This window comes from Mesorhizobium sp. WSM4836 (genome assembly GCF_055811815.1).
Window position 1 is genome coordinate 1 of sequence record NZ_JBVVQF010000024.1, and the last position, 54,959, is coordinate 54,959.

Annotated in this window: 57 protein-coding genes and 1 pseudogene; 31 read left to right on the forward strand and 27 right to left on the reverse strand. The window is 62.2% G+C overall.

The window, feature by feature from the left end; all coding sequences use genetic code 11:
- Both AC0L2P_RS24640 and AC0L2P_RS24645 read left to right on the forward strand, forming a co-directional pair.
- Positions 1–104 (forward strand): annotated as a pseudogene (locus tag AC0L2P_RS24640) (IS110 family transposase); the annotation flags it as partial.
- A 102-nt stretch (positions 105–206) separates the two neighbouring features.
- Positions 207–854, forward strand: coding sequence for a helix-turn-helix domain-containing protein (locus AC0L2P_RS24645; protein WP_473504839.1), 648 nt, complete (start codon positions 207–209; stop codon positions 852–854).
- Between the two features lie 24 nt (positions 855–878).
- Here AC0L2P_RS24645 and AC0L2P_RS24650 read toward each other — a convergent pair whose 3' ends face one another.
- From AC0L2P_RS24650 to dctP, 3 genes are all read right to left on the reverse strand, one after another.
- Entirely contained in the window at positions 879–2,249 is a 1,371-nt protein-coding gene (locus AC0L2P_RS24650) for a TRAP transporter large permease (protein WP_473504841.1), read from the reverse strand.
- Positions 2,250–3,353 carry a TRAP transporter small permease subunit gene (locus AC0L2P_RS24655; protein WP_473504843.1) on the reverse strand — a complete coding sequence of 368 codons (1,104 nt, stop codon included), beginning with the start codon at positions 3,351–3,353 and terminating at the stop codon, positions 2,250–2,252.
- Between the two features lie 68 nt (positions 3,354–3,421).
- Positions 3,422–4,540, reverse strand: a complete 1,119-nt coding sequence (dctP, locus tag AC0L2P_RS24660; RefSeq protein WP_473504844.1) for a TRAP transporter substrate-binding protein DctP — start codon at positions 4,538–4,540, stop codon at positions 3,422–3,424.
- Positions 4,541–5,331: 791 nt separating this feature from the next.
- Between dctP and AC0L2P_RS24665 the strand changes: the two genes are divergently transcribed.
- On the forward strand, positions 5,332–6,237 hold the full coding sequence (locus AC0L2P_RS24665) for a LysR family transcriptional regulator (RefSeq protein ID WP_473504846.1): 906 nt from the start codon (positions 5,332–5,334) through the stop codon (positions 6,235–6,237).
- Here AC0L2P_RS24665 and AC0L2P_RS24670 read toward each other — a convergent pair.
- The 10 genes from AC0L2P_RS24670 to AC0L2P_RS24715 all read right to left on the reverse strand — a co-directional run bounded on the left by AC0L2P_RS24670 (position 6,221) and on the right by AC0L2P_RS24715 (position 15,954).
- A complete protein-coding gene (locus tag AC0L2P_RS24670) occupies positions 6,221–6,925 on the reverse strand; it encodes a peroxiredoxin-like family protein (protein WP_473504848.1) in 705 nt (234 codons plus the stop codon). The genes AC0L2P_RS24665 and AC0L2P_RS24670 overlap by 17 nt on opposite strands.
- A gap of 141 nt (positions 6,926–7,066) precedes the next feature.
- Positions 7,067–8,413 (reverse strand): dihydrolipoyl dehydrogenase family protein, encoded by a 1,347-nt coding sequence (locus tag AC0L2P_RS24675; protein WP_473504850.1) that lies wholly within the window; start codon positions 8,411–8,413, stop codon positions 7,067–7,069.
- 19 nt (positions 8,414–8,432) lie between these two features.
- Positions 8,433–9,827: an NAD(P)/FAD-dependent oxidoreductase gene (locus tag AC0L2P_RS24680; protein WP_473504852.1), complete on the reverse strand. Its 1,395-nt coding sequence runs from the start codon at positions 9,825–9,827 to the stop codon at positions 8,433–8,435.
- A gap of 44 nt (positions 9,828–9,871) precedes the next feature.
- A complete protein-coding gene (locus AC0L2P_RS24685) occupies positions 9,872–11,029 on the reverse strand; it encodes a patatin-like phospholipase family protein (protein WP_473504854.1) in 1,158 nt (385 codons plus the stop codon).
- A 23-nt stretch (positions 11,030–11,052) separates the two neighbouring features.
- Positions 11,053–11,835 (reverse strand): 3-hydroxybutyrate dehydrogenase, encoded by a 783-nt coding sequence (locus tag AC0L2P_RS24690; protein ID WP_473504856.1) that lies wholly within the window; start codon positions 11,833–11,835, stop codon positions 11,053–11,055.
- A 219-nt stretch (positions 11,836–12,054) separates the two neighbouring features.
- Entirely contained in the window at positions 12,055–12,519 is a 465-nt protein-coding gene (locus AC0L2P_RS24695) for a DUF302 domain-containing protein (protein WP_473504858.1), read from the reverse strand.
- A gap of 38 nt (positions 12,520–12,557) precedes the next feature.
- Positions 12,558–13,760 carry an MFS transporter gene (locus AC0L2P_RS24700; protein WP_473505055.1) on the reverse strand — a complete coding sequence of 401 codons (1,203 nt, stop codon included), beginning with the start codon at positions 13,758–13,760 and terminating at the stop codon, positions 12,558–12,560.
- A gap of 92 nt (positions 13,761–13,852) precedes the next feature.
- Positions 13,853–14,353: a cupin domain-containing protein gene (locus tag AC0L2P_RS24705; protein WP_473504860.1), complete on the reverse strand. Its 501-nt coding sequence runs from the start codon at positions 14,351–14,353 to the stop codon at positions 13,853–13,855.
- 192 nt (positions 14,354–14,545) lie between these two features.
- The gene (locus AC0L2P_RS24710) at positions 14,546–15,460 is read right to left on the reverse strand and encodes a LysR family transcriptional regulator (protein WP_473504862.1); all 915 of its coding nucleotides are present in this window, start codon (positions 15,458–15,460) and stop codon (positions 14,546–14,548) included.
- A gap of 218 nt (positions 15,461–15,678) precedes the next feature.
- Positions 15,679–15,954 carry a hypothetical protein gene (locus tag AC0L2P_RS24715; RefSeq protein ID WP_473504864.1) on the reverse strand — a complete coding sequence of 92 codons (276 nt, stop codon included), beginning with the start codon at positions 15,952–15,954 and terminating at the stop codon, positions 15,679–15,681.
- A gap of 573 nt (positions 15,955–16,527) precedes the next feature.
- Here AC0L2P_RS24715 and AC0L2P_RS24720 point away from each other — a divergent pair.
- The 9 genes from AC0L2P_RS24720 (at position 16,528) to AC0L2P_RS24760 (ending at position 21,701) form a co-directional block, all read left to right on the forward strand.
- Entirely contained in the window at positions 16,528–17,205 is a 678-nt protein-coding gene (locus AC0L2P_RS24720; RefSeq protein ID WP_473504866.1) for a patatin-like phospholipase family protein, read from the forward strand.
- A gap of 231 nt (positions 17,206–17,436) precedes the next feature.
- Entirely contained in the window at positions 17,437–17,706 is a 270-nt protein-coding gene (locus AC0L2P_RS24725) for a BufA1 family periplasmic bufferin-type metallophore (protein ID WP_379027338.1), read from the forward strand.
- Positions 17,707–17,749: 43 nt separating this feature from the next.
- Positions 17,750–18,778 carry an MNIO family bufferin maturase gene (gene bufB, locus AC0L2P_RS24730; RefSeq protein ID WP_473504868.1) on the forward strand — a complete coding sequence of 343 codons (1,029 nt, stop codon included), beginning with the start codon at positions 17,750–17,752 and terminating at the stop codon, positions 18,776–18,778.
- On the forward strand, positions 18,765–19,058 hold the full coding sequence (locus AC0L2P_RS24735; protein ID WP_473504870.1) for an HvfC/BufC N-terminal domain-containing protein: 294 nt from the start codon (positions 18,765–18,767) through the stop codon (positions 19,056–19,058). Before bufB ends, AC0L2P_RS24735 begins: the two co-directional genes overlap by 14 nt.
- Before the next feature lie 23 nt (positions 19,059–19,081).
- A complete protein-coding gene (locus AC0L2P_RS24740; protein ID WP_473504872.1) occupies positions 19,082–19,549 on the forward strand; it encodes a hypothetical protein in 468 nt (155 codons plus the stop codon).
- A gap of 11 nt (positions 19,550–19,560) precedes the next feature.
- Entirely contained in the window at positions 19,561–20,040 is a 480-nt protein-coding gene (locus AC0L2P_RS24745; RefSeq protein WP_473504874.1) for a DoxX family protein, read from the forward strand.
- A 115-nt stretch (positions 20,041–20,155) separates the two neighbouring features.
- Positions 20,156–20,485 (forward strand): hypothetical protein, encoded by a 330-nt coding sequence (locus AC0L2P_RS24750; protein ID WP_473504876.1) that lies wholly within the window; start codon positions 20,156–20,158, stop codon positions 20,483–20,485.
- Positions 20,486–20,565: 80 nt separating this feature from the next.
- Complete coding sequence (locus AC0L2P_RS24755; protein ID WP_473504878.1) at positions 20,566–21,153, forward strand: YqaA family protein; 588 nt, start codon at positions 20,566–20,568, stop codon at positions 21,151–21,153.
- 29 nt (positions 21,154–21,182) lie between these two features.
- Entirely contained in the window at positions 21,183–21,701 is a 519-nt protein-coding gene (locus AC0L2P_RS24760; RefSeq protein WP_473504880.1) for a disulfide bond formation protein B, read from the forward strand.
- A gap of 232 nt (positions 21,702–21,933) precedes the next feature.
- Here AC0L2P_RS24760 and AC0L2P_RS24765 read toward each other — a convergent pair whose 3' ends face one another.
- Complete coding sequence (locus AC0L2P_RS24765) at positions 21,934–22,491, reverse strand: HNH endonuclease (protein WP_023677956.1); 558 nt, start codon at positions 22,489–22,491, stop codon at positions 21,934–21,936.
- A gap of 129 nt (positions 22,492–22,620) precedes the next feature.
- Complete coding sequence (locus tag AC0L2P_RS24770; protein ID WP_473504883.1) at positions 22,621–23,262, reverse strand: DNA-3-methyladenine glycosylase family protein; 642 nt, start codon at positions 23,260–23,262, stop codon at positions 22,621–22,623.
- 122 nt (positions 23,263–23,384) lie between these two features.
- On the opposite strand from AC0L2P_RS24770, the gene gluQRS reads away from it, so the two are divergent.
- Both gluQRS and AC0L2P_RS24780 read left to right on the forward strand, forming a co-directional pair.
- Entirely contained in the window at positions 23,385–24,260 is an 876-nt protein-coding gene (gene gluQRS, locus AC0L2P_RS24775) for a tRNA glutamyl-Q(34) synthetase GluQRS (RefSeq protein WP_473504885.1), read from the forward strand.
- A gap of 162 nt (positions 24,261–24,422) precedes the next feature.
- Positions 24,423–25,298, forward strand: a complete 876-nt coding sequence (locus AC0L2P_RS24780) for a DMT family transporter (protein WP_473504887.1) — start codon at positions 24,423–24,425, stop codon at positions 25,296–25,298.
- 44 nt (positions 25,299–25,342) lie between these two features.
- Here AC0L2P_RS24780 and AC0L2P_RS24785 read toward each other — a convergent pair whose 3' ends face one another.
- Positions 25,343–26,194: a YihY/virulence factor BrkB family protein gene (locus tag AC0L2P_RS24785; protein ID WP_473504889.1), complete on the reverse strand. Its 852-nt coding sequence runs from the start codon at positions 26,192–26,194 to the stop codon at positions 25,343–25,345.
- 57 nt (positions 26,195–26,251) lie between these two features.
- Here AC0L2P_RS24785 and AC0L2P_RS24790 point away from each other — a divergent pair, with 57 nt between their 5' ends.
- From AC0L2P_RS24790 to AC0L2P_RS24820, 7 genes are all read left to right on the forward strand, one after another.
- Positions 26,252–27,118, forward strand: a complete 867-nt coding sequence (locus AC0L2P_RS24790; RefSeq protein ID WP_473504891.1) for an SDR family oxidoreductase — start codon at positions 26,252–26,254, stop codon at positions 27,116–27,118.
- A gap of 23 nt (positions 27,119–27,141) precedes the next feature.
- Positions 27,142–27,333 carry a twin transmembrane helix small protein gene (locus AC0L2P_RS24795; RefSeq protein WP_473504893.1) on the forward strand — a complete coding sequence of 64 codons (192 nt, stop codon included), beginning with the start codon at positions 27,142–27,144 and terminating at the stop codon, positions 27,331–27,333.
- Between the two features lie 29 nt (positions 27,334–27,362).
- Entirely contained in the window at positions 27,363–27,944 is a 582-nt protein-coding gene (locus tag AC0L2P_RS24800; protein ID WP_473504895.1) for a cob(I)yrinic acid a,c-diamide adenosyltransferase, read from the forward strand.
- 24 nt (positions 27,945–27,968) lie between these two features.
- A complete protein-coding gene (locus AC0L2P_RS24805) occupies positions 27,969–28,772 on the forward strand; it encodes a rhomboid family intramembrane serine protease (protein ID WP_473504897.1) in 804 nt (267 codons plus the stop codon).
- Between the two features lie 207 nt (positions 28,773–28,979).
- The gene (locus AC0L2P_RS24810; protein WP_473504899.1) at positions 28,980–29,729 is read left to right on the forward strand and encodes an electron transfer flavoprotein subunit beta/FixA family protein; all 750 of its coding nucleotides are present in this window, start codon (positions 28,980–28,982) and stop codon (positions 29,727–29,729) included.
- Between the two features lie 19 nt (positions 29,730–29,748).
- Entirely contained in the window at positions 29,749–30,678 is a 930-nt protein-coding gene (locus tag AC0L2P_RS24815) for an electron transfer flavoprotein subunit alpha/FixB family protein (protein ID WP_473504900.1), read from the forward strand.
- Between the two features lie 115 nt (positions 30,679–30,793).
- Positions 30,794–31,672 (forward strand): 3-hydroxybutyryl-CoA dehydrogenase, encoded by an 879-nt coding sequence (locus AC0L2P_RS24820; RefSeq protein WP_473504902.1) that lies wholly within the window; start codon positions 30,794–30,796, stop codon positions 31,670–31,672.
- A gap of 9 nt (positions 31,673–31,681) precedes the next feature.
- Here AC0L2P_RS24820 and AC0L2P_RS24825 read toward each other — a convergent pair whose 3' ends face one another.
- Both AC0L2P_RS24825 and AC0L2P_RS24830 read right to left on the reverse strand, forming a co-directional pair.
- Positions 31,682–32,323: an NrsF family protein gene (locus AC0L2P_RS24825; protein ID WP_473504904.1), complete on the reverse strand. Its 642-nt coding sequence runs from the start codon at positions 32,321–32,323 to the stop codon at positions 31,682–31,684.
- Position 32,324: 1 nt separating this feature from the next.
- Positions 32,325–32,867, reverse strand: a complete 543-nt coding sequence (locus AC0L2P_RS24830; protein WP_473504906.1) for a sigma-70 family RNA polymerase sigma factor — start codon at positions 32,865–32,867, stop codon at positions 32,325–32,327.
- A 201-nt stretch (positions 32,868–33,068) separates the two neighbouring features.
- Between AC0L2P_RS24830 and AC0L2P_RS24835 the strand changes: the two genes are divergently transcribed.
- From AC0L2P_RS24835 to AC0L2P_RS24845, 3 genes are all read left to right on the forward strand, one after another.
- On the forward strand, positions 33,069–34,076 hold the full coding sequence (locus AC0L2P_RS24835; RefSeq protein WP_473505057.1) for an iron ABC transporter substrate-binding protein: 1,008 nt from the start codon (positions 33,069–33,071) through the stop codon (positions 34,074–34,076).
- A 166-nt stretch (positions 34,077–34,242) separates the two neighbouring features.
- Positions 34,243–35,826, forward strand: coding sequence for an ABC transporter permease (locus AC0L2P_RS24840; RefSeq protein ID WP_473504908.1), 1,584 nt, complete (start codon positions 34,243–34,245; stop codon positions 35,824–35,826).
- Complete coding sequence (locus tag AC0L2P_RS24845) at positions 35,823–36,905, forward strand: ABC transporter ATP-binding protein (RefSeq protein ID WP_473504910.1); 1,083 nt, start codon at positions 35,823–35,825, stop codon at positions 36,903–36,905. The genes AC0L2P_RS24840 and AC0L2P_RS24845 overlap by 4 nt, the downstream gene beginning before the upstream one ends.
- A 21-nt stretch (positions 36,906–36,926) precedes the next feature.
- On the opposite strand, the gene ugpC is transcribed toward AC0L2P_RS24845, so the two are convergent.
- The 4 genes from ugpC to ugpB form a co-directional block, all read right to left on the reverse strand.
- Entirely contained in the window at positions 36,927–37,994 is a 1,068-nt protein-coding gene (gene ugpC / locus AC0L2P_RS24850; RefSeq protein WP_473504912.1) for a sn-glycerol-3-phosphate ABC transporter ATP-binding protein UgpC, read from the reverse strand.
- Between the two features lie 7 nt (positions 37,995–38,001).
- Positions 38,002–38,850 carry a sn-glycerol-3-phosphate ABC transporter permease UgpE gene (gene ugpE / locus AC0L2P_RS24855; protein ID WP_473504914.1) on the reverse strand — a complete coding sequence of 283 codons (849 nt, stop codon included), beginning with the start codon at positions 38,848–38,850 and terminating at the stop codon, positions 38,002–38,004.
- 8 nt (positions 38,851–38,858) lie between these two features.
- Positions 38,859–39,743: a sn-glycerol-3-phosphate ABC transporter permease UgpA gene (gene ugpA, locus AC0L2P_RS24860; RefSeq protein WP_473505059.1), complete on the reverse strand. Its 885-nt coding sequence runs from the start codon at positions 39,741–39,743 to the stop codon at positions 38,859–38,861.
- Between the two features lie 81 nt (positions 39,744–39,824).
- Entirely contained in the window at positions 39,825–41,135 is a 1,311-nt protein-coding gene (gene ugpB, locus AC0L2P_RS24865; protein ID WP_473504916.1) for a sn-glycerol-3-phosphate ABC transporter substrate-binding protein UgpB, read from the reverse strand.
- Positions 41,136–41,429: 294 nt separating this feature from the next.
- Here ugpB and AC0L2P_RS24870 point away from each other — a divergent pair, with 294 nt between their 5' ends.
- Positions 41,430–43,862, forward strand: a complete 2,433-nt coding sequence (locus tag AC0L2P_RS24870; RefSeq protein WP_473504918.1) for a putative bifunctional diguanylate cyclase/phosphodiesterase — start codon at positions 41,430–41,432, stop codon at positions 43,860–43,862.
- Positions 43,863–43,864: 2 nt separating this feature from the next.
- Here AC0L2P_RS24870 and tlpA read toward each other — a convergent pair whose 3' ends face one another.
- Entirely contained in the window at positions 43,865–44,548 is a 684-nt protein-coding gene (tlpA, locus tag AC0L2P_RS24875; protein WP_473504920.1) for a thiol:disulfide interchange protein TlpA, read from the reverse strand.
- A gap of 36 nt (positions 44,549–44,584) precedes the next feature.
- Between tlpA and argH the strand changes: the two genes are divergently transcribed.
- The 3 genes from argH (at position 44,585) to lysA (ending at position 47,550) form a co-directional block, all read left to right on the forward strand.
- The gene (gene argH, locus AC0L2P_RS24880; protein WP_473504922.1) at positions 44,585–45,985 is read left to right on the forward strand and encodes an argininosuccinate lyase; all 1,401 of its coding nucleotides are present in this window, start codon (positions 44,585–44,587) and stop codon (positions 45,983–45,985) included.
- Positions 45,986–46,056: 71 nt separating this feature from the next.
- Positions 46,057–46,263 carry a hypothetical protein gene (locus tag AC0L2P_RS24885; RefSeq protein WP_023677931.1) on the forward strand — a complete coding sequence of 69 codons (207 nt, stop codon included), beginning with the start codon at positions 46,057–46,059 and terminating at the stop codon, positions 46,261–46,263.
- Positions 46,264–46,281: 18 nt separating this feature from the next.
- Complete coding sequence (lysA, locus tag AC0L2P_RS24890) at positions 46,282–47,550, forward strand: diaminopimelate decarboxylase (RefSeq protein WP_473504925.1); 1,269 nt, start codon at positions 46,282–46,284, stop codon at positions 47,548–47,550.
- Positions 47,551–47,560: 10 nt separating this feature from the next.
- On the opposite strand, the gene AC0L2P_RS24895 is transcribed toward lysA, so the two are convergent.
- Positions 47,561–47,863 carry an ArsR/SmtB family transcription factor gene (locus AC0L2P_RS24895; RefSeq protein WP_473504927.1) on the reverse strand — a complete coding sequence of 101 codons (303 nt, stop codon included), beginning with the start codon at positions 47,861–47,863 and terminating at the stop codon, positions 47,561–47,563.
- Positions 47,864–47,927: 64 nt separating this feature from the next.
- Here AC0L2P_RS24895 and AC0L2P_RS24900 point away from each other — a divergent pair, with 64 nt between their 5' ends.
- The gene (locus AC0L2P_RS24900; RefSeq protein WP_473504929.1) at positions 47,928–48,869 is read left to right on the forward strand and encodes a threonine/serine dehydratase; all 942 of its coding nucleotides are present in this window, start codon (positions 47,928–47,930) and stop codon (positions 48,867–48,869) included.
- 212 nt (positions 48,870–49,081) lie between these two features.
- On the forward strand, positions 49,082–51,697 hold the full coding sequence (locus tag AC0L2P_RS24905; RefSeq protein WP_473504931.1) for a TIGR02302 family protein: 2,616 nt from the start codon (positions 49,082–49,084) through the stop codon (positions 51,695–51,697).
- A gap of 63 nt (positions 51,698–51,760) precedes the next feature.
- Here the strand turns inward: AC0L2P_RS24905 and AC0L2P_RS24910 are convergent, their stop codons facing one another.
- Positions 51,761–52,618 (reverse strand): LysR substrate-binding domain-containing protein, encoded by an 858-nt coding sequence (locus tag AC0L2P_RS24910; protein WP_473504933.1) that lies wholly within the window; start codon positions 52,616–52,618, stop codon positions 51,761–51,763.
- A 222-nt stretch (positions 52,619–52,840) separates the two neighbouring features.
- Between AC0L2P_RS24910 and AC0L2P_RS24915 the strand changes: the two genes are divergently transcribed.
- The gene (locus tag AC0L2P_RS24915) at positions 52,841–53,791 is read left to right on the forward strand and encodes a DMT family transporter (protein WP_473504935.1); all 951 of its coding nucleotides are present in this window, start codon (positions 52,841–52,843) and stop codon (positions 53,789–53,791) included.
- A gap of 124 nt (positions 53,792–53,915) precedes the next feature.
- Here the strand turns inward: AC0L2P_RS24915 and AC0L2P_RS24920 are convergent, their stop codons facing one another.
- Both AC0L2P_RS24920 and hpt read right to left on the reverse strand, forming a co-directional pair.
- Positions 53,916–54,287 carry a response regulator gene (locus AC0L2P_RS24920; protein ID WP_352691048.1) on the reverse strand — a complete coding sequence of 124 codons (372 nt, stop codon included), beginning with the start codon at positions 54,285–54,287 and terminating at the stop codon, positions 53,916–53,918.
- A 60-nt stretch (positions 54,288–54,347) separates the two neighbouring features.
- The gene (gene hpt, locus AC0L2P_RS24925) at positions 54,348–54,890 is read right to left on the reverse strand and encodes a hypoxanthine phosphoribosyltransferase (protein ID WP_473504937.1); all 543 of its coding nucleotides are present in this window, start codon (positions 54,888–54,890) and stop codon (positions 54,348–54,350) included.
- Between the last annotated feature and the right edge of the window lie 69 nt (positions 54,891–54,959).

A 54,959-nucleotide genomic window follows, 5' to 3' on the forward strand; every position in this document is an offset into this window, starting at 1 on the left:
GAAAACCCGCAAAGGTCGCCATCACCGCATTGATGCGAAAGCTCATCATCCTCGCAAACGCTCTCCTCAAGGCGCAGCGAAAATGGGCCCCTAAAACCCCTTGATCAAAACGGATACTTTAGGTAGTTTCCCGTAGGGACATAACCGAATTTCGCGACCTGCGGATTCGCGCGATTGCTGTGCTACGGATCAACCGGGAAACAGCCATGCACGCCCAATCGACCTCCAGAATTTCACTGCCGTCGCACCCCCTACAGTCGAGCCTGCCTGCGGCATTCCATCCGACACCGCTACAGCCGGTCAGCTTCTTTCCCTCCGGTTCGGAAATCTATGCGCAAGGTGAAAAGGCCGGAGCCTTCTATCAGGTCGAGTTTGGCGCCGTGCGTGTTTACCGCCTGCTTGCGGACGGTCGCAGGCAGATAAGCGCCTTCCATCTGGCTGGAGAAACATTCGGTTTCGAGGCCGACACCACCCATCATTTCTTCGCCGAAGCCATCAGCGCCACGGGTGTCCGCGTCTTCCGCTTTGCCACTGGTGCAGATCTCTCCCGCCAGCTGCTGCCGCTGGCTCTCAAGGGCCTGACGAGAGCGCAGGAACATCTCTTGGTTCTCGGCCGCCAAAATGCCATCGAACGTGTCGCCGCCTTCCTGGTCGACATGGGGGAGCGGCAGGGCGGGTTGCGGCAGATCGAACTGCCGATGTCGCGCATGGATATCGGCGATTATCTCGGCCTCACCATCGAGACCGTGTCGCGGGTTTTCACCCGGCTGAAGGACAAGGGTGTCATCCGCCTGCTCAATCTGCGCAGCATCGAGATCATCAAGCACGACGTGCTTCATGCGATGAGCGAGTGAGGCTACTTGGTCGACGCGATCTGACTAATTGGCCACGTAGACCATTTTGGGCAGCCACAGCGTGATGGCGGGAAAGACGATGCACAGAGCGACGCCGATCGCCTGCAGGCACAAAAACGGTACGGCGGACCGGAAGATCGTGGCCATGGTAATCTGAGGCGGGGCGACGCTCTTCAAGTAAAACAGCGAATAGCCGAAAGGCGGGCTAAGGAAGGCCATCTGCATGTTGACCATGAAGATGATGCCGTACCATAGCGGTACGTCTGCGGGGTCGACCCCGGGCAGGCCAAACAACCCATCGAACTCCAGGCCCTTCAATATCGGCAGGAAGATCGGCACCGTAAGAAGTAGGATGCCGACCCAATCGAGGAACATGCCGAGCACGAACAGGATCACCATCATCAGAACGAGCACTCCGTAGGCCGCCAGCCCCGTGCCGAGAATCGAATCAGCGACGAAGGTCTGGCCGCCCTTGAGAATGAAAAAGCCCACGAACATCGTGGCGCCAAAAAAGATCCACATCACCATGGCGGTCGCCTTCAACGTGGCGATCGCTGCATCGCGAATGGTGTCCCAATTAAGTTGCCGGTGGGCTGCGCACACTATTAAGGCGCCGAAGGTACCGATTCCCGCCGCTTCCACGGGTGTCGCGATGCCGAGGAAGATGACACCGAGGACGAGGATGATGAGCAGGATGGGTAGCATGGTGCGGCGCAACAGCTTGAGTTTTTCAACGAAGTTGACCCGCTCGTCCAGCGGCAGCGCCGGACCCAGCGCAGGGTTGACATAGCAGCGCAGCGTCACATAGGCGACGTACATGCCCGACAGCAGAAGCCCCGGGAAAACCGAACCGACCAGCAGCTCGCCTAGCGATTGCTGGGCCACAACCGCATAGACGATTGCCATGACGGAGGGCGGGATGAGGATGCCGAGCGTGCCGCCGGCGAGCAGAGAACCGCAGGCGAGTTTCGCGTCGTAGTTTCGCCTCAGCATCGCAGGCAGCGCGATCATGCCCATGGTCACCTCGGTCGCTCCGACGACACCAACCATGGCGGCAAGCAACGTGCACGAGATGACCGTGGCCGAAGCGAGGCCGCCTTTGAGACCACCAAGCCATTTGTAGACGACATCGAACAGCTCCTCGATGATGCCGGCCTTCTCCAGGATTGCCGCCATAAAGATGAACAGTGGCACGGCGGAAAGCTGGTAGTCCGTCATGAAGGGGAAGATTCTCGACGGCAGCATGTTCAGCATCGCCGAATTGCCGAACAGAAACAGGAAGAGCACGGCGAGGCTGCCAGTGCAGAACGCCATCGGCAAGCCGAGCAGCAGAAGTACGCCGAGCCCCCCGAACATGAGTACGCTCAGCCACAGGATGGGAAGCTCGAGCCCCATTTATTGGCCCCTTCCCGCCACGGTGGCGATATCGCGCAGGAGGCGGGACAGGCCCTGCAGAATCAGCAGGGCAGCGCCGATGGGCATGGTGAGTTTAACCGGCCAATACTGGATGCCCCACTCGGTGAAGGACCGCTCGCCAATGGCGATCGCGTCGCCGGCAAAACGCCAGCCAGTCACAAGCAAGGCGCCAGCAAAAAGAAAGAAGAAGAAGGAAGTGATGATGTCGCATACCGCGCGGCCGCGCGCCGAAAGCTGGCTATAGACAATGTCGACCCTGACATGCGTTTCGTCCCGATAGGCATACGCGCCGGCGAGCATATATTGCATGCCGAACATGAGGAACATGCTCTCGTGGACCCAATTGGTCGGTGAATTGAAAATATAGCGGGCGACCACCTCGTAATAGTAGGCGAAGACTGCGAGCACGGCCCAATACGCGACGAGTTCGCCCGTCACTCGCACAAGCCAGTCAACCGACCGAAAAAACGGCGCTGGCGGCTTGACCGCGCTGTGGGGCACGCCTGTCTCCAGTGGATGGACCATTAGCGGCGTAGGCGTGGTCTCGCGTTGTCGCCGCCGCCTCACAAGGCCTGGCAGTAGGAAGGCGTCGCCGAGAAGAAGAAGCCCAAGCAGGATGCCGGCGATGCGTGCGTATGCGTTCGCGCGACTGAGACCAGCGGTCGAGGCGGCGAAACGATCATGCGCTGGGGCCGCCTCGGCTTGAGCTCTGGCAAGACGCTGCGCTGCGCCGGTCTTGCTTGCGGCGAGGTCGGATTGGGCGCGCGCGAGCTGCCGTTCAGCGTGCTCGGCCTCGGAGCGGGCCAGCGACACGCTTTCGCGGGCAATGCGTATCTCTGCGCTGGTCCACAGGACCGCAAGGAAGAAGGGAATGAAGACCAGACCCCAAGCATTCTTGAGGTAAAAACGGTGCATCCCAAGAAAGCCGGCGGTGACCAAGAACAGGTAAGCCAGGAACAGGCCCGGTCGGCCGGCGTCGCGCCGCTTTTGCTCGCGAGACACCAGCCAGGCCGCAACCAGCGGGAACACCGCCAGCGTCGACCAGTAGAGCCAGTGCGGCATGACGAATGTCAGTGATGGCATGGACAACTGCCGGTGTTGAAGACCGAGCGAAAGGAAGCGCCCGCCCCTGGCTGGACGGGCGCCGATGTCTACTGGTTGATCGACAAGCCTTGATACATATCGGGCGTGACGTAGCCTACCGTTGGGTTTTCCATGACTTCCAGCTGCAGCTTGAAGATGCGGCCGGCGTCCTTGTCCTTGTTGGCCCATTCAAACCAGATCGGAACGGCAATCTCCTGGAACCTCTGCAAATCGTCCGCGCTAAGGCGATTGATCTCGGTGCCGGCATCGATGAATTTCTGCCAGGCTTCCATGTCGGCTTTCTGGATGGCGCCGAAATGGGTATTGGAATAGACTTGGACTTCGCCCTCGATGAACTGCTTGAGGTTGTCGGGAAGCTTGTTCCAGACGGCCATGTTGACCGCGAAATCCATCAGGTCGACGGGTTGGTACATTGACATCAGGCCGGGAGGGCCCATGGAAATGTACTTCGTCACCTGCTGGAAGCCGAGCGCCCAATTGACCGCTGGACCGGTATAGTCCGCGGCGTCGATAGTGCCCTTCTCCAATGCCGAGAAAACCTCGCCGCCGGGCAGCAGTGTCGTCTTGGCGCCGGCTTTGGCGAAGGTCTCGGCGATCATGCCGCCCGGAACGCGCAGCTTCAGATCCTTGAAATCATCAAAGGAGCGGATCGGCGTTTTCGAGTGGATGATGTTGGCCCCATGATGGATGCGGTTGACGTAGTAGAGGCCCTGCGCGGCGTAGATGTCGCGACAGACCTGCAATCCGCCCTTTGAATAGAAGAAGATGTCCCATTCATGCGGATAACGAAGGCCCATCGTATAGGAGCTCATGAAAGCGGTCGCCGGGAGCTTTCCCGCCCAGTACAGAGAGAACGAGTTCATGGCCTCCAGAACGCCGTTCTTGACCCCGTCGAAAAGCTCAAAGTCGCCGACGATGTCCTTAGCCTTGAACGGCTGGAGTTCGAGCTGCCCGTTCGTTTTCTCCTTGATCGTCGCGCACCATTTCTGGAACGTCTCCAGACCGACGCCAGCCGGCCACGACGTCTGTATCTTCCAGGTTATCGTCTCCGCCGCCTCCGCCTTGCGCACCCAGGGCGCTGCAATTGTAGCGGTCGCCGCACCGGCAACGAGACTACTGGTCTTTAAGAAATTCCGTCGTGTGGTGGGTAGCTCGTCCTTCTTCATCTTATTTCTCCTCCTTAGTTCGGCGGACTCCGAACTTCAGAACGTCCGTCGGACGCGACATTAAGGCACATGTAGGCCTCCAAGCCAATGTCGAATGAGCGCTGCGGCGCCAGACCCAGGCTGGCAAGATGGAGCTTTCATCGACGAGTTGAAGTCGAAAATGAATATAACTGCCCGCGTCCGTCAGAGGCGATAAGAATAGAGGAGTTCTTGGGATTCCACTCGGCGTGAATACGCTCACGGGAGACTTACCGAGGAACCGTTCGCTTCCCCGCTTTTGAACCGGGAAGACGAGACTGAGCAACAGCAGAGCCGGAATAGGTGGCCAATGTTGCGAGTCCGTTCTGCACGACGCCGATACCGATTTCTGGGGATGGAAATCTTTGGTCGGATAGGCAGGCTCGCGGTGAGGAGTTGTCTGCCATGAGCACACTGACCTACTGACTTGCGGGGGACCACCGCGGAAACTGGATGGTCGTCTTTGAGCCCGACGAATTGCATCTTTACGTTCGGGCATTTGGCACCGGCGATCAGAAGTGAACCGACCAACGGGATGAGCGTTGCCGACTTTCGCCCGGCGGCCGACAAGCCCCGCTCACAGGCAGGCGATCGAACGCCTGGTCGAATTGCTGCGGCGCGCCGCCGGCCTCGGGGCATAAGTTCCTCATTTTCCAAAGACCGTGTGCTTGCGCTGCAGCTGCGGTAAACGCTTTTACGGGATGCTTCCATTGCCTTGGTCTGCCAAAATGTCGTAATTCCAGGCGGTCATTTCGCTGAGGGGGCGAAAGTTCATGGAAATGCAGCAGGTCCGCTATTTTCTGGCCCTGTCCAGCACGCTGAACTTCACCAGGGCAGCTGAAGAGTGCAACGTCACGCAGCCCGCGCTGACCCGTGCGATCAAGACACTTGAAGACGAGTTGGGCGGTGAGCTCCTTCGGCGTGAGCGCCAGCATTCCCATCTGACCGAGCTTGGCCGGCGCATGTTGCCTTTGCTGCAGCAGTGCTACGATGCCGCCAACTCAGCGAAGTCGCTCGCCAGGGCTGTGCAAAGCAGCGACGTGGCTCCTCTCAACGTCACCGTTTCCAACAGCGTCAACATAGCGCTGCTGGTTTCGCCGTTTACAGAGCTTTTCCGGGCCTATCCGGGAGCCCACCTCAAGATCAACCGCGGCTCGCCGATGGCTGTCATCGATGCGCTGAAGAACGGCGAGGTCGAGCTGGCCATTGCTGGTCCGTTAGGTCAAGCCTGGGACCGGCTCGACGCTTGGCCGCTCTTCCAGGAAGGCATAGAGCTCGTCGTGAATTCCGATCATCCGCTTGCCCGCCGCAACGAGGCCGATGTCGCGCTGAGCCAGCTGGCTGCGGAACCTGTGCTCAGCCGGATCGATTGGGAAACGAACGAGGAGCTGTCGCGTTGTTTTTCCGCGAAGGGCCTGGCGCCGCGGACCGCGCATGAAGTCGAGACCGATCATGATCTGCTGGCGTTGCTGGAAGCCAACGCCGGAGTTGGCTTCGTCTCGATGACCGCGCCGCGCTCGCCGAATGTCCGGAGGCTCAAGCTCCGCGACCTGGACATCTCGCGCGTCGTCGCCGTCTATGCCGTCGCCGGCCGCCATCGTTCGCCGGTGGCGACGACGCTGCTCAACCTGTTGCGGTCGACCGACTGGTCGACCTTTGGCGTCAGCGAGCCCGCCTGAGCGCCGCGATCAGGTCGACTAAGTCCATGCGTCGGCGGTAGTCGGGATCGACGAAGCGATCGGTGATGATCCCATCTGTTCCAACGATGAAGGTCGCGGGGATCGGCAGGAACCAACTGCTGTTGCCCTGATAGCTCGGGAGGTCATAACCAACACCCATCAATCGCTCCATCTCAGCCCCGACCCAGATGGCAAGGTTGAGTGAGAGGGCGTAGCCGTTATCCATGTCGGTCAGGAATGGGAACCGGGCACCTACCATAGTCTTCATCGCCTTCGCAAATTTGCGTCGTTCGGGCATGATCACCGCGACTTGGCCACCCAGTGCGGCAATCTCCTCCTGCACCTCTACGATCCCGATCGCATTCAAGCGGCAATAAGGGCACCAGTGACCCCGCTGGAACGTTATTGCCGCCGGTCCCTGCTTCAGGAGGTCCGCCAATCCGATCAGTTTGCCGCCGTCGTCAGGCAGGAGGAAGGCTGGCATGAGATCGCCAGGTGCCGGCGCCATCGCCCCTGCCCCCTGCTCCTGCAAGCGTGCCACCAGGCGGTCGACCGCGTCGGCAAAATCGCTGTTGAGGCGGCGAACAGCCCTTGCGACCACCTCCAGCCGCTCGTTCAGCGGCGCGTCGAGTTCGACCGCAGCCTGCACGGACTGTTCAAGTGTCGTTATCTGGTCGTCGGCTGACATTTCTGCACTTTCATAGCTTGCACGCAGCCTATCATCGAAGGCACGCGGTCGTGGCCATACCTTTTTTGCATGGATTCGATAGCCTGCGTGCATCGAGCGCAAGCGTGGGTTCATATCTGTTCGCCGCCTCCGCTCAATCCGTTACATCATGTTCCTGATATCCGAGGAGAAGGTCGGGAACCCGTAGACCGTGTCGGACAGCTGCGATGCCGTGATGCCGTGTTTCATGGCAAGTGCGAAGATATGGATCAGCTCTTCGCCGGCATGGCCGACGATATGGGCGCCGACGATCCTGTCGGCGGTTTCCTCCACAATGATCTTCGACCACGCCACGGTCTCGGCGTAAGTCCTTGCGGACAGCCAGCCCTGCATGTCGTTCACGTGGACTTCAACGCCAAGACCATGCTCCTTCGCTTTGGCCTCTGTCAGGCCGACGCTGGCCAAGGCCGGGACAGTGTAGAGGGTCGCCGGTATCTGTCCATAGTCCGGCCGGTGTCTCGGCCCATCGACGATGTTTCGTCCGACGATGCCGCCCTCATAGGTCGCCACTGGCGAAAGCTGCGGAGAAGTCCACACCGCATCACCACAGACATAGACGTCCGGATTCGATCGTGAGTGCAGGTGATCGTCGATTTCGATATGGCCTTCGCGGTGCATGATGACGCCAGCGCCAAGATCGAGCCTCTCGACATTGGCCACGCGCCCGGCGCAATTCACAACCCTGTCCGCATCCACGGCGTGCTCGACGCCTTCAGCTACAAAGCTGACGCGCAATCGTCCGCCAGCTTTGTCGATCTTTTTGACCCAGGCCAGGGTGCGGACACGAATGCCTATGCGTTCGCTTTCGCGACGGATCTGAGCGACGGCGTCGGCGTCGAGTGTTCCCAGCAGATATGGCAGTGCCTCGAGGATCGTCACCTCGACGCCGGCACGCGCATAGACGTGGCCGAGTTCGAAGGCAATGACGCCGCCGCCGACGAACACGACCGCGCGCGGCAGCACCGGATCGCTCAGGACATCGTCGGAAATGATCATATGCTCGGCGCCCGGAATTGGCAGCGCACGCGGCTTCGACCCGGTTGCAATAACGATGTTCCTGGCTTCGAGTTCGCGGTCGTCGACGCTGACGGCATTGCGGGCGATGAACGCGGCCTCGCCGACGATGACATCGACGCCGCGTTTGGCCATCAATCCGGACAGGCGGGACGGGATATCCCTGATCATATCCTGTTCGCGGTCGATCAGAGCCCGCCAGTCGAGCCTCGGCATATCGACCGTGATGCCGTGCCGGCCGGCTCGTTCGATCTCATGGAGCGTATGTGTCGCCGCGACGAGGACCTTCTTCGGGGTGCAGCCGCGATTGGGGCAGGTGCCGCCGAGGTCGCGAGCCTCTATCATGGCCACCGACAGTCCGGCGGCGCGCGTGGCCACGGTCACGGCCATCCCGGCGTTGCCGCCGCCGAGGATCACGACGTCATATTTTTCCACCGTCTTGCTCTCCTCGGATTCAATGCAGTTTAACTCGCGGTTTGGTGTGGTTCGCCAGGATCCCGGCGATCGTGTCCAGCGCGGTCTTCAAGGTGCCGTTGACCGTCTTGAGATGCATCTTGTGGAGCGAGCGATACATCAGTCGGGCAAGCGGCCCTTCGATCTTCAGTCCGCCAATCAAAGCGCCAAACGAGCCGTAGTCGGCGAGCGAAACAAGGGAGCCGTAGTCGCGGTAACGGAATGCCGGCGCGGCCTGTCCCTTGAGGCGCGCGGCGACCACCTTGACCAGATGATCAGCCTGTTGATGGGCTGTCTGGGCGCGCGGCGGCAGGGGATTGTCCTCTCCGGGCAAGACGCAGCTCGCGCAGTCGCCGATCGCAAACACGTTCTCGTCCCCTCTGGCTTGCAATGTCGCATTCACGACGAGTCGATTGATGTGATCGGTCTCGAGGCCATCGAGATTTTTCAGGAAATCGGGCGCCTTGATCCCAGCGGACCAGACGACGAGTTCGGCCGGCACGAACAGCTTTTCGCCAAGCCGGATGCCGTCTTCCATCACTTCGGTGACCTTGGTCCCGCACCGTATCTGGACGCCTAGATCAATCAGCAGGCGGGCTGGAGCGCGTGCGAGGTGTTCCGGCAAACCCGGCAGTATACGCGGCCCCGCCTCGACGATAGTGATGCGGATCAGCCTTTCGAAATCGATGTTGTCGAGGTTGTGCGACGCGATTTCCCGCATTGACTTGTGCAGTTCGGCAGCCAACTCGACGCCGGTGGCTCCGGCGCCAACGATGACGCAATGGAGCTGTCCCGGCGAAAGCTGGTCGTATTGCGCATTGGCGCGCAAGCATGCGTCGATCATGCGCTTGTTGAACCGGACCGCCTGATCGGCCGTATCGAGCACGATGGCATAACGGGCCGCCCCTGGCGTGTCGAAATCGTTGCTGACGCTGCCGACGGCAAGCACCAGCGTGTCGTAGCCCAGCACACGTGGCGGGATGATCTGCCTGCCATCGTCATCGAAACTGGGGGCCACAAAAACCTGGCGCTTGGCCCGGTCGATTCCGACGACTTCGCCGATGCGATATCGGTAATGGTGGCGACTGGCGTGGGCGATGTATTCGACCGCATTGTTCAATGTGCTCAGTGCGCCCGAAGCGACCTCATGCAGAAGCGGCTTCCAGACATGGGTGCGATTGCGGTCGACAAGCGTAATGGAAAGACGCCGTTTGCCGAATTTGCGACCGAGGCGTGTTGCCAGTTCGAGTCCGCCCGCACCGCCACCGACGATGACCACGCGATGGAGGGAGCTATCGGCATGGGATGGTGTCTCCGGTATCGTGCGAAAAAGCGCGGCATCGTTGGCGAGCACGGCCTCTGGAACCAGTCGCATTCCCCGAGTGATGATTTTCATTGGTATTCTCCGTCAGTTTCCTCGGTCACGCCGCGCTCGAAAAATCACTCTTGCGATTCGTGGATCACGATGCCTTGCAGCATGTCGACCTCGCATTCCCACGGCTTCTCCGAGAGAACGCGCATTCCATGCTCGTATCCTGCCTGCCAGCGCGTGCGGATGCCTGCGCGGGTGAAGTCGATGTCTTTGGTGTGGTCCTCGCCGTCGAGGCGCGGTGAAAGCAGCCGAACCAGGTGCATGACCGAGGGGCAGCCGTAGGACGCGAGTTCCCTGAACATCGGATCCTCGCGCCGTTCCTCGGGGACGAGCTTTCCCATTTCGCGCACGATATGCCGCAAGCGATGCAGTTGCTCCTGCCGGGCTACGTGGCTCCGGCCTCGGCTGGCGTATTGAAGGTCCTTTTGCCGCCCCATGACCTGCCAGATCGATTTCGGCTCGGTAGCGCGCGGCTGCCACATGTTGACCGCGAAAATCAGCGCATCGCGCCGTGGACGCGCGTCCAGCACGACCTCGATAGGCGTGTTCGAATAGATGCCGCCGTCCCAATAGGGCTCGCCGTCGATGCAAACCGCCGGAAATGCTGGGGGCAAGGCGCCCGATGCCATGATGTGTGCCGGCGACAGCGTTATCTCGCGGCTGTCGAAATACTTGAGTTCGCTGGTGTTGACGTTCACCGCGCCGACTGTCAGCCGCGTGTGGCGCCGATTGAGATAATCGAAGTCGATCAGATTGCTCAGAGTCATTTTGAGCGGATCGGTGGTGTAATAGGATGCATTCTCCACACCCACTTCGCGATTCATCCCGAACATGGCGCTTGGGTTCGGTTCGAAGAACCCCGGTATGCCGCGCATCACCGTGCCCATATTGGCAAAGATGTTGCTTGGAACCATTATCCGGAAAAACTCGTCGAGCGGGCTGCTTCGGCTGACGCCATCCCAGAACTCGCGCAGCCTCGGCAGGCGGTCTTGTGGTTCGTTTCCGGCAATCAATGCCGCGTTGATGGCGCCGATCGAGGTGCCGATGACCCAATCCGGTTCAATCCCGCCTTCGACGAGCGCCTGGTAGACGCCGGCCTGATAGGCGCCGAGCGCTCCGCCGCCCTGGAGCACCAACACGGTCTGGCGCTGCGTGGAACCATCGGCCACACGGCCGGCCTCCGGAACAGGTTCTGACGCCGAAGGATTTCGGGTGATCTTGTTCATCATCTTTCGCTCCTCGTTGAGATTTAATGAGCCGTCCAGCCGCCTTCGATCGGCATGATCGCACCGGTGATCGAGGCCGCGTCATCCGAAGCCAGGAACAGGCAGAGCGCCGCAACCTGGGCAACGGTTACGAACTGCTTGGTCGGCTGGGCGGCCAGAAGCACGTCCTTGATCACCTGTTCTTCGGTGATCCCGCGGGCCTTGGCCGTGTCCGGTATCTGCCTCTCGACCAGCGGGGTGAGCACGTATCCGGGGCAAACCGCATTGACGGTGATGCCCTGTTCGGCGACTTCCAGCGCGACCGTCTTGGTCAAGCCGGCGACCCCATGCTTGGCGGCGACATAGGCGGATTTGTATGGCGAGGCGACAAGCGCGTGGGCCGACGCAACGTTGATGATGCGGCCCCATTTGCGCTCCTTCATCGCCTGCAGGGCGCGGCGGATCGTATAGAACGACGACATCAGATCGATCGCCACGACCGCCTCCCATTTCTCGATCGGGAAATCGTCGATCGGCGCGACATGCTGAATGCCGGCATTGTTGACGAGGATGTCGACGGCGCTGAACTCGGCGATCGCCTTGTCCATCATAGCGGTAATCGCGCTGCCCTTGCTCATATCCGCATTGTCGTAGCGAACCCTGACCCCATGGTCCGCGGCAAGCTTTGACCGCAGCAACTCTATCTCATCAGCGTTGCCGAAGCCGTTCAGAACGATGTTGCAGCCCTTGGCCGCGAAGGCTTCGGCAATGCCTTGGCCGATGCCGCTGGTCGAGCCTGTGATGAGTGCGGTCTTTCCTCTGAGCATCGTCGTTTCCTTCGGTTGGAGCCGCGGCTGGAATGACCGGCAAGCGGCTGCGGAGAGCGGGCTTCAGCGCCCAGGTCTTGAGTTCTGGAGCAAGTATGGCGAACCGCTCGAAGCAGCGGAAATGCCGTTGAGACATGGATTCGATAGACGACGGTCAGATCATAAGCTCGGCGTCGGCAGCGCATGCCCGGGCTGCGGATTTCCGGCACATGTCCGCGATCAGTTCTTTTTGATTGTCGAGGTCACGGACTGGATGACTTCGGTCGCCATCTTGAACTGGGCCTCGCGGTCGGCAATGCCATGCCGTTTGGCGATCCAGCCGAAATCGCTGTAGGCGGCGTAAACCGCGCCATCCGCGGTCTGGTAAACCAGCACACGCACTGGCCAGTCGAGACCGGCTTCAGGATTGGACGTGATGAAGGTCGTGCCAAGCGCCGGGTTGCCGAACATCACCAGCCGCGACGGCCTGACATCGTTGCCGGCATTGTTGCCAAGCCTTGCCTGGTCAATGACGCCGAAGAACTTGATACCCTTCTTGAGGACATCCTTCTTGATGCGGGCGACGGTCTCGGCGACGGAATAGTCACTCTTCACCGTGACGACGCCGTCCGAAGCGGCAGCCGGGACGACGATCGCCACAATCATGGTGGCGCCGGCAAGCAAGGATTTCAGGTAAGTGGTCACGTCAGTCTCCTTTGTTGGATGGTCAAAATCTTGGGAAGTTAAGTCGTTGGCGTTTGAAGCACGCGCGCGACCATGATCGCGCCGGCTAGGACCGTGACGAGCACGGCCACGCATGCGGTCCAGCCGATCCGATCATAGATCTGTCCAATGACGAAGCTGCCGGCGAGCCCGCCTGCATAGTAGCAAGCAAGATAGATGCCGCTTGCGGCGGCGCGGTCGCGCGAGGCTGTCCGGCTGACGTGCCCCGTGGCTATTGCCTGCGCCAGGAAGGTGCCGATCGCGACCAACGCCATCCCGGCTAGAACGGTCGGAAGGCTGGTCGTGAGCAACAGCAGCAGACCCAGGATCGCCAGCGCGAGCGTCGCGCCGATGCCTATCCTTGGGCCGAGACCCGCGGCGACACGGCCAGCGAGCGGCGTGGTCAGCATCGAGGGCAGGAAGACGAAATACACCAGCCCCAGTGCCATCGGCGACAGCGACAGCGGCGCGGCGACCAGCTGGAAGTTCACATAGGTGAACGTGCCGATAAAGACGAAGAGGATCAGGAAGCCGATTGCGAAACAGGCGCACAGCTCGGTGTTTTGCAGCGAGCCCTTCCAGGCAGCGCGGGCAGGTCCGCCCGTCGAATCGGCACGCATCATTGCCGATGTCTTCTGCAGTGTGAACCAGACAAGAGCGGAGCCAAGTAGGTTGAGGGCGGCGAACGTCAGGAAGTTGGTGGAGATGCCGAACGTGTCGGCAACGGCGGCCGACATCAGGCGCCCGAAGAAGTTGCTGGCAACATTGCCGGTCACATAGGCCGCAAGCGCACTCGTCGTTTGCCGCGCGGAAAAATGCTCGGCCAGGTAGGCCATCGTCAGCGTGAAAGCGGTCGCCATGCACAAGCCCTGAGCGACACGCAGCAAGGCAAAGACGACGATGCTGTCTGTTTGTGATAGCAGCGTAGTTGGTATCGCCAGCACCGCAAGGCTGATCCAGATGCCGTTGCGGCGATCGAGGTTGGTGCCAAAAAGTGCCACCCCAATGCCGGCCACAGCCATGCCGAAAGTGCTGGCATTGACGGCAAAGCCCATTGTCGCGCGGCTGACGCCGAACTTTATCACCAGCGAGGGCAAGATAGCCTGGGTGGCGAAGAGATCGACAAGTGTCAGGAAGGCGATCACCGCGATGATGCCGAAGCGCCAGCTGTCCGCGGCAGCCATTCGGAGCCACGTCGAGGAGGTCTGTTCCGCGGTTGTCATCATGGCCAGGCTCCTTGGTTCACGTCCCCAGGCAATCACCTGAGGACGCACTTTGAGTTGCTGATGGTAGAAAGTGCCGCCGCGAGGCGAGCTCACATCGTGTGATCGTCATTGGCTGCCGGCGGCAGGATGTCGGCCGAATAAAGCACCGCCGGCACTTTGCCATTGTTCTTCCACCAATGTGCGAGCTGGCCGAATTCGGCGGTGACGTCACCAGCTGGATGCTCTATCCCCACCTTGCAGGTGCTGCTGTATTCGGTGATTGAGCCCTCGACGATGAGTATGTTGGCCGGACGAACCGTGTGTTCATGCCAGGGCACGACGCCGCCCGGCTGAACGACGAGTTTGCGCAGACGCAGCATGTTGCCTTTCCAGGCCTGCCCCTTCGGGCTGAGCTCGATAGCCGAGAGGACATCGTCAGTAACGCCTACCGGCTTGCTGGGATGCTCCTGCATGTCCATGGTCGCGGCCTGACCGGCTGGGCAGTCTCCTGCAAAAGCCGGTGCGACGGAAAACGCCGCGGTTGCGGAAAGAAGCCCGAGCGCTAACGCCACGTTAAGTGGCGCGCAGAATGCGATTGCCTTTGAAGCCATGTCTTGTTTCTCCTTTGTCAGTGCCCAAGCGCGGGAGGCGGGGCATGGCAAGGAGATTGAAGAGATCAGGGACGAAAGAGAAATGCTGCCTGGCTCTCAATTCGATACCTGAAAATTATAGTAATCCAGTCGTGCCGACATATTGGAGACGCCAGAAGCGTGTCGGGAGAATGGAAACTCTTTGACTATGCTTCAGGCCGCTGTCTTGCGGAGTTCCAGCGGTATGGCACTTTCTGGCCAGCCATGCGCCTTGACACTATTTACGAAGGCCGAGGCCGCGGGCGAGAAGCGACGTCCCGCAACCACCACAAGGCATACCTCCCGCCAAACCTGAGGGTCAATCACAGGTCGGACCTGCAGGCCCGGGATTACCGCGCTGAATTCCGGGATGAAGCAGATACCAAGCCCTCCGGAAACCATGTTCTGGATCCAGTCCTCGCGCTCGCTGGCGTAGGAGATCCTGAGCTTCACGCCGCGATCGTTGCATAGACCCGCAAGATGATCGCGATATTCGCAGTTAAGACGCCTGAGATAATTTTCACCGTCGAGTTCGGAGATGGCGACATTATCATTGCGGGCTAGCCGATGGCCATTTGGAAAAGCGAGAACAAAGCGTTCGCGATAAAGTGGCGTGACATCGAATCTGTCCGGAAAGCTGTCGCTCGATGCCATGATGGCGACGTCGATCTCACCCGACTCGAGCAGTTGGGAGAGCGATGCCGGCACGCCCTCGACGAGTTGCAGCTGGATGCCCTGCTGGCGTCGGTTGAACTCGGTCAGCAGGCCGGTGAAGCGGCGCGGACCGATCGTGCACATGACGCCGACCTTGAGGTTGGCGTTTTCCAGGCACAAAAACCTCGAAGCCTCCTGCCGCACTCCGGTCAGCTCGTCGAGGATCTGCTGGAACCGGGGGCGCAGCAGCACGCCCAGATCGGTCAGGTGGGTCAGGTTTCGTTCGCGGCGAAACAACAGGCCGCCGACCTCGTCCTCAAGCTGCTGGATAGCACGCGACAGCGCCGGCTGGGTGACATTGCATTTTTCGCCGGCGCGCGTGAAGTTTCGCGTCTCGCAGACGGCAAGAAAATATCGAATGTGATGGATATCCATACCGATTGCTCCGGACTGCGTTGGTCCTATGCTCATCCGGACCCTGCCGCAAAACGGCATTCTCATGCCAATGCACCGCCGCTATAAAGTTCATAGCGTGCCGTCATGGTCAGGCGGACCCGCCACCGCGAGGCTTTGTAGGGCTGACGTAGAATGATGATGGCGAGCAACTTGCTCGCCATCACGTTCGTCTCCAAACTAGAAGGCCAGGGCAACGTTCAGCTGTTGCCGCCGAGTTGATGGACTTTCACGCAAAACTCGGCATGCGGCTTGCTCATCGCCGCGTCGTTGCATTCCTTCTTCATGGCGTCCCGCTTGTCCTGCGACATTGCGTTCCAGGCCGCTTTGAACTCGGCATCCGGCTTCATCGTCTTCATGCTGGCGTCGGTAAAAAAGGGCTGCATGTTCGACGGCTCGTCGAGCGCACCGGCGAACGCAACGCCGCTGAGAACCGAAAGTGCAAAAGCGCCGAGCCAGATAGCTTTGATATTCATGATATGATCCTTTTCTGAGGTTGAGGAGTCGTCCCAATGATCGGCAGGAATTTAAAGACTCTTCGGGTTCTTCGTTGCCGAGATTGACTTTGCTGCAATCGGTTTCCAACTTACCAACGCCATCTGCCTATGGAGTTTATGCCTGTTCTGCATTCCGTGGATGCTTGGTGGCACCACCGCTAATTGGCGGCGCCCAAAGCAAGGACGTTGGCGCAGAATGCGGCATGGGGCTTACTCATTGCCGGATCGTTGCACGCGGATCTATGCCTGCCTTGCAAACCCTCCGCCGCGCAGGCGATCGCACCCAATGCAATCTGCCTATGGAGTCCATGCCACCTTGGCATTTCGCCAACAGGAGATGATGCGGCAGTCTTTCCATCGACGCCTCACCTGGCGTTTTGGGATGGAGACTGAAACATGCGTATCCAGACCGGAACCGAAATCGACCAAACCGTCATTGCAAGACCTGCAGTGGAAGAGCGGCAGCCCGTCGACATTGTCCTGGCAAGCGACGCACACGGCGCCTTTGTCTGGGGTGTCCTCGACCGCTTGCTGGACGAGCCCGGCCTTTCCTTGGGCAACATCACCGCTTCCGGCTTCGGCGCGATGGAAGCCGCGGTCCTGGCCTACGGCCTGGCCCTGGGCGGCCGGCGTGGCGCACGGACGGCGCTCACCAACTTCTGGCGACGCATCAGTCATGCAACGAATTCGCTGAGATCGGTGCTGGAACAGTCGATCGATATTGCGGAGATCCGCAAGGAAAGCTGCCCGGTGAGGCTCAGCATCCTGGCTTCGAATGCCCGCACCGATACGGTGAAGACTTTCACCAGCGAACAATTGTCGATCGACGCGATCCTGGCGGCGGCCACTGTCCCCTTCCTCTTCCCGGCCGTCGTGATCGACGGCGACCCCTATTGGGGCGATGGCGACGTTTCGGCTTTGCCGCTCGTCCAGCCGTTTGAAACCGGCCATCGGGTGATTGTCACCGGCAACCCCGCATTGTTCATGACGCCTTGTGCGGATCGCCGTCTCGCCGCCATTCCTTGTGCGCTGACGTGCACGCCAATTCACACCATCTTCGACAGCCAGCATCGGGCCGCCTCGGCGCTGTTCGCAACGCCATGGACCGACTGGGGTGAGTTGACCGACATGCGCGACAGAGGCCGGGAACGAGCCGACGGCTGGCTTCTGGCGGATCATCTCTTTCAAGAGGAACGCCCGACCGCCAACAGCAAAACCCGATACGTCTAGGCGCCTACCTCCCGCCTAGCCGCGCCTGCTTCGCCCCGCAAACGAGCGCAGGCGCCGAGCCCTCCGGTTCCCCGCCGGAGGGCTTTTTGCGTCTGGATCCGTCAACATAGTGACTGCGTATCAAATCCATGCCGAGACAGCATTTCAGCTCGGCCGCCGGATCGGGGACACTGCTTGCAGACAGGCCGCAAGGTCAGTCTTTCCCTCGAAACGCAACCAGGAGACACGACCGTGATCAACACCAAGACCCTCATCGGATCGGCCCTCGCGGCCGCCACTTCGCTGGCCGCGACGGCGGCCTACAGCGGCCCGGCCGCCCAGCCCAACTTCTCGTTCGAGAAGTGCTACGGCGTCGTTAAGGCCGGCCAGAACGATTGTCAGACCGCGACGCATTCCTGCGCCGGCACCTCCACCGCCGACAACCAGCCGGATTCCTGGCTCTACGTGCCTGCCGGCAGCTGCGCCAAGATTACCGGCGGCAGCGACAAGTCGAAAGCCTGACCGACCCAGACTTCGAGCCAACCCCTTGGAAAGGAACAGACCGATGTCCCGTGCATTTCAGCGCCTCACCATCCCGGCATCCGCGGGCATCGGTCTTCGCTCTCCTCACATAAGTGAAATGCTGACCCGCAGACCCTCCGCTGGCTGGCTCGAAGTGCATGCCGAGAACTACATGGGAGACGGCGCCGGCGTCGAGGCGCTGGAACGGCTGCGCCAGATCTATCCGCTGTCGGTACATGGCGTTGGCCTGTCTCTCGGCAGTGCACGAGGATTGGACCGCGATCATCTGGACCGGCTGCGCAAGGTCTGCGAGCGATTCGAGCCGGATCTCGTCTCGGAGCATCTCGCCTGGAGCGTAGCCGACGGCGCCTATCTCAACGACCTGCTGCCGCTGCGCTACGATGAAGAGGCTCTGGCGATCGTTGCGCGCAATGTCGATACTGTCCAGGACACGCTGAAGCGCCGTGTGCTCATAGAAAATCTGTCCGCCTATGTCGCTTTTGCGGACTCCTCGATGACCGAGGCAGAATTCCTGGCCGCGCTCGTCGGCCGGACCGGCTGCGGCCTGCTTTTGGATGTCAACAACGTCCACGTCTCGGCGCACAATCTTCAATACGACGCAAAAGCATTCATCGACATGCTGCCGGCCGAGGCCATCGGCGAGATCCATCTTGCCGGGCACGCGACCAATCAGGTTGGGACCGACACGGTGCTTATCGACGATCATGGCTCACGCGTACCGCCGGTCGTCTGGACGCTCTACCACTATGCGATAAGCCGGCTCGGTCCCCGCCCGACACTGATCGAATGGGACACGGATGTCCCTGTTCTGGATGTGCTGCTTGGCGAAGCCATGTGGGCCGACATGCTGTGCGCGTCGATCATGTTCAATCACGAGCAAACCGCGAGACAAGCCGTGGCTGCCAAACCCCGTCCGCCGGCCAATCTCCTCCCCTTCGAAAGCGTCAGGACCAGCATGCCCGTGCTTGCTGCATTTGCTGCCGCAAAGGCTGGATCGGCCGTTCCTGCCACGATGCCGCCAATCGAGGGAGGCTACCATGCTGCCGCTTGAACATCTGCAGACCACCATGGCGCGCTCGGTTCTCGCGCTTGAGCCGTTCTCCATCACGAAAGCGCTAACGGCCGGCAAAGCCGATCCGTCGGCCCGCCTGCGTATCTACCAAAACAATACGCGCAGTTCGCTTACCGCGGTGCTGATGGCGGTGTTTCCGGTGACGGTTCGCCTTGTCGACGAACGCTTCTTCCGTTTCGTGGCGAGCGAGTTCATCCGAGGGCACCCGCCGGTCGAGTCGCGGCTGGCGCGCTACGTGCCGGTTTCCCGCGCTTCCTGAAGACGATCGATACGCTGTCCGATATGCCGGTCGTGGCCGAAACGGCGCGGCTCGAATGGGCCATTGCCGAGGCGCTCGACGCGGCCTCGCTGCCGCCCCGCACTCTTGCGGAATATGACAAGGCCGATCTCGGACCTTCGCCCGATATCCTGCTGCAGCCGTCGCTGCGGCTGATCGTTTCTCATTGGTCGATCCTGTCCGTGTGGACGGCGCATCAGCAGCAGGCTGCTCTTGACCAGTCCCATGACTGGACAAGACGAGCCGAACGCGTGGCGTTGTGGCGGACCGGGGACAGCGTTCGCCTGGCTCTTCTCGACCGCGTGAACTTCGCGTTCCGGCATTCACTGAAACATGGCCTCGGCCTGGAACACGCGATAGGCCGCGCCCTCGCTCTCGACCCGGCGTTCGATCTCGTTTGCGCGCTCGTGCGTCTGTTCGGCGACGGGCTCGTTACCGATGTGCGGATTCCGACATCTTCCTTCCCAAACTGACGGAGACAATCATGACCGCGATACCAGAGTATTCCTCGTCCACTCCCGCCGGGCTTATCGGCCTCTACAGGCGTGTCATCAAGCTGCCAGAGCGCATCCCGTTCTCGCTGGTCCAGCTCGCCGCCCGCATCGCGGTTGCACATGTCTTCTGGCAGTCGGCGCAATCGAAGCTGGCATCCTGGCCGGTGACGCTGCAGCTGTTTGCCAGCGAATACAATCTGCCGTTCATCGCTCCGTCGATCGCGGCACCTTTGGCGACCACCGCCGAAATTACCGGCTCGGTGCTGCTATTTCTGGGGCTGTTCTCGCGCCTCGGCGCGCTGATGCTGCTCAGTGTCGTATCGGTTATCCAGATCTTCGTTTTTCCGGAGAATTGGGCCGAGCATCTGCTGTGGGCCTCGTTGCTGCTGCTGGTGGTGACACGGGGGGCCGGCGTGATCTCATTTGATGCTGTTGCTGATAACCTCTTTGCAGCGAGACGCCAGAGCTAGCTCGCAGACAGTACGACCGGAGCAATCCCGGCGAGATCGCAATCGTCCCTTCCGGCTGGCCCACCGGGACCTGCAGTGCGGCCGCCAATAATCTCCGGTTTCAGGTATAGAGGTCGTGGCTGTACCCAAGGGCCCGGTCGATGGCGAACAGCACGTCACGGCTCCGCTCCCGATGCCTATGCGCAAGGCCGAACCCTGGCGGCGATCCACCGGGCCGGTCAATCGTTTGCAGGTCCTGAAAGTCGAGTTCAGCTCGATTATCAGCATCTCGTGGCCCGCCCTCTCGCCGCGCTTTTCGCCCCCCGTCAACGGCCAATTCCCGACATCTGGTCTCGCCCAAGCCCAGCCTTTCGATTTCGTGAAGCAGCTGCCATTGTGCAGCGCGGAAAATCTTTCTAGACAGGCGGCGCATGTTATTGAAGCGCACCTTGTCCGACGAGATTGATACGGCGCGCTTCCAAGTCTTTGTTGTACATGTCGTGATCCCAAGACCGCTACCGGTTTGGGCGCGCATTAGGAGTGCCGATGCTTCGCGGACTTTACGACTGGACCTTGTCGCTGGCGGCGAGCAAATCCGCCGAATGGTGGCTGGCCTTCATCGCCTTCGTCGAGAGCTCTGTGTTCCTGGTGCCGGCCGACGTCCTCTATCTGCCGATGGCGCTGTCGCGGCCGGATCGCGCTTACCGTTATGCGCTGGTTGCCACCGTCTCATCGGTGCTGGGCGGCATCGCCGGATGGTTCATCGGCCATTACGCCTATGATGCAGTGGCGCGGCCGATCCTCGAATTTTATGGCAAATATGACGAGTTCGAGGCGATGCGCGTCTCGTCGGGTGTCGGCTTCATTATCCTGATGCTGGTCACCTCCGGCCTCGCCCATCTGCCGCCGATCAAGGTGGTAACGATCCTGTCCGGCGTCATCGGCGTTCCTTTGCTGCTGTTCATCGTGCTGGCAATCGTTGCCCGCGGAGCCCGCTTTCTGTTTCTCGCCTGGCTCTTGCGCCGCTATGGCGAGCCGATCCGCCACTTCATCGAAAAGCGCCTTGGCCAGATTGCCGGCGCTGCCGCCGCTGCCCTGATTTTGCTCTATATCGTCGTCAAATACGCCGTCTGAATGGCATCGAACCGAGTGGACTGAGTCCGATGACAGCGACCGTGAATGCCGATACCGGACGCCAGCGGCTGCGCACCGCTCTGTTCCTTGCCGTCGCCATGGCGGCCACGGTCGGCTCGGCGCTGGCCTTCCAGTATCTCGGCGGCTACATCCCCTGCAAGCTCTGCCTCGAGCAGCGCACGCCTTACTACGTCGGCGTGCCCTTGATGCTGCTGGCGGTGCTTGCGTCGGCTCTTCACGCGCCAGCCTGGATAAGCCGTGGCCTGCTGGCCGTTGGCGGCCTGCTGATGCTCTATGGCGTCTATCTCGGCGTTTATCACTCCGGCGTCGAATGGGCGTGGTGGCCGGGCCCGACCGACTGCACCGCAGCCGCCGGGCCAGTGGACATCGGCGGCAAGGGCGTGCTCGACGCGCTCGACAAATTCGTCCCGCCCTCCTGCGACAAGGCGGCGCTCCGCATCCTCGGCCTGTCCCTGGCCGGCTGGAACGCCATCGCCAGCTTTGTCCTGGCAGTCGTCGCCTTCCGCAGCGCCTTCGCCCACGATTGAGCGGCTCGCTCCTTGCGCCAACGCGAGATCATTTAAGAATTCGGCAGGCTGAGTCGTGTGGAGCGATTGTCGAGAACCGAAGCGGAGCGGACATCGGGGCCCGTGAGCATCGACCTACGCCGGCCGTAGCCTTAACTGCTACACCACAACCGCTCATGAATGCTTCGGCCGGCGAAGTCGGGAGCGCAGAAAATCGCTTCACGCGGCCAGCATCCCGAATTCTCGATTGATCTCAAGGTTCGAGTTCGACATCCCAGTAGAGATAATCCATCCAGCTTTCGTGCAGATGATTGGGCGGGAACAGCCGGCCGTTATTATGCAAATCATGCACCGTCGGCTGGTAGGGCTTCTGCAGCGGCCACATCTTGGCGTGGGCCGGCATCATGCCGCCCTTCCTCAGATTGCAGGGCGAGCAGGCAGCGACGACATTCTCCCATGTCGTGGCGCCGCCGCGATGGCGCGGAATGACATGGTCGAACGTCAGATCGTCTGGCGTGCCGCAATATTGGCACTGGAAACGGTCACGCAGGAAGACGTTGAAACGGGTAAACGCCGGATGCCTCGAGGGCTTCACGTAAGCCTTCAGGCTGACGACGCTGGGCAGCTTCATCGAAAAGGTCGGCGACGAGACGGCGTGTTCGTATTCGGCGACGATGTTTACCCTCTCGAGGAACACAGCCTTGATGGCATCCTGCCAGGACCAGAGCGACAGGGGATAATAGCTGAGCGGACGGTAATCCGCATTCAGCACCAGCGCTGGAAGCCCATCCGGAGATACGGCAACCGTCACGTCGTTGACCTCCTTCACCCTAGAACCGGTCGACGCGGATACTGTAAGCCCGACATGACAGGGATGTGAAGCGGATTGTCGATCATGCCGGGGCTCAAAAACGCATGATTTCAATGCTTTTTTGCGGATTCAGCCCGGAGGCGCGGCATCCCTGCCCTTCAATTCGCGATAATAAGCCCAGAAAAGCCGCGATGCGACACCGCGCCACGGGCTCCATGATTCGGCAAGCCGGATCAGCATTTTCTCCGGCGGACGCGGCTTGATGCCGAGCGCATGGCCGACCGCGCTCTGCAAAGCAACGTCGCGGGCCGGAAAGATATCTGGATGTCCGGCGGCAAACAAAAGGTAGACTTGAGCCGTCCACGGGCCGATTCCCGGCACCCTGGTCATGGCCGCGATCGCCTCGCTTGCATCGAGCCGGCAAAGGTGATCGAGGTCGAGCCCGTCGGCCACCGCCTGGGCGACGGCAATCAGGCCGCGCTGCTTGGGCCGCGACAGCCCGGCCTCGCGAAAGACCGCCTCATCGGCGACAAGAATCGCCTGCGGCGTCAGCGGGTCGAGCAGTTTCGTCAGCCGGCCGAAGATGGCGTCGGCGCTCGCGCGGGACACTTGCTGTGAAACGACGATCGACGCAAGGCTCCTGAACCCCGGCTCCGACAGCCTGAGCGGCACTTCGCCGGCCATGCCGCGCACTCTTTCGAGGCGTGGGTCGAGCAAGCATAGCCTATCCAGCCCTTGCGCAATGTCGTCGAGACTGGCGATGCGTTGCATGTCTGCTTGTTCCAAAATCAAAAGTGCCGCACGCTTCGTCACGTGTCCCTCTGGACGCACGACGCCGCCGGCGCAAAGTAGCAATTGGCGAAAGAGCCGCACAACCCGATTGCCGCCGGACAATGACACTGCTGACATTCCGCTTCGCGCCGAGCCCGAATGGTGAACTGCATCTCGGCCATGCCTATTCGGCGCTGCTCAATCAGAAATTGGCAAAGGCGGCGGGCGGACGCCTGCTGCTGCGCATCGAGGATATCGACACGACGCGCTGCACGCCGGAATTCGAGGCAGGCATTTTTCGCGACCTGAAATGGCTCGGGCTTGGCTGGGAGGAACCGGTGCGCCGCCAGTCCGAGCATTTTGCCGAATATCGGGCTATGCTCGAGCGGCTGATCGAGGAAGAGCTTGTCTATCCGGCCTTCATGAGCAGAAGTGAGATCCGCGCCTTTATCGCCGACAGCGAGAAGCGCGGCCGCGACTGGCCTCGCGACCCGGACGGCGTGCCGCTCTATCCCGCCGTCGACAAGGCGCTGCCGGCAACTGAACGCAAGCTGCGCATCGCAGAAAATCTGCCATTTGCTTGGCGGCTGGACGTCGATGCTGCAATGGCGCGCGCCGGCAAGGACCTGTCATGGGCCGAATACACGGACGAAACGCTCTCCGCGACGCGTCGTGTCGAGGCCCATCCGCAGGATTGGGGCGACGTGGTCGTGGCGCGCCGCGAAATCCCGACCAGCTATCATCTCGCCGTCACCACGGACGACGCGCTGCAGGGGGTCAGCCATGTCGTGCGCGGCCAGGACCTTTATTCCGCGACCAGCGTGCAGCGTCTGCTTCAGCAACTGCTTAGGCTGCCGCAGCCGGCCTATTTTCACCATCGCCTGATCCTCGGCCCGGAAGGACGAAAACTGTCGAAGAGTCTTGGTGACGCTGGCCTTGCCACCCAGCGCAAGGCGGGCGCATCGGCAGACGATGTGAGGCGGCTGGTCGGTCTCTAGACCGGTGAGCCGACGGCCATCAACGGCTCCTTCAATTCAAAATCAGTGTATGGATCAACATCAGTGTATGGATCAACGGTTTGGTTTTGCCTGCCGGTCCGAACCGCATTAAGCAGTCGCGACAGTCGATCCCTCATCCGAATTCACCGCGGCCTCCGGAAAATGCACAGCCTTAAGCGGTTCGTCCCCGCCTCTTTCGTCGTCCTGTGGGCGACCGGCTTCATCGGCGCGCGCTACGCCATGCCGTGGGCGGAGCCCTTTACTTTCCTGGCCGCGCGCTTTGTCCTGGCCGCAATCCTGTTTGTCGCTCTGATGGCAGCACTTGGTTCGAGCCGCGCCACCCGGGACGAGGCCCTGCACGCGACCGGTGCCGGCATCCTGATGCATGGGGTCTATCTCGGCGGCGTGTTCTGGGCCATCCACAGGGGCATGCCGGCCGGGCTTTCAGCCCTGATCGTCGGCCTGCAGCCGCTGATCACGGCAGTGCTCGCCGGCCGGCTTCTCGGCGAGGGCATCCTGCCGCGCCACTGGGCCGGTCTCGGCCTCGGGTTGATCGGCGTGGTGATCGTGCTCTGGCCGAAGCTCGGCGCGCTCGGCGGCGGCGTGACGGCCGAAACACTGGGCGCCTCGCTGGTCTCCGTACTCGGCATGAGCGCCGGCACGATCTGGCAGAAGCGTTTCGCCTCCGGCGGCGATCTGGTAGCTGCCACGTTCTGGCAATATGTCGGCGGCGCATTGGTGATGGCCTTGGCCTCGCTCGCCTTTGAGACCCGAACGGTCATCGTCAATGGCGAACTGATCTTCGCCATGGCCTGGCTCGTGCTGGTGCTGTCGATCGGCGCCATCTTCCTGTTGATGGTGATGATCCGCGACGGCGAGATGTCGAAGGTCGCCTCGCTGTTTTACCTCGTGCCGGCCGTCACCGCGGTCATTGCCTGGGCGTTGTTCGGCGAGCAATTGAGCCCGCTGCAGATTGCCGGCATGGCGATCGCGACGCTCGGCGTCGGGCTGGCGACGGCTCAGCCAGCAAAAGCATGATCCCAAAAAGTGGGAACCGGTTTTCGGAAAAGATCATGCTTGACTCAGCCGACTCTCGCACGCGCCTCTAAATAGCGGCTGATCGCGGCGTTGAGCTCGCCACCGAGGATGAAGATCGCCGAGACGATATAGAGGAAGACGACGGCGATCATGATCGAGGCGAGGCCGGCATAGGTCGTCACATAGGACGAGAAATGATCGAGATAGGCGGCGAAGATGGTCGACCCGATGAGCCAGCCAACCAGCGTGAAGATGATGCCAGGCACGATCGAAACCAAGCGGCGCTTGCCCGCCGGCAGCCAGTAATGCACGGCGAACAGGCCGCCGATGATGACGACCGAGGCGATGACGTAACGCCACAGCGTGATCGTGCCCATATAGGGTTTTATCCATTCAAAATGGGATTCAGCCAGCCGCGCCAGCAATGGCGCGAAGACCAGCAGCACGCTGATCACCAAAAACCCGGCCGTCGCGATCAGCACGAAGACGATACTCTGCACCCGCCGGTAGATGATGCCGCGCGTTTCCGAGACACGATAGGCGCGGTTGAGCGAGGTGCGCAGCGCCTCGATGCCGTTGGAGGCGAAGTATCCGGCAAGCACGATACCGTAGGTCAACAGGTCGCTGCGCCGGACGGTAAGCACGTTGAGCACTTCGCGCGCGATCGGTTTGGCGATCTGCTCGGGCCATGTGTCGAACACAAGGTGCACGGCGGTGTCGGCGAAAGCCTGCGCGCCGAAAAAACTCGCCAGCGTCGTGGCGAAGATCAGGAAAGGAAAAAGCGCCATCAGCGCGGTGATCGCCAGATGGCTGGCCATTGCCCAGCCGTCGTCGGTGTTGAAATGGCCGAGCGCGTCGTAGAGGACGCGTTTGAGGGCTACGATCTTCCGCAACAAGAACCGCGTTCCCTTCGATTGTCCCGACGCCGCGAATATGGGAAGGGTTTGCGGTAAATGACAACCCTAGGTCAAACCACCAGTCCTCCCGAAGAAGAGTTGCGCACCATCATTGTCACGGGTGCCTCTTCCGGTATAGGCGCCTATTGCGCCCATGCTCTTAAGACGGAAGGCTGGCGGGTGTTCGCAACCGCCCGAAAGCCCGAGGATATCGCCGCGCTCGAGGCCGACGGCATCGAGGCCTTTTATCTGGACTACACCGAGCCCGGATCGATCGAGGCGCTGGTGGCGTCGGTGCTGGAACGAACCGGCGGCCGGCTCGATGCGCTCTTCAACAACGGCGCCTACGGGCAGCCCGGCGCCGTCGAGGACCTGCCGGTCGAGGCTTTACGGCAGCAGTTCGAGGCCAATGTCTTTGGCTGGCATGATCTCACTCGCCGTGTCATCCCGGTGATGCGCCGTCAGGGTCATGGCCGTCTCGTTCATTGCTCTTCGATCCTCGGCCTGGCGCCGGTGCCTTTCCGCGGCGCCTACTCGGCATCGAAGCACGCTATCGAAGGGCTGATGCTGTCCCTCTATCAAGAGCTCCTCGGCAGCGGCATCCATGTTTCGCTGATCGAGCCGGGGCCGGTGAAATCGAAGATCGCCAGCAACAGCCTCGGATGGTTCCTGGCGAATATCGATCACGAGAATTCCGTTCATCGCCTCGCCTATGCGGCGCAACTCAAACGGCTGCGAGCCGGCGGCAGCACATCGCGGCTGAAACCCGGGCCGGAGGTGGTTTATGCCGCCTTGCACCATGCCCTTCTGTCGCGGCGCCCGCGCCCGCATTATGTGGTAACAGTGCCGGCCAGGATCGGCGCGATCCTTAAACGCATCCTGCCGTCATCGGTACTCTACCGTCTGCTCGCCAAACGCGCCTGAACGCAATCCAACTGGAACACACCATGGCAACCGTCTTCAACATCCTCGCCGTTCTCGTCATGGTCGCCGTGGTGATCGTGCTGTTCCGCGGCCTCATCAACATGATGCGCGGCGGCTCCAGCGTGACCTCCAACAAGCTGATGCAGACGCGCGTGCTCTTGCAGTTCGTGGCCTTGGTGCTGATCATGCTGGCAGTGTATTTCACCCGTAAGTGACGCAGCAGCCACCAGCCGGGAGGTAACCCGTGGTCAAGCTCAACAAGATCTACACCCGCACTGGCGACGATGGCACCACCGGCCTCGGCTCTGGTGAGCGGCGGCTGAAATCCGACCTTCGCATCGACGCCTACGGCACCGTCGACGAGGCCAATGCCTGCATCGGTATGGCCCGCATTCATACAGCGGCAGTAAATCCGGCGATCGATGCGATGCTCGGCCGCATCCAGAACGACCTTTTCGATCTCGGCGCCGATCTGGCAGTCCCCGACAATGGCAAGCCGCTCGACTACGAGCCGCTGCGCATCATCGCCTCGCAGACTGACCGCATCGAACAGGAGATCGACCTCCTCAACAAGGACCTCGAGCCGCTCAAATCCTTCGTGCTCAACGGCGGTACCCCTGCAGCGGCTGCCCTTCACCTCGCCCGCACGGTGGCCCGCCGCGCCGAACGCATCATGGTGTCGCTGTCGCAAGATCCAGACGAGCGTGTCAACCGCGAGGCGATAAGATACATGAACCGTGTCTCGGACTTTCTGTTCGTCGCCGCACGCGCGCTCAATGACAACGGAAATGCCGACGTGCTATGGGTTCCCGGCAAGAACCGCTGAATCCACCGAAGCGGGAGAGGCCCGATGTTCATCCCGCTTTACGACACCAACCGGCTGCGGCACATCAAGCAGCAATATGTGACGATCAGCCTGATCGCACTCAACGTGCTGATCTACTTTGTCACAACGCTTGGTGGCGAGGATTTCGCCAACGCCGCGGTGCTGGGCCTCGGTTTCATCCCGTCGGTTGTGCATGACAGGGTCGAGCTCGATCTGCAATTTGTCGTCATTCCGGAGAGCCTGAGCTATCTGACCTATTCCTTCCTGCACGCGGATATCTTCCACCTCGGCGGCAACATGCTTTTCCTGTGGGTGTTCGGCGACAATGTCGAGGATGCACTCGGCCATGTCCGCTACCTCGTCTTTTACCTGCTTTGCGCCATCGCCGGCGCTTTCTTCCAGGGTCTGGTTGCCTGGGATTCGCAAATGCCGCTGATCGGCGCGTCGGGCGCCATCGCCGGTGTCGTCGCCGCCTATCTGATCCTTTATCCGCGCGTAAAGGTATGGGTGCTGGCCTTCGCCCGCATCCCGTTGCGCATCCCGGCCTTCATCCCGCTCATCCTGTGGATCCTGTTCCAGATCTTGATGTTCGCGCAGGGGGGCGAGGATCAGGTTTCCTGGGCCTGCCATATCGGCGGCATCATCGCCGGAGCCGTGCTGGTGCTTGTCTTGCGCAGCCGCGGGGTGCCGCTGCTCGCCGCTGCGGATGAAGAGGCTGTGGTGGTCGCCGGCCAGGTGCCCGTAGCCGCAGAGCCGGCGCCAAGCGAAGCACAACCTGCGCAGCAGGCGCCGCGCTGGGGCCGGGGAAGCGTTTCCGGTCCGGACTGAACGACTTGAGTGCTTCGCCGATGATCCGAGTGCGCTCCGGATATTGACGCGCGGGGTCGCCGCAACTACGGAAGCGCCACCCCAGTGGCGTGGCGAAGACCAGAATTCCGTCCGGAATGTCGGCTTTCGACAACTCCGAAGAGGTGCACGCTGCTATAGCGCGCCCGACGAGCGTGAAGAGACTATCGTGAAAGAGGTGACAGGCAAATGAAGATCCTTGTGCCCGTGAAGCGGGTTGTGGATGCGAACGTCAAGGTCCGGGTGAAGGCGGACGGTTCGGCGGTGGAACTCGCCAACGTCAAGATGGCGATGAACCCGTTCGACGAGATCGCGGTGGAAGAGGCGATCCGGCTGAAGGAGGCTGGCAAAGCCGAAGAGATCATCGTCGTGTCGATCGGGCCGCAGCAGGCACAGGAGACCTTGCGCACGGCGCTCGCCATGGGCGCCGACCGCGCTATCCTGGTCAAGACCGACGAGCAGACCGAGCCGCTGGGCGTCGCCAAGGTGCTGAAGGGCGTCGTAGAGGCAGAACATCCCGGCCTGGTCATTCTCGGCAAGCAGGCTATCGACGACGATTCCAACCAGACCGGCCAGATGCTGGCCGCACTTCTCGGCTGGGCGCAGGGCACCTTCGCCTCCAAGATCGTGCTCGACGGTGACAAGGCCACGGTGACGCGCGAGGTCGATGGCGGCCTGCAGACGCTGGAACTGAAGATGCCGGCAATCGTCACGGCGGATCTGCGGCTGAACCAGCCACGCTACGCGTCGCTGCCCAACATCATGAAGGCCAAGAAGAAGCCGCTCGACGAGAAGAGCCCTGCCGACTACGGCGCCGACGTCAAGCCGCGGCTTAAAGTGATCAAGACCGAGGAGCCGGGCGGCCGCAAGGCGGGCGTCAAGGTCAAGAGCGTCGCCGAACTGGTCGACAAGCTGAAAAACGAAGCCGGCGTGCTGTAAGGCCAGGAAGGGATAAAAAATGACAATTCTTCTGATTGCCGAACACGACAACGCTGGGCTTTCCGACCAGACCGCCAAGGCGCTTTCGGCGGCGCTGCAGATCGGTTCGGACGTGCATGTGCTGGTTGCCGGCAAAGCCGCCAAGCCGGCAGCGGACGCCGCCGCAAGGCTCAAGGGCGTCACCAAGGTGCTGCTCGCCGACGCTGACGAATTGACCGAGCGTCTCGCAGAACCGCTGGCGGCACTCGTCGTTTCGCTTGCTGAGCCATACGAGACGATCATCGCGCCGGCGACGTCGTCGGGCAAGAACGTCGCACCCCGCGTGGCGGCGCTGCTCGATGTCGCCCAGATATCGGAAATCATCGAAGTCGTGTCGCCCGATACCTTCAAGCGGCCGATCTATGCCGGCAACGCCATCCAGACGGTGCAGTCGAGTGACGCCAAGAAGGTCATCACCGTGCGCACTGCTTCCTTCCAGGCAGCACCCGAGGGCGGTTCCGCGCCGGTCGAGACGGTCCAGGCGGCGGCCAATCCCGGCCTGTCGAGCTTTGTCGAGAACAAGCTCTCCGAGACCGACCGTCCAGAGCTGACCTCGGCCAAGATCATCATCTCGGGCGGCCGTGCGCTGGGCTCCTCCGAGAAGTTCCAGGAGGTCATCCTACCGGTCGCCGACAAGCTCGGTGCGGCGGTTGGCGCATCTCGCGCCGCCGTCGATGCCGGCTATGCGCCGAACGACTGGCAGGTCGGCCAGACCGGCAAGGTCGTAGCGCCCGACCTTTATATTGCCGTCGGCATCTCCGGTGCCATCCAGCACCTTGCCGGCATGAAGGATTCGAAGGTGATCGTTGCCATCAACAAGGACGAGGAAGCGCCGATCTTCCAGGTTGCCGACTACGGCCTTGTCGGCGACCTCTTCGTCATTCTGCCGGAACTGCAAAAGGCGCTTTGACGCCTTCTGCCAAAGCGTATTAAATTCTGAGGGGTGGGGTAGACGAAGTCGCCCCGCCCTTTTAGTTTGCAGTGCACAAAAAAACGGGCCGCAAAGGCCTCGACGGGATCGGGTAATGAGCAAGATCGAGACGATCGGCATCATCGGCGCGGGCCAGATGGGTGGCGGCATCGCCCATGTGTCGGCGCTGGCGGGCTATAAGGTGCTGGTTTACGATATTTCGCCCGACCGCATCGAAAAGGGCATCGCTACGATCAGCGGCAACATGGCCCGTCAGGTCGGCTCCGGCAAACTCGACGAAAAGCTGCGCAATGAGTCGATGGCGCGCATTTCGGCGGCACCGGCCATGGCCGACCTTGCGGGCGCCGATCTGGTGATCGAAGCAGCGACCGAGGACGAGACGGTCAAGCGCAAGATCTATGCCCAGCTCTGCCCGCAGCTCAACCCCGAGGCCATCCTGGCGACAAATACGTCATCGATCTCGATCACACGGCTGGCTTCGCAGACCGACCGCCCTGAACGCTTCATCGGCATACATTTCATGAATCCCGTTCCGGTGATGAAGCTGGTCGAACTGGTGCGCGGCATCGCAACAGAGGACCAGACTTTCGAGGCGGCAAAAACCTATGTAAAGCAGCTCGACAAGACGATCACCGTCTCGGAGGATTTCCCGGCCTTTATCGTCAACCGCATCCTGCTGCCGATGATCAACGAGGCGATCTACACGCTCTATGAAGGTGTCGGCTCGGTCGATGCCATTGATACCGCCATGAAGCTCGGCGCCAACCATCCGATGGGGCCGCTGCAGCTTGCCGATTTCATCGGGCTGGATACCTGCCTGTCGATCATGCAGGTGCTGCATGACGGGCTGTCGGATTCGAAATACCGCCCTTGCCCGCTGCTGGTCAAATATGTCGAGGCCGGCTGGCTCGGCCGCAAGACCGGACGCGGCTTCTACGACTATCGCGGCGAGCATCCCGTTCCGACACGCTGATCGCCACCGCTACCAGCGCACGAAAAGCCGTCCGCCGAGCGCCCCAAGCACGGCAAGGGCGCCGATCGCGATCGTATACCAGGTACCGACGAAAAGCGGCGAATCGTCGAAACAATGCGCCGCATAGAAGGTCGCCGACAGCCCGCCGGCAAGCAGGCCCGCCGCGGCACCGGCAAGCACCGGCCGTGTCGGCGCGCCATGACGCAGCACCGCGAGAAAGACGGCAAGCGGGCCGATGCCGATCAACGGAATGAAGGTCAGGCAGATGACCATGTTGGTGCCGACCAGGCGTGTGCCCCAGTCGGACGCAGGCACGGCGAAGAGTTCGAGGATCACGGCCACGATCACCAGCAGCGGCGCGGCGATCATCCAGCTCGCCGCCCGGCCAGTCGATGCACCGGGCGTCGACAGCGCGCGGACGAGGGCAAAGGCGCTGCCGGCAAGAGCGATGGTGAAGACGAATTTGGACAGGAACCGCATCGTGTGCATGGCGATGGCGATGTCGGGGCGCGGGCCGATCGTCAGCCAGAAAACCACACCAGCGATCACGATTGCCGCCCCGGTTGCAAGCCACCAGGCGGCGCCCAGCGACAGCGCCTTGCTGTGGGCGGCGTCGGCGTCGAGCGCCTTGATGAGATCTTCGGTCCTCATATTATTCCCGCCCCGCCCCGAACCGTTTGGCAATGGCGGCAAGCCCGCGGTGCAGCGACACCCGCACCGCTGTCTCGCTGATGCCGAATTTGGCCGCGGTCTCGCCGATTGACCGGCCCTCGACCGACACGGCCGAGACGACGGAACGCTGCGCTGGTGACAGACTGTCGAGCGCCCGGTTGACGTCGCGCTCGCTCACCGTCTCCGATTCCGGCTCGGCGAAGGTCTCGGCGATTTGGTCGATCTCGACCTCGATCCGCCGCCCGCGCCGCCGGAACGCATCGATCAGCTTGAAGCGGGCGATTGCATAGACCCAAGGCAGCACTGGCGCATCATGGCGCCAGGTATGTCGTTTCACATGAATGGCCAGCAAGGTTTCCTGCACGACATCCTCGGGATCCACTCCGCCCTGCACGATCTTGCGCCGGGCAAAGCCACGAACGAGCGCGGCGATCCGGTGCAGAAAGTCGGCATAGGCCCTTTCGTCTCCGGCGATCGCGGCCCGCAATAGCCGTGAAAGCTCGGCTTCGTCCTTGCCGCTCACAAGAGTCCACTCCCGATATTCGCGTCTCGGCGCTGATTTGTTACGGGGCCGGCGAAATAATGTCCAAGGCAAATTAGCTGAGCATCACGAAAGTTTGCTCCTTTTGAGCGATTGAGCGGGCCAGCAATGTTGACTGCACCAGTCAGGTATTGCTAGGTGCAGCTTGCCAAGCCAAAGATCATCGAAATCGAGGACGACGCCATGAAATATGCTCTTTCCGCCCTTGCCGGTGCGACAGCACTTGCAATCAGCCTGATTGCCGGCCCGGCAATAGCAAAGGACGAGGGCATCGTCGTCTACAACGCCCAGCACGAAAACCTGACCAAGGCTTGGGCGGAGGGATTCACCAAGCAAACCGGCATCAAGGTTACCGTCCGCAATGGCGGCGACAGCGATTTCTCCAATCAGATCGTTGCCGAGGGCACCGCCTCGCCCGCCGATGTATTCCTGACTGAGAATTCGCCGGCCATGGCGCTGGTCGAGGCGGCCGGCCTGTTCGCGCCGGTCGACGCCGAGACGCTGGCCCAGGTTCCGCAGGAGGACCAGCCGGCGAGCGGAAAATGGGTCGGCGTCGCCGCGCGCAGCACCGTCTTTGCCTACAACAAGACCAAGCTGACCGCCGACCGGCTGCCCAAATCGCTGCTCGATCTCGCCGATCCGAGCTGGAAAGGCCGCTGGGCCGCTTCGCCCTCCGGCGCCGACTTCCAGGCGATCGTCAGCGCGCTTCTGCAGCTCAAGGGTGAAGCAGCGACGGCCGACTGGCTGAGGGCGATGAAGGAGAATTTTACCGCCTATAAGGGCAACAGCACGGTGATGAAGGCGGTCAATGCCGGCGAGGTCGAAGGCGGCGTGATCTATCACTATTACTACTACGGCGATCAGGCCAAGACCGGCGAGAACAGCAAGAATGTCGAGCTGCATTATTTCAAGCACCAGGACCCCGGTGCCTTCGTGTCGGTTTCCGGCGGTGGCGTGCTGGCCTCGAGCAAGCACCCGAAGGAAGCGCAGGCTTTCCTGAAATGGGTCACCGGCAAGGGCGGCCAGGACGTGCTGAAAACAGGCGATTCGTTCGAATACGCAGTCGGCAAGAGCGCCGAGTCCAATCCGAGGCTGGTGCCGCTGGCCGATCTGCAGGCGCCGAAAGTCGACGCGACGACGCTGAACTCGAAAAAGGTGACCGACCTGATGACGGCGGCCGGCTTGCTTTAGCCGGCGTTCGTCCTAAAAGGGCAACCGACTGCGCTCCTGTGGAATTTCGCTTTCCGCGGGAGCGCTCTGTTTTCAAGATGGCATTTGCCTATGACCATAAGCTGCTCGCCGCATTGGCCGACGATCGTTTCCGCCTCCGGGCGGAAACGGCACAACGTCTGATCTGATGCAGTCGGCGATCGATCTCGCACCTTCAGGCTTGCCGGCCGACACCACGGCCGTGCGAGCACGTCGTTGGTCGGTCTCATGGATTTCGCTGGCCGCCGTCTTTGTCTCGCTGTTTGCCCTGCTGCCGCTTGTCTTCATCGTCTGGGTGGCGGTGCAGACCGGCTGGGAAACGGTGGCGGCGCTGGTGTTCAGGCCGCGCGTCGGCGAGCTTCTGGTCAATACCAGCCTGCTGGTGGTGCTGGCGGTGCCGATCTCGATCGTGCTGTCGGTCACTCTGGCCTGGCTGACCGAACGCAGCGATCTGCCGGGTGCCCGCTTATGGGCCTGGCTGTCGGTGGCGCCGCTCGCCATTCCCGCCTTCGTCCACAGTTACGGCTGGATCACCATGGTGCCCAGACTGCACGGCCTGTGGGCCGGCGTACTGGTGTCCGTCATCGCCTATTTCCCGTTCCTTTATCTGCCGGTGGCGGCGGCATTGCGCCGGCTCGATCCTGCTCTCGAGGATGCAGCGGCAGCCCTTGGCCTCGGCCCGTGGCGTGTGTTCAGGCGTGTCGTGCTGCCGCAGCTCCGGCTCGCCATTTGCGGCGGCTCCCTACTGGTCGGCCTGCATCTCCTGGCCGAATACGGGCTCTATGTCTTCATCCGCTTCGACACCTTCACGACCGCGATCGTCGACCAGTTTCAGTCGACCTTCAACGGTCCCGCCGCCAACATGCTGGCCGGCGTGCTGGTGACCTGCTGCTTCGTGCTGCTCGGGCTGGAGGTGCTGGTGCGCGGGGAGGAGCGCTATGCCCGCGTCGGTTCGGGTGCTGCGCGCCACCAGCAGCGCACGAGCCTTGGCCGCGCCACCATTCCTTGCCTGCTGCTGCCCGCCGTTACCACGCTGCTGGCGCTCGGCGTGCCGTTCGCCACTATCGGCCGCTGGCTCATGGCCGGTGGCGCCGACGTCTGGCGGCTCGACGAGATCGGCCTGGCGCTTGGCCAGACGCTGTTCCTGGCGATTGCCGGCGCTCTGCTCGCCACCGTCGCGGCAATGCCGATGGCGTGGATCTCGATCCGCGCGCCGGGAAGGCTGCAACGCGTCCTGGAGGGCTGCAACTATATCGTCGGCGCGTTGCCCGGCGTTGTCATCGCGCTGGCGCTGGTCACCATCGCCGTGCGTATCGCCATGCCGCTCTACCAGACCCTGTTTACCATCCTGGTCGCCTATGCGCTGATGTTCCTGCCGCGCGCCCTGATTAGCCTCAGGGCGTCGATCGCACAGGCGCCGGTCGAACTCGAACGCGCCGCCTCCAGTCTCGGCCGGTCGCCGCTCAAGGCGCTGTGGTCGACGACGATCCGCCTGTCGGCGCCGGGTGCGGCGGCCGGCATGGCATTGGTTGCGCTCGGCATCATGAACGAATTGACCGCAACCCAGATGCTGGCGCCCAACGGCACCCGCACGCTGGCCATGGCGTTCTGGTCCTACAGCGGCGAGATCGACTATGCGTCGGCGGCTCCTTATGCCCTGATCATGGTGGCGATGTCGCTGCCCTTGACCTGGCTGCTCTACGTCCAGTCGAAGCGGATGGCCGGGCGATGAGCTTTCTCGAGCTGAGCGGCATCTACAAGCTCTACGGCCCCGTGACAGCACTTGCCGGCGTCGATCTCAGCGTGGCCAGCGGCAGCCGTACGGCGATCGTCGGGCCATCCGGTTGCGGCAAGACCACCTTGCTGCGGCTGATCGCTGGCTTCGAGGCGCCGGACCAGGGCCGCATCGTGCTCGATGGCGAGGTGCTGGCCGATGGCGACACGGCGGTGCCGGCGCATCGCCGCGGCATCGGGCTGGTGGCGCAGGACGGCGCTCTGTTCCCGCACCTGAGCATCGCCGCCAATATCGGGTTCGGCATGGGCCGTCACGAGGAAAAGCGGAGCGAGCGCATAGCTGAGCTCGCCTATGTCGTCGGACTGGACAAAGGGATCCTGAAGCGCCGCCCGCACGAACTCTCCGGCGGCCAGCAGCAGCGCGTCGCGCTCGCCCGCGCCATGGCCATGAAGCCGCGGCTGATGCTGCTCGACGAGCCGTTCTCGGCGCTCGACACCGGCCTGCGCGCCTCAATGCGCAAGGCCGTGGCCGAGCTCCTCGAAACCGCCGGCATCACCACCATCCTGGTCACCCATGATCAGGCCGAGGCGCTGTCCTTCGCCAGCCAGGTCGCGGTGATGCGCGACGGCAAATTCTCGCAGGTCGGCACGCCGCGCGAGCTCTATTTCAAGCCCAAAGACAGGATGATCGCAGAATTCCTCGGCGACGCCATCGTCCTGCCGGCCAGGATCGCAGACGGCTTCGCCATCTCGTCGCTCGGCCGCATCGCCGTCGACAGCTCGGAGCGGCGCGACGTCGCCCGCATCATGCTGCGGCCGGAGCAGGTGGTGCTGAAACGCACATCGCGTGAAGGCATGTCCGGCACGCCGGACATGCTGTTCGGCGAGGTGACGGAATCGGAGTTCGCCGGCTCGATGTGCACCATCGCGGTGCGTCTCTTGAACAGCCCCGATCCGCCCGATGCTGCCGCCATCGGCAACACGCCGTTGATCCTGCGCAAGCCGGGCATGGACGCGCCGGCGATCGGCGAGATCGTCCGGCTGACCGTGTCGGGCAAGGCGCATGTGTTTGCCTGAACGGTTTGCACGAGACCAACCTCAATCGACCCGTTTACCGGCCTGATCGAACCAGTGCAGCTTTTCGGACCTGGCCACGACGCGCAATTGGTCGCCTGGCTTGGCGCTGGCGCGGCCTGAGACGCGCACGACGATACGGCTGCCGGCTGCCGCGCAGTGGAGAAAGCTTTCGGCACCGACCGGCTCGACTGCTTCCACTGTCGCCGGCAACGCGAGCGCGCCGGCCGGCGCCTCTGCCGCGAAGGTGATATCGGCATCCTCCGGACGAAAGCCGAGTGTCACCGCCTTGCTTTGTCCAGGCGTCGAGCCAATCACCGTCCCGTCCACCAATACCGAGCCTGGAGAGGCCCCTGTGAGGGCCAGCAGATTCATCGGCGGCGCGCCGATGAAGGAAGCAACGAAGGTCGAGGCCGGCTTCTCGTACACGTCGAGCGGCGCGCCGATCTGCTCGACCAGGCCGGCGTTCATGACGACAAGGATGTCGGCCAGCGTCATCGCCTCAAGCTGGTCGTGGGTGACATAAACCGAGGTGACGCCAAGCGAGCGCTGCAAATTCTTGATCTCGACGCGCATCTGCCCGCGCAATTTCGCATCGAGATTGGACAGCGGTTCGTCGAACAGGAAGACTTTCGGGTTGCGCACGATGGCGCGACCCATGGCGACACGCTGGCGCTGACCGCCGGAAAGCTCGCGCGGGCGCCGGTCGAGCAGCGCCGAAAGCTCCAGCACCTTGGCTGTCGAGCGCACCCTGCTGTCGATCTCGTCCTTCGGCGTACCGCGGTTGCGCAGGCCATAAGCCATATTGTCGTAGACCTTCATATGCGGATAGAGCGCGTAGTTCTGGAACACCATGGCGATGTCACGCTCAGTCGGGCCAATGGTGTTGACCACCCTGCCGTCGATGGCGACTGTACCGGCAGAAATGCTCTCCAGCCCGGCGATCATCCTCAGCAGCGTGGACTTGCCGCAGCCGGAGGGGCCGACCAGCACGCAAAGCTCCTTGTCGGGAATTGCGATGGAAACGCCCTTCACGGCTTCGACGCCGCGGGGATAGACCTTCTTGACATCCTTCAGATCGACGGTCGCCATCGGCTTCTCACTTTTCGGATTCGACCAAGCCGCGCACGAACCAGCGTTGCATCAGCACCACGACCAGGATCGGCGGCACGATGGCCAGCATCGCCGTGACCATGACCAGGTGCCATTGGGTGTCGGCATCGGCGAAGGAAACCATCTTTCGCAGCGCGATGACGATGGTGTTCATGTCGTTGCTGTTGGTGACGAGCAGCGGCCAAAGATACTGCGTCCAGCCGTAGATGAAGAGGATCACGAACAGCGCGGCGATGTTTGTCCGCGACAGCGGTAACAGAATATCGAAAAAGAAGCGCCATGGACCGGCACCGTCGACACGCCCCGCCTCGACCAGTTCGCCCGGGATGGTCATGAAGAACTGGCGAAACAGCAGCGTTGCCGTGGCCGAGGCGATCAGCGGGATAATCAGGCCGGCATAGGTGTCGATCATGCCGAGATCGACCATCACCTTGTAGGTCGGCAGAATTCGCACCTCGACCGGAAGCATCAAGGTGATGAAGATCAGCCAGAAAAAGGTCATGCGCAGCGGAAAGCGGAAGAACACGATCGCGTAGGCCGACAGGATCGAGATGAAGATCTTTCCGACCGCGACGCCGAGCGCGGTGATCGTGGTGTTGAGGAGCAGCCTGCCGACGCTGACCCCGCCGATACGACCGATGCCGCCGAACAGCGCCTCGCGGTAATTGTTCAATAGCTGGCTGCCGGGCAAGAGCGGCAGCGGCGGCCTGAGGATCGTTTGCAGCGTGTGTGTCGAGGCAACGAAGGTGTAGTAGATCGGAAAAGCCACGACCAATATGCCGAGGATGAGCACGGCATGGGCGATGAAGGTGCGGAGCGGGGACTGGCCGATCATCGCTGCCCTCAGCCGTAATGGATTTTGCGTTCCACATAGCGGAACTGGATAGCTGTGAGCGCAATGACGATGGCCATCAGGATGACCGACTGCGCCGCCGAGTCGCCCAGGATCAGATTGACGAAGCCGTCATTGTAGACCTTGTAGACCAGCGTCTCGGTCGTCTTGCCCGGCCCGCCGCCGGTGACGGCATGAACGATGCCAAACGTGTCGAACAGGGCATAGACGGTGTTGACGACCAGCAGGAAAAAAGTTGTCGGCGCAAGCAGCGGGAAAACGATGGTCCAGAAGCGCTTGGTTTCGCCGGCGCCGTCCATGGCCGCCGCTTCGATCAGCGTTTTCGGCACCGCCTGAAGGCCGGCGACGAAGAACAGGAAGTTGTAGCTGATCTGCTTCCAGGCAGCAGCCGACACCAGCAGGATCATGGCGTGGGTGCCGTTGAGCAGCGGGTCCCATGCGATGCCGAGGCTCCTCAGCAAATAGGCCAACGAGCCGATCGAGGGATTGAACAGGAAAAGCCAAAGCATGCCGGCAATCGCCGGCGCCACGGCGTAAGGCCATATCAACAGTGTGCGGTAGAGACCTTTGCCGCGCACGGCCTTCTCGGCCATGACCGCGAGCAGCAGGGCCACAACCATGGCAACGATCGCGGTCGCAAGCGAGAACACCACTGTGACCTTGATCGAGTTGAGGTAGGCCGGATCGGCCAGCACCTTCCGGAAATTGGCAAACCAGACGAACCTGCTCTTCAGCCCGAACGGGTCTTGCCTGAGCATCGACTGGTAAAGCGCCTGACCGGCCGGCCAGTAGAAGAAAACCAGGGTGATGGCGAGTTGTGGCGCCACCAGCAGGTAGGGCAGGATCTTGTTGGGAAAGACGACGCGTGGAGACAGGCTGATTTCCCTCGCTATCCAGGCATCGCCCACGCGCGCTCGCGTGGGCGATATGCCAACCGACTAACCGAGATGATCTCGTTAGTTGTCCAGAGCTTCCTTGATTGCGGCGTTGCCGCGCGCGACCGCATTGTCGAGTGCCTGTTGAGCGGTTTGCTGGCCGGCCAGCATCTTCTCCAGCTCCTCGTTCTGGATATCGCGCACCTGCGGCAGATTTGGCAGGCGCACGCCCTTCGAGTTGTCGGTCGGCGACTTTCCGATCATCTGCAGGATGGGTGTCTCGCGACCGGGGTTCTTGTCATAGAAGCCTGATTTCTTGGTCGCCTCATACGCGGCGAGCGTCACAGGCAGGTATCCCGACTTCTGGTGCAGATATTCCTGCACATCGGTCTTGGACAGATAGGCAAAGAAGGCGGCGACGCCCTTGTATTCCTCGTCCGACTTGTTGCCGAACACCCACAGGCTGGCACCGCCCGGCGTGGTGTTCTGTGGTGCGCCCTTCGCGTCGCTGTCGTACGGAAGCTGGCCGATGCCATAGTTCATGCCGGACTTGACGATATCGCCGAGGCCGCCCGACGATTCGGTGAAGATGCCGCATTCGCCGGCGAGGAATATCTGCTTGGCTTCCGAGGTGCGCCCGCCATACTTGAACGTGCCGTCCTTGGCCAGGTCCGCGAGCGCCTGGAAGTGGTTGACGAAAATTGGCGCATTGATCTTGAGTTCGACATCGCCGCCGGCCAGGCCGTTCTGCTGAGTGGCCCAAGGCACGTCATTCCACGCCGCGAAATTCTCCAGATGGATCCAGGTCAGCCAGGTCGAGGTATAGCCGCAAGGGGCGGCGCCGCTCGTCTTGATCTTCTTGGCAGCTTGCCACACCTCGTTCCAGGTCTTGGGCGGGCTGTTCACGTCGAGGCCTGCCTTCTGGAAAATGTCCTTGTTGTAGTAGAGGATCGGCGACGAGGAGTTGTAGGGGAACGACAGCATGGTACCGTCCGGCTTCGAATAATAGCCGACGATGCCGGGCAGATACTGGCTCTTGTCGAAAGTCATCCCGGCGCCGCTCATCACATCGGCCACCGGCTTGATCGCCCCCTCGGCTGCCATCATCACGCCGGTGCCGACGTCGAACACCTGGAGAATATCGGGCGCCTGGCCGGCGCGGAAAGCGGCGATGCCGGCATTCAGCGTCTCAGGATAGGTGCCCTTGAACACCGGAACGAGCTCATAGTCGCTCTGGCTGGCGTTGAAATCCTTGGAGATCTTGGCGACGACCTCGGCGTTGGCGCCGGTCATGGCGTGCCACCAGCTGATCTGCGTGACGGCGAAGGCGGAGGTGGTGGAAAGCAGGGTCAAGGTGGCGGCAACACCGGCCGCGAAGCCGAAGAACTTCATGTTTCATCTCCCGTTGTAATTGGCGAAAGGGGGCACTCTCGCAAAGCCAATATGTGGCGCTGATGACAATCGGACAACGGTTTTGTTGCAGGTCAATGAACATCGTTTCCGGCTAATGTGCGCTCGCTAACGAAAGCGGCACCAGGGAATGCATCACCGCCTTCGCGGCGGAGCGCATCGGTTTTCCCCCGAAAAGACCCGCCGCATGGCCCACGGGTTAACCATTCGTTAAAATCTCCAAGAGCTAATCGGTCACACCTCCCCTGTTAGTTTTGGCAGACCGAGTGAACCAGGATGCTGACGGTCTATAATTGTATTGTAAGTCAGCACGACCTGAGACTGGTTGCGCTTGCCGCACTCGTCTGCGGAATTTCTTGCTTCTCAGCGGTTAATCTCCTTAAGCATGTCGGCCGATCGACCGAGCGAAACCGGCTTGCCTGGCTGACGATCGCCGCGGCCTCGACCGGATTCGGCATATGGGCGACGCATTTCATCGCAATGACCGCGTTTACGCCGGGAATACCGAACGCATACAATCCGGGATTATCCGCCTTTTCGCTTGCCGCCGCCGTCATCCTGACCGCGCTTGGGATGTGGGTCGCCACTTTGCGCCGCGGCATCGACCATTTCCTCGTCGGCGGCGCCATTCTGGGCGGCGCCATCGCGACGATGCACTACATCGGCATGGCGGCTTTCGAGGTCGAAGGCCGGGTCGTATGGAACCTGCTCCTCGTCGCGATATCGCTTCTGGCCGGCGTGACCCTTGCGGCACTGGCCCTCCTTGTCGTCTTGCGCCGCCCGTCAGCGCTCGCGACTCTCGGCGGCGCCGCGCTTTTGACGCTGGCGATTTGCAGCTTGCATTTCATCGCGATGGCCGCGGTGTCGATCATTCCGGATTCCTCGATTGAAATATCGGAACATTCCATCGAGCCAATTTCGCAGGCTTTTGCCGCAGCGGTCGCCAGCCTGGTAATCCTTGTGCTGTCGGGTGCCGCGCTGTGGATCGACCTCCGCTTTCGCCGCCAGAAGCTCGAGGCCGACCGTATGCACGATCTCGCCAATGCCGCGGTGGAAGGTCTGATCGTTTGCGATGGCACCCGCATCGTCAGCGCCAATGACAGTATGGCGAAGCTGACCGGAACAGCGACAGCCACCCTCAATACGATGCAATTCGGCGAGCTTTTCGACGGACAGAGCGCAGCCGGTATGTCCGGCTTCGGCGAACAGGCGCAGGAAGCGAAACTAAGGGGCAGCGACGGCACGACAATCCCTGTCGAGCTGATCACCAGGAAGATCACCTACTGCGGCAGGCCGCATACGGTGCTTGCCGTTCGCGACATCCGCGAGCGCAAGAAGGCGGAAGAAGAGATCCTCCGCCTCGCGCATTTCGATCCACTTACCAGGCTTGCCAACCGGCGGAGCTTTTCTTCCCGGCTGGAAGCAGAATTCGCCTCGATGGATCGTGGCGGCAAGGATGGATATCTGGCGCTCCTGCTGCTCGACCTTGACCGATTCAAGCAGGTCAATGACGTCTACGGCCACGCCGCCGGAGACGCCATGCTTCAGAAGTTGGCGCACTGCATTTCCGGCATCCCGCGCCAAGGGCAGTTGCTCGCGCGCCTCGGCGGCGATGAATTTGCCATCATAGCTCCTAATCTCCCCGACCCCCTGGCCGCGGGCCGGATAGCCGAGGACCTGCTGGCGGCGATCCGGGAGGAGAACAGGGTTTCGGTCGGCTCCGGCCTTGTCTCGGCCAGCATCGGCATCGCATTCTATCCGCTGGATGCGGAAGATCAGGCCGGCCTGATCAGCCATGCCGATACGGCACTCCATCGCGCCAAGACGGAGGGCCGTGACACCTATCGGTTTTTTGAGATAGCCATGGGCACCGCGGCCCGCGACAAGCGCGTGATGGAGCATGAATTGCGCCAGGCCATCGCCCGCAAGGAGTTCCACCTTGTCTACCAGCCGCAGAAGGAAATCCGCGGCGGCAAGATGATCGGCTTCGAAGCCCTGGTCCGTTGGCAGCACCCGGAGCGCGGTGACATTTCTCCGGCCGTTTTCATCCCCGTGGCCGAGGACAGTGGCGCGATCGCCCAGATCGGCGACTGGGTGCTAACGACGGCCTGTAACGATGCTGCCCGCTGGACAAATCCGCTAATGGTCGCCGTCAACGTCTCCGCCGTGCAGCTTCACAATCCGAACTTCAGCCGCAAGGTGCATGACGCACTGGCGAGGTCCGGCCTTGCACCCAGCAGGCTGGAACTGGAGATCACCGAAACAGCCCTGGTGAAGGATATGCCCCGCGCATTGGCAACCTTGAGGCAGGTCAAGGCGCTTGGCGTGCATGTCGCGATGGACGATTTTGGCACCGGCTATTCTTCGCTGTCCAACCTTAGCGCCTTTCCCTTCGACAAGATCAAGATCGACGGTTCGTTCATCAAATCGGTCGACAAGAACGGCCAGTTCGCGGCGATCGTCCGGGCCGTGCTGGGGCTTGGACGCGGTCTCGGCCTACCGGTCCTTGCGGAAGGCATCGAGACGCCGGGTGAATTGCAGTTCCTGGACGCCGAGGCTTGCGAGATCGGGCAAGGCTACTACCTCGGCAAACCGGCTCCGATCGAGACCTTCGGCGAACTGACGGGCGTGGGCGCTCCGGCAATCGGCACAACCAGCCGGCGCGGGGCAAGCATCGCCGTGCTCAAGCCGCGCTTGCGCACGGTCTGAGCCTATCCCGGCTGTAGCGCCGCCTCGACCAGACGTTTGGCATCCGGCCCCGACCATTCGGCCGGGCCGTTCATATGCGCGATCAGGCAGCCTTGCCCATCAATCAGCATGGTGACCGGCAGACCGAGCGCCAGGCCGCGCGTCTTGACGTCATTGAACAGGGTCATCGTGGCATCGCGATAGTAGCCGAGCGACTTGACGCCGGTGTCCTCCAGGAACTTCTTCGGTTTGGCATCGTTGCCGGCATCGACGTTGACGGCAACAACCTGAAACGCATCGCTGCCCATCTCCTTCTGAAGCGCATCGAGCGCCGGCATTTCGGCGCGGCAAGGTGCACACCATGTCGCCCACAGATTGAGCAGCACCGTCTTGCCGGCATGATCGGCGATCGTCGTCGGCTTGCCGTCGGGGCCGTTGAAGGTAAGGCTTTTCAGCGATTGCGGCGGATCGGCCGGCAAAAGCGCGGCAACCTGGCCGGTAGCGGCGGCGGCGATCTTCTTGGCGCGGTCGGTCTTGGCGGCGCAGGCGACGTCGTCCTTGCCGCCGCCGGCGGCCACTTGCGCGGGCGCCTTGTTGCCAGAACTGCTTTCCCTGACATATACCGCGACCGCACCAGCCAGCACGCCCGCAACCAAAGCGGCGAGGATGAGACGCAAAGCCGGGAAAAATCTATTGCCGTCTGCCATTTTTCAAAAAACTGCTCCGGAGCACGGGTTATAGCGATGAACGACAAGAAGGCCAGCAACCAGATGTGGGGCGGACGTTTTGCCTCGGGTCCGGCCGCAATCATGGAAGCGATCAACGCGTCGATCTCGTTCGACCGCAAACTCTATGCGCAAGATATTCGCGGCTCGATCGCCCATAGCCAGATGTTGGCGCAAACGGGCATTATTTCGGCGGCCGATCAAGAAAAAATCGCTCACGGGCTGAACACGATCCTGGCAGAGATCGAGGCCGGCACGTTCGCGTTCTCGACCAGGCTGGAAGACATCCACATGAATGTCGAGGCCCGTCTGGCCGATCTGATCGGCCCCGCCGCCGGCCGCCTGCATACCGCCCGCTCGCGCAACGACCAGGTGGCGGTCGACCTCAGGCTGTGGGTCAAGGACGAGTGCTTTCGCGTCGCCGAGGCGCTTAAGGGCCTGATCACCGCGTTCCTGGAACGGGCCGAGGAGCATGCGGCAACGGTCATGCCAGGCTTCACCCACATGCAGGCAGCGCAGCCAGTGACCTTCGGCCACCACTGCATGGCCTATGTCGAGATGTTTGCGCGCGACCTGTCTCGCGCCCGCGACGCGACCGAGCGGATGGATGAAAGCCCGCTCGGCGCTGCCGCCCTCGCCGGCACCAGCTTTCCCATCGACCGGCACCAGACCGCGAAGGCGCTTGGCTTTCGCGAGCCGATGCGCAATTCGCTCGACAGCGTTTCGGACCGCGATTTCGCGCTCGAGTTCCTGGGCGTAGCAGCGATCTGCGCGACGCATCTGTCGCGGCTGGCCGAAGAGATCATCATCTGGTCGACGCCGCAATTCGGCTTCGTCAGGCTGTCGGATAGTTTCTCGACCGGTTCGTCGATCATGCCGCAGAAGAAGAACCCCGACGCTGCCGAACTGGTGCGCGGCAAGACCGGCCGCGTCACCGGCCATCTGGTCGGCCTGCTGACGGTGATGAAGGGCATGCCGCTAACCTATGGCAAGGACATGCAGGAAGACAAGGAATCCGTCTTCGACGCTGCAGAGACGCTCGACCTGATGCTGGCGGCGATGACCGGCATGGTGCGCGACATGACGGTGAACACCGCCGCGATGAAAAAGGCGGCCGGCGCCGCCTATTCCACTGCGACCGACCTCGCCGATTGGCTGGTGCGCACGCTCGGCCTGCCGTTCCGCGAGGCGCACCATATCACTGGCCGGGCGGTAGCGCTGGCCGAGGACAAGAAGCTCGGGCTCGACAGGCTTTCGCTGGAGGACCTGCAGTCCATTCACCCCGGTATCAGCGCCGACGTGTTTTCGGTGCTTGCCGTGCAGAATTCTGTAAAGAGCCGCACGAGCTTCGGCGGCACCGCGCCGTCCGAGGTGCGCAAGCAGATCCGCTACTGGAAGAAGCGGCTCGCCAAGGCGTAGAACGCGGGGTGCAATGGCCGCAAAACTCGGCTAGAAGCGGCTGCGGGCAACAGTTTCGGACGGATGGCACGATGACCGGAAGCAGGATTTTGGTGACGCTGACGCTGCTGGCGGCAATGGCAACCGTTGCGGCCTGCGGCAGGAAGGCTGCGCTCGATACGCCCTACGCGGCGGCCGTGCAGGCCCGCAAGGACGCCGAGAAGGCCAAGCAACCTTTGCCGCCGGAGCCGGAAAAACCTGTCGAGGACAAGAAATTCATCCTCGACCCGCTGCTCTGATTTTTTCGGACCAATCTCGTGAACCATTTCGACTACCGCGACGGCGCGCTGCATGCCGAGGACGTGGCGATATCAGACATCGCCGCCAGCGTCGGCACGCCGTTCTATTGTTATTCGACGGCGACGCTGACCAGGCATTTTCGCGTCTTTACCGATGCCCTTGCAGGGCTCGACGCTCTCGTCTGCTATGCCATGAAGGCGAATTCCAACCAGGCCGTGCTGAAGGTGCTGGCAAGGCTCGGCGCGGGCGCCGACGTGGTCTCGGAGGGCGAACTGCGCCGCGCTTTGGCGGCCGGCATCCCGGCAAGCAAGATCCTGTTTTCGGGCGTCGGCAAGACCGCGCGCGAAATGGATTTTGCGCTCTCGGCCGGCATTCTCTGTTTCAACGTCGAATCCGAACCGGAGCTGGAGCTGCTGTCGGCCCGCGCCACCGCGCTGGGCAAGATCGCGCCGATCTCGCTGCGCATCAATCCGGATGTCGATGCCAGGACGCACAAGAAGATTTCGACTGGGAAGGCCGAGAACAAGTTCGGCATTCCCTGGCAGCAGGCGCGAAAGGTTTATGCCCGCGCGGCTGAGCTGCCGGGCATCAAGGTCACCGGCATAGACACCCATATCGGCAGCCAGATCACCGAATTGCAGCCCTTCGAGGACGCCTTTGCGCTGCTGGTGGAGTTGGTCGGCGCCTTGCGCTCCGACGGTCATGCCATCGAGCATATCGATGTCGGCGGCGGCCTTGGCATTCCCTACCGCGTTGACAACAACCCGCCGCCTTTGCCCGATGCCTATGCCCGGATCGTCAGGAAACATGTTGCCAAACTTGGGCTGAAGGTAATGTTCGAACCAGGCCGGCTGATCGTCGGGAATGCCGGCATCCTGGTCTCGGAGGTGATCTTCGTGAAGGAGGGCGACGCCAAGAACTTCCTCGTCGTCGATGCCGCGATGAACGATCTGATCCGGCCGACGCTTTATGACGCTTTCCACGACATCAAGCCGGTGGCGCAGCAGCCGGCCGCGGCACCACGCATGAAGGTCGACGTCGTCGGCCCGGTTTGCGAGACCGGCGACTATCTCGGGCTCGACCGTGACCTGCCCCGGCTGAAATCCGGCGACCTGATCGCCGTCGCCACCGCCGGCGCCTATGGCGCCGTCCAGGCCGGCACCTACAATACCAGGCCGCTGGTACCGGAAGTGCTGGTCGACGGCGACCGCTTCCACGTTGTGCGCCCGCGCCAGACCTATGACGAGCTGATCGGACTGGATTCGGTGCCGGACTGGTTGAAGTAGAACTCTGCAGCTACAGCCGGTGCTGAATGAGCGCCCTGGCGTCGGCGATTCTGTCCTCGTTTCGGCGATAGAATATCCACTGCTTGATGCGCTTGCTGCGCAAAAGCCCTGCCTGGGTGAGCACGCGCATATGCTCGCTGAGCGTTGCCTGGGTGATCCCCAGCTTTTCCGCGATCAGTAGCGCGCAGACGCCGTCCTCGACCAGATCGCCGTCCGTCTGTGGCGGAAAATGCGCGCGCGGATCCTTGAGCCAATCGAGAATCTGCAGCCTGCGCTCGTTGGCAATCGCTTTGAAGACGTCGACCTCTTGCATTTAGGCACTTTGCCAAGTTACTAAGTAATGTCAACTCTGAATGTCAGCTCTGGGGAGTGAAAGCATGCTGCACGGCCACAAGATCACACGCGAGCGCATCGCTGCAATGGAGCCGCGCATCCGACCCTACGTGCGCCACACGCCGGTGCTGCGCGTCGACATGGCCGATTTTGGCCGCCCGCCTCTGCCTGTCGACCTGAAGCTCGAGTGCTTGCAGCATTCCGGCTCGTTCAAGGCGCGTGGCGCGTTCACCAATCTCCTCGAACGGCCGGTTCCTGCGGCCGGCGTCGTCGCCGCGTCGGGCGGCAATCACGGCGCCGCCGTCGCCTATGCCGCCATGCGGCTCGGCCACAAGGCGACCATCTTTGTTCCCGAAGTGAGCCCGCAGGCCAAGCTGGACCGCATCCGCGGCTACGGCGCCGAGCTGATCGTCGGCGGCGCCCGTTATGCCGAGGCACTGGCCGCCAGCGAGAGCTTCGCCGAAAAATCCGGCGCGCTGCAGATCCACGCCTTCAACCAGGAGGAGACGCTGGTCGGGCAAGGCACGCTCGGCCTCGAGATCGAGGCCGACCTGCCGAAGCTCGACACGCTGCTGGTCGCCGTCGGCGGCGGCGGGCTGATCGGCGGCATCGCCGCCTGGTTTTCCGGCCGCATCAGGATCATCGCCGTCGAGCCTGAGGGTGCGCCGACGCTTCATCGCGCCTTCGCGGCGGGCCGACCCGTCGATGCGCCGACCGAGGGCGTTGCCGCCGATTCGCTCGCGCCAAAGCGTGTCGGCGAAATGATGTTTCCTATCGCCGAGGCATTCGTCGAGCGCTCGATCCTGGTCGGCGACGACGACATTATCGCCGCCCAGGCGGAGCTCTGGGACCGCGTGCGAATCATCTCCGAACCGGGCGGTGCGGCCGCCTTCGCGGCGCTCCTGTCCGGCCGCTACGCACCGGCTGCAGGCGAGCGCGTTGCCGTACTGGTCTGCGGCGCAAACGCCAATTCGGCGAAATTCTGACAATATCCGGGGCATTATTGTTCACGTTTTGGGGAACCGCCTCGCCTTCGCCGTGTTTGTTGGTATCCTTAGGGTGATGTGCATCCGCTTGGACGCACGAAGTACGCGCTAAGATTTTAGGTCTTCGCATCGTGCTTCCCGAAGATCGACTTTTCGGGCCCATGCGATAGACTCGTGAGGCCCGGGCTATTCCGCCCGGCCAGGAAGGGCCGATGACGCAACGACCCATCTTCACCAGCGATCGCAGTCTGGCCAGGCGCCTTGCCTTGAGCCGGCTGGGGACGCAGGTCTCGATAATCGTCGAACGCGGCTGGCCATTGCTGCTGCCGCTGATCATCGTCGCCAGCCTTTTCCTCAGCATTTCATGGCTCGGCCTGTTCCCATTTTTGCCCGATCTGGCGCGGATCGGTCTAATCACGGCATTCGGCGTCGCAGCGCTTGCCGCACTCTACCCGCTGCGTTTCTTCCGCGCGCCATCCAGTGACGAGGTCGACCGCCGCATCGAGGCGGCCAACCGATTGCTGCACAGCCCGGTGCAGGTCCAGACTGATCGCCCGAGCGGCAAGGAAAGCATTTTTTCGCAAGCCCTGTGGCGCGAGCATCAGCGGCGCATGGCGGACCGGCTGGGCGAGCTTGGCGGCGACGTGCCGCGAACACGCGTGCCGGAACGCGACCCGTGGGCGTTGCGCGCCGTTGCGGCGCTTTTGTTGGTCACTGCCTTTGCCTTCTCCTTCGGGCCATCGGGCGGCAGGCTGAGCGACGGCTTTGTTGCCCGTGCCGCCCGCGACGTCGTGCCGCCGCGCATCGATGCCTGGGTGACGCCGCCGGCCTATACCGGCCGGCCGCCGGTATTCCTCAACGCCCCAGCACTTGCCGACAACGCCAATCAAGCGGCGCCGACCTTTACCGTTCCGGAAGGCAGCGATGTGTCGCTGCGCGTCACCGGGGGTTCGGGCGAGGAAACGCTGAGCTACGCCGACACCGGCGGCAACAGCCGCGCTATCGATCCGACAGGGCCGCAATCCAGCAAGCCGGAGGCAAAGACGGCAACGCCTTCCACCGTGCGCCAGTTCAGCGGCAAGTTGACGGCCGACGGTACGCTGACGCTGCAGTCCGGCGACGGCGAGCTCGGCCGCTGGGCCTTCGCCATAATTCCCGACAAGCCGCCGCAGATTCGCTTCGTCGGCGAGCCGAAACGCGCCGTCAACGGTGCTTTCGAGCTCAACTACCAGATCGACGACGACTATGGTGCGGCCTCCGCAAAGGCGGTTTTCGCACCGGCCGATCCGCAGGCGCCCAACGCGCATCCACTCTATGGCCCGCCGGAAATGCCGCTGACGTTGCCGCGCCGCGGCGGCAAGGCCAATGCCGCCAAGACGACGAAGGACCTGACCGACCATGTCTGGGCCGGTGGCAACGTCAAGCTGTCGCTTGTCGCCACCGACGGTGCCGGACACACGGCGACCAGCGAAACCAAGACGCTGGTGATGCCGGAGCGGCCATTCTCCAATCCATTGGCGCGGGCGGTGGTCGAGCAGCGCCGCCTGCTGGCGCTCGACGCCTATGCCAAGGACCGCGTGCTCGACCTGATGGATGCGATCACGCTCAGGCCCGAGGATACGTTCGACAACATGACGCATTACCTCGCCATCATGAGCGCCCGCACCCGGCTGAAGATGGCAGACAGCGACGATCAGCTGCGCGACGAGGTCGCTTACCTCTGGGAGATCGCGCTCGGCATCGAGGAAGGCAACCTTTCGGCGGCCGAGAAGCGGCTGCGCCAGGCGCAGCAGGCGCTGCAAGACGCGATCAAGAACGGCGCCAGTGACCAAGAGATCGAGAAGGCGATGAAGGAACTGCGCGAGGCGATGAACCAGTTCCTGCAAGAATTCGCGGCGCGGGCGCAGCAGAATCCGAATGCGCCACAGATGCAGCAGAACGGCCAGGAACTGCGCCAGAGCGACATCGATCGCATGATGGACCAGATCGAAAACCTGGCGAAATCCGGCAATCGCGACCAGGCGCAGCAATTGCTGTCCGAGCTGCAGGACATGATGAACAATCTGCAGGCAGGCCGCCAGCAACAAGGCGGTCAGCAGGACAGCGAGATGCGCCAGCAAATGGACAAGCTGGGCGAGATCATGCGGCGCCAGCAGGAGATGATGAACGATACTTTCCGTATGGACCAGATGCAGCGCGGCCAGCAACAGCGCGGGCAGAACCGCGACGAGCAGCTCGGCGAGAACGGTGACCCGGGCCCGATGGACGAAGAGGGCAAGCCCGGCCCGGGTGACGACCGCGATCCGCTCGGCCGGCCGAAGCCGATGACACCGCAGGAATTCGCCGATGCGCTGAAGCAATTGCAGGAAGGCCAGGGCAAGCTGCAGAGCGAGCTCGATCAATTGAGGAAGAGCCTCGAAGGTATGGGCCTCGACCCCAATGAGGGGTTTGGCGAGGCCGGCAAATCCATGGGCAATGCCGAACAGGCGCTCGGCGAGGGCGAAGGCGACCAGGCCGTCGGTCACCAGGGCCGCGCGTTGGAAGCCTTGCGCAGGGGCGCCAAGGACATGATGAAGCAATTGCAGGCGATGCAAGGCGACCAGGGCGGCAACGGCCAGGGCGGACGCCAGCAGAATGCCGACCGTGACCCGCTCGGGCGACCCCGCACCAGCGAAGGTCCCGATGACGGAAGTTCGGTGAGGGTGCCTGACGAGATCGACGTGCAGCGTGCCCGTCAGATTCTCGAAGCGATCCGCAAGCGGCTCGGCAATGCGCTTAGCCCCGACATCGAGCGCAGCTATCTCGAGCGGCTACTGGAGCTGAAGTAGGGACTGCCCCCTAATCGCCGCGGGGTCCGGGGTGGCTGCCACCGCCGGACTGGGCGGCACGCTTTAACGGTTGGTGAACGCCTCGCGGATCGCCTCTTCCATGCCGTCGATGGCCTCGCCGGAAGCGTTCGGATTGCGCCGCAGCACTACGTTCGAGGAATCGATGTCTCCGAACCCGTCGGCGGCCGCAAGCTCGCGGCAGCCGGCCGGGATGTTGCTGCGCGAGATCGGCGCAATCGCCAGCCCGGAGGTGACGGCGAGCCGCAGGCCGCCATTGGTATCGCTGGTGTAGGCGACACGATAGTCGAGACCGCGCTGTTCCAGCGACTTTATCGCGAAATCCTTGCACCAGCCGGCGCGGTTGTAGAGTGCGATCGGCACCGGCCGCTCCTCATGCATGTGATGCAGCTCCGACGTCACCCATACGGTCGGATCATGCATCAGCACCTCACCGCCTGACAAATCCTGCCATTCGAACACCACCGCCAGGTCGAGCTCGCCGGCGGCGAGCGCCGCGATCTGCGCACCGGAATGCGCGTAGCGGACGGTGATGTCGACCTGAGGATGGCGCTTGGCAAAGGCGCCGAGCGCGCGCGACAGGATCGCGTGGCCGTATTCCTCCGGGATACCGATGCGCACCGGCCCGCCAAGCGGCGCCGCGACCATCGATGCCGCCGTCTCGTCGAGCAGTGACACGATGCGCCTGGCGTTGCCGATGAGCTCGCCGCCGCGCCGCGTCAGTGCCACACCGCGCGAGCCGCGCTCGAACAGGTTGTCGCCGACCATGCCTTCGAGCTTCTTCATCTGCATGGAGACCGCCGACTGGGTGCGGCCGGCCCGCTCCGCCGCCTTGGTGAAATTGCCGGTGTCGGCGACCGCCACGAAGGTGCGCAACAAGTCGCTGTCGAGATTGGGTCGCATGTGCCCGCCATAAGAAAATCTGATTGCTGGCATCATTCCAATTCGTTTGCAACATGTCAAACGGCGGACGATAGTCGCCTCACCCATTGGATATGCGGCCGCGAAATCGGTCGCGGACCAATCAAAGTCCTCACTCGTACCCGCTGCCCGAAACGGTGGCGGGTTCTTTTTACCCGGATGCAGGCCTGCTTTCGGCCGTCCACGCGGGAGCCAGGAGCGCATATGCAGAATCGGCTTGTGCTCGGCATCCTCAGCCTTTGTCTCGGCGTGTTGGTCTTTTCGCTGCAGGACCCGCTGGTCAAGGCAGTGTCGAGCCACTATCCGGTCACCGAGGTGATGGCGATCCGCTCGATCGTCGCCCTGCCGATCCTGGTTTTCCTGGTCGACGCCGATGTCGGATTGCAGGCGATCCTGTCGAAGCGGTTCGGCATGCTGACGATGCGCGCCTTCATCCAGTTCACCTCCTATACGGCCTACTATTTGGCAATCGCCGCCCTGCCGCTGGCTGATGCGGTGGCGCTCTATTTCATGGCGCCGCTGTTCATCATGGCGCTGGCCGGTCCCTATCTCGGCGAACGCGTATCCTGGCAGGCGCTCGCCACCGTCCTGGTCGGCATGCTCGGCGTGCTGGTGATGGTGCGCCCGGGCGCCGGCTTGTTCGACTGGGCAGCGCTGCTGTCGCTAGGTTCGGCTCTGCTCTACGGTTTCTCGCAGCTGATGGCACGCAAGATCGGCGACACCGAATCCTCGAGCGTCATGGCGTTCTATCAGAACGGCGCCTATCTGGTCGGCGCCGCCTTGGTGGCGGCATTGTTTTGGCTGGCGGGCATCGACCACGCCGTGCATCCGAGCCTCGAATTCCTCGTCCGGCCATGGGTCTGGCCGACGACCCCGGATCTCCTCAAGATGGGGGCATGCGGCTTCGTAGCTTCGGCCGGAATGATCCTGTTGTCGCAGGCCTACCGGCTGGCGCTCGCCAACAGCGTCGCCACCTTCGAATACACCGGTATCATCTGGTCGCCGCTATGGGGTTTTCTGTTCTTTGCCGAAGTGCCGCGGCCGGCGACGGCGGCCGGCGCAGCCCTCATCATCGGCGCCGGCCTGTTTGCACTCAATGCCAGCCGGCGCCGGAGCGGCGCGCCAGCCATTGCGGCGACCTGCGACCCTGCTTGAAGGCGGTCGGCCTTGGGCTTTAATGCATGTCGCGCAAAAGTGTGCAGCGGTTTTGCGACAACGACATGCATAAAAAAGAAGAACCTAAAGCGAGTCGCATGAGGCCGACCGAACGCGACGCGCTTTAAGCGAAGCAGGCGAGCGCCTGTTCGACGCGGGCGCGGATTTCAGCCAGCGTGAACGGCTTTTGCACGACGTCCAGAATAATGCCGTCCAATTCCTCGGCGCGCTCGCGCTGGTCGGCATAGCCGGTCATCAGCATGATCTTCATCGCCGGGAACAGCGCCGCTGCCGCCTTGGCCATCTCGATGCCGTCCATTTCCGGCATGCGGATGTCGGACAGCACAAGGTCGTAGCTCCCTTGCGCCGCCCGGATCAGAGAAAGGCCGTGTGCGCCGTCGGCGGCAACAGTGACGTTATGCCCGGCGCGTTCGAGCGCACGGGCGGCGAGAGTGCGGACGGATTCATCGTCCTCGACGATCAGGAGCTTTGCCATGGGCAGGATATTTGGCGGGGAAAAGTTGATGTTTCCTGAACCGCGAGCGGCGACGCGCTTTTAGGCGTCGCCCTTGACGATGCCGACGAAGGGCAATTCGCGAAACGCGTGGGCGACGTCCATGCCATAACCGACGACGAAATAATCGGGGCAGTCGAAGCCGACATAGTCGGCGTTGAGCGTGGTCTGGCGGCGCATACGCTTGTCGAGCAGCACGGCGATTGCACAGCTCCTCGCGCCGCGAGACAGCATGAGGTCGCGGGTGAAACTCAACGTCTTGCCGGATTCCAGAATGTCGTCGATGAGAAGCACGTCGCGACCCGCGACCTCGTTGTCGATGTCGCGCAGCACCCTCACCTCACCGCTGATTGTCCCGGCGCCATAGCTGGAGATGAAGATGAACTCGACCTCCGGCGACAGACCGACATCGTGCATGGCACGGATAAGATCGGCGGCGAAGATGAACGATCCCTTCAGCACCGAGATTACCAGAAGGTCGTGGTAGTCGTGCCCGGCGATCTCCTTGGCAAGTTCCAGGTTCCGCCGCGCGATGGCGGACGCCGAAAACAGGACTTCGATGTCCTTGCCGCGCACAACTGGCATTGGCTGCCTTTCCAGAAAAGATCGCCTTGCAGGCGAAGCCGACCGAAACGGTCTTCAACCCCGTTTCTA

Bases quoted from the DNA above. Each gene is read 5' to 3' on its own strand.
- ugpC (WP_473504912.1), bottom strand. From the start codon at position 37,994: ATGGCGACCGTCGATCTGAAGGATGTCAAGAAGGTCTATCCCCGCGGC.
- AC0L2P_RS24685 (WP_473504854.1), bottom strand. From the start codon at position 11,029: ATGAACAAGATCACCCGAAATCCTTCGGCGTCAGAACCTGTTCCGGAG.
- AC0L2P_RS24735 (WP_473504870.1), top strand. From the start codon at position 18,765: ATGCTGCCGCTTGAACATCTGCAGACCACCATGGCGCGCTCGGTTCTC.
- ugpE (WP_473504914.1), bottom strand. From the start codon at position 38,850: ATGATCGGCCAGTCCCCGCTCCGCACCTTCATCGCCCATGCCGTGCTC.
- AC0L2P_RS24700 (WP_473505055.1), bottom strand. From the start codon at position 13,760: ATGACAACCGCGGAACAGACCTCCTCGACGTGGCTCCGAATGGCTGCC.
- dctP (WP_473504844.1), bottom strand. From the start codon at position 4,540: ATGAAGAAGGACGAGCTACCCACCACACGACGGAATTTCTTAAAGACC.
- AC0L2P_RS24915 (WP_473504935.1), top strand. From the start codon at position 52,841: ATGCAGAATCGGCTTGTGCTCGGCATCCTCAGCCTTTGTCTCGGCGTG.
- AC0L2P_RS24740 (WP_473504872.1), top strand. From the start codon at position 19,082: ATGCCGGTCGTGGCCGAAACGGCGCGGCTCGAATGGGCCATTGCCGAG.
- ugpB (WP_473504916.1), bottom strand. From the start codon at position 41,135: ATGAAGTTCTTCGGCTTCGCGGCCGGTGTTGCCGCCACCTTGACCCTG.
- AC0L2P_RS24770 (WP_473504883.1), bottom strand. From the start codon at position 23,262: ATGCAACGCATCGCCAGTCTCGACGACATTGCGCAAGGGCTGGATAGG.
- AC0L2P_RS24840 (WP_473504908.1), top strand. From the start codon at position 34,243: ATGCAGTCGGCGATCGATCTCGCACCTTCAGGCTTGCCGGCCGACACC.
- AC0L2P_RS24715 (WP_473504864.1), bottom strand. From the start codon at position 15,954: ATGAATATCAAAGCTATCTGGCTCGGCGCTTTTGCACTTTCGGTTCTC.
- AC0L2P_RS24710 (WP_473504862.1), bottom strand. From the start codon at position 15,460: ATGGATATCCATCACATTCGATATTTTCTTGCCGTCTGCGAGACGCGA.
- AC0L2P_RS24650 (WP_473504841.1), bottom strand. From the start codon at position 2,249: ATGGGGCTCGAGCTTCCCATCCTGTGGCTGAGCGTACTCATGTTCGGG.
- AC0L2P_RS24665 (WP_473504846.1), top strand. From the start codon at position 5,332: ATGGAAATGCAGCAGGTCCGCTATTTTCTGGCCCTGTCCAGCACGCTG.
- AC0L2P_RS24905 (WP_473504931.1), top strand. From the start codon at position 49,082: ATGACGCAACGACCCATCTTCACCAGCGATCGCAGTCTGGCCAGGCGC.
- bufB (WP_473504868.1), top strand. From the start codon at position 17,750: ATGTCCCGTGCATTTCAGCGCCTCACCATCCCGGCATCCGCGGGCATC.
- AC0L2P_RS24805 (WP_473504897.1), top strand. From the start codon at position 27,969: ATGTTCATCCCGCTTTACGACACCAACCGGCTGCGGCACATCAAGCAG.
- tlpA (WP_473504920.1), bottom strand. From the start codon at position 44,548: ATGGCAGACGGCAATAGATTTTTCCCGGCTTTGCGTCTCATCCTCGCC.
- AC0L2P_RS24900 (WP_473504929.1), top strand. From the start codon at position 47,928: ATGCTGCACGGCCACAAGATCACACGCGAGCGCATCGCTGCAATGGAG.
- AC0L2P_RS24795 (WP_473504893.1), top strand. From the start codon at position 27,142: ATGGCAACCGTCTTCAACATCCTCGCCGTTCTCGTCATGGTCGCCGTG.
- AC0L2P_RS24705 (WP_473504860.1), bottom strand. From the start codon at position 14,353: ATGGCTTCAAAGGCAATCGCATTCTGCGCGCCACTTAACGTGGCGTTA.
- hpt (WP_473504937.1), bottom strand. From the start codon at position 54,890: ATGCCAGTTGTGCGCGGCAAGGACATCGAAGTCCTGTTTTCGGCGTCC.
- AC0L2P_RS24790 (WP_473504891.1), top strand. From the start codon at position 26,252: ATGACAACCCTAGGTCAAACCACCAGTCCTCCCGAAGAAGAGTTGCGC.
- AC0L2P_RS24680 (WP_473504852.1), bottom strand. From the start codon at position 9,827: ATGAAAATCATCACTCGGGGAATGCGACTGGTTCCAGAGGCCGTGCTC.
- AC0L2P_RS24895 (WP_473504927.1), bottom strand. From the start codon at position 47,863: ATGCAAGAGGTCGACGTCTTCAAAGCGATTGCCAACGAGCGCAGGCTG.
- AC0L2P_RS24670 (WP_473504848.1), bottom strand. From the start codon at position 6,925: ATGTCAGCCGACGACCAGATAACGACACTTGAACAGTCCGTGCAGGCT.
- AC0L2P_RS24645 (WP_473504839.1), top strand. From the start codon at position 207: ATGCACGCCCAATCGACCTCCAGAATTTCACTGCCGTCGCACCCCCTA.
- AC0L2P_RS24885 (WP_023677931.1), top strand. From the start codon at position 46,057: ATGACCGGAAGCAGGATTTTGGTGACGCTGACGCTGCTGGCGGCAATG.
- AC0L2P_RS24655 (WP_473504843.1), bottom strand. From the start codon at position 3,353: ATGCCATCACTGACATTCGTCATGCCGCACTGGCTCTACTGGTCGACG.
- gluQRS (WP_473504885.1), top strand. From the start codon at position 23,385: ATGACACTGCTGACATTCCGCTTCGCGCCGAGCCCGAATGGTGAACTG.
- AC0L2P_RS24845 (WP_473504910.1), top strand. From the start codon at position 35,823: ATGAGCTTTCTCGAGCTGAGCGGCATCTACAAGCTCTACGGCCCCGTG.
- AC0L2P_RS24810 (WP_473504899.1), top strand. From the start codon at position 28,980: ATGAAGATCCTTGTGCCCGTGAAGCGGGTTGTGGATGCGAACGTCAAG.
- AC0L2P_RS24760 (WP_473504880.1), top strand. From the start codon at position 21,183: ATGACAGCGACCGTGAATGCCGATACCGGACGCCAGCGGCTGCGCACC.
- AC0L2P_RS24825 (WP_473504904.1), bottom strand. From the start codon at position 32,323: ATGAGGACCGAAGATCTCATCAAGGCGCTCGACGCCGACGCCGCCCAC.
- AC0L2P_RS24755 (WP_473504878.1), top strand. From the start codon at position 20,566: ATGCTTCGCGGACTTTACGACTGGACCTTGTCGCTGGCGGCGAGCAAA.
- AC0L2P_RS24870 (WP_473504918.1), top strand. From the start codon at position 41,430: ATGCTGACGGTCTATAATTGTATTGTAAGTCAGCACGACCTGAGACTG.
- AC0L2P_RS24820 (WP_473504902.1), top strand. From the start codon at position 30,794: ATGAGCAAGATCGAGACGATCGGCATCATCGGCGCGGGCCAGATGGGT.
- AC0L2P_RS24780 (WP_473504887.1), top strand. From the start codon at position 24,423: ATGCACAGCCTTAAGCGGTTCGTCCCCGCCTCTTTCGTCGTCCTGTGG.
- AC0L2P_RS24910 (WP_473504933.1), bottom strand. From the start codon at position 52,618: ATGCGACCCAATCTCGACAGCGACTTGTTGCGCACCTTCGTGGCGGTC.
- argH (WP_473504922.1), top strand. From the start codon at position 44,585: ATGAACGACAAGAAGGCCAGCAACCAGATGTGGGGCGGACGTTTTGCC.
- AC0L2P_RS24690 (WP_473504856.1), bottom strand. From the start codon at position 11,835: ATGCTCAGAGGAAAGACCGCACTCATCACAGGCTCGACCAGCGGCATC.
- AC0L2P_RS24835 (WP_473505057.1), top strand. From the start codon at position 33,069: ATGAAATATGCTCTTTCCGCCCTTGCCGGTGCGACAGCACTTGCAATC.
- AC0L2P_RS24920 (WP_352691048.1), bottom strand. From the start codon at position 54,287: ATGGCAAAGCTCCTGATCGTCGAGGACGATGAATCCGTCCGCACTCTC.
- AC0L2P_RS24745 (WP_473504874.1), top strand. From the start codon at position 19,561: ATGACCGCGATACCAGAGTATTCCTCGTCCACTCCCGCCGGGCTTATC.
- AC0L2P_RS24815 (WP_473504900.1), top strand. From the start codon at position 29,749: ATGACAATTCTTCTGATTGCCGAACACGACAACGCTGGGCTTTCCGAC.